At 73.5% G+C, this 57,671-nt stretch carries 44 protein-coding genes and 1 pseudogene (1 of these 45 running past the window's edge); 30 read left to right on the top strand and 15 right to left on the bottom strand.

What is annotated here, in order from left to right:
• The 3 genes from BU197_RS30295 to BU197_RS07170 form a co-directional block, all read right to left on the bottom strand.
• Window positions 1–822: part of an ATP-binding protein coding region (locus tag BU197_RS30295; protein ID WP_317453378.1), annotated on the bottom strand (this coding region is incomplete at its 3' end). The annotated region extends 2,457 nt beyond the left edge of the window; the window shows 822 of its 3,279 annotated nt.
• A 96-nt stretch (window positions 823–918) separates the two neighbouring features.
• On the bottom strand, window positions 919–1,752 hold the full coding sequence (locus BU197_RS07175) for a phosphoenolpyruvate hydrolase family protein (RefSeq protein WP_317452279.1): 834 nt from the start codon (window positions 1,750–1,752) through the stop codon (window positions 919–921).
• 110 nt (window positions 1,753–1,862) lie between these two features.
• The gene (locus BU197_RS07170) at window positions 1,863–3,113 is read right to left on the bottom strand and encodes a Tm-1-like ATP-binding domain-containing protein (RefSeq protein WP_188267369.1); all 1,251 of its coding nucleotides are present in this window, start codon (window positions 3,111–3,113) and stop codon (window positions 1,863–1,865) included.
• Between the two features lie 134 nt (window positions 3,114–3,247).
• Here BU197_RS07170 and BU197_RS07165 point away from each other — a divergent pair, with 134 nt between their 5' ends.
• Window positions 3,248–4,777, top strand: a complete 1,530-nt coding sequence (locus tag BU197_RS07165; RefSeq protein WP_188267368.1) for a PLP-dependent aminotransferase family protein — start codon at window positions 3,248–3,250, stop codon at window positions 4,775–4,777.
• Window positions 4,778–4,961: 184 nt separating this feature from the next.
• On the opposite strand, the gene BU197_RS07160 is transcribed toward BU197_RS07165, so the two are convergent.
• Window positions 4,962–5,447 (bottom strand): DUF2000 domain-containing protein, encoded by a 486-nt coding sequence (locus BU197_RS07160; protein WP_188267367.1) that lies wholly within the window; start codon window positions 5,445–5,447, stop codon window positions 4,962–4,964.
• On the opposite strand from BU197_RS07160, the gene BU197_RS07155 reads away from it, so the two are divergent.
• Window positions 5,446–6,276: an AraC family transcriptional regulator gene (locus BU197_RS07155; protein ID WP_223183009.1), complete on the top strand. Its 831-nt coding sequence runs from the start codon at window positions 5,446–5,448 to the stop codon at window positions 6,274–6,276. The genes BU197_RS07160 and BU197_RS07155 overlap by 2 nt on opposite strands.
• A gap of 122 nt (window positions 6,277–6,398) precedes the next feature.
• On the opposite strand, the gene BU197_RS07150 is transcribed toward BU197_RS07155, so the two are convergent.
• From BU197_RS07150 to BU197_RS07140, 3 genes are all read right to left on the bottom strand, one after another.
• Window positions 6,399–7,013, bottom strand: coding sequence for an isochorismatase family protein (locus tag BU197_RS07150; RefSeq protein WP_188267365.1), 615 nt, complete (start codon window positions 7,011–7,013; stop codon window positions 6,399–6,401).
• 106 nt (window positions 7,014–7,119) lie between these two features.
• The gene (locus BU197_RS07145; protein WP_188267364.1) at window positions 7,120–7,635 is read right to left on the bottom strand and encodes a helix-turn-helix transcriptional regulator; all 516 of its coding nucleotides are present in this window, start codon (window positions 7,633–7,635) and stop codon (window positions 7,120–7,122) included.
• A gap of 114 nt (window positions 7,636–7,749) precedes the next feature.
• Complete coding sequence (locus BU197_RS07140) at window positions 7,750–8,220, bottom strand: STAS domain-containing protein (RefSeq protein ID WP_188267363.1); 471 nt, start codon at window positions 8,218–8,220, stop codon at window positions 7,750–7,752.
• 433 nt (window positions 8,221–8,653) lie between these two features.
• Between BU197_RS07140 and BU197_RS07135 the strand changes: the two genes are divergently transcribed.
• The 15 genes from BU197_RS07135 to BU197_RS07065 all read left to right on the top strand — a co-directional run bounded on the left by BU197_RS07135 (window position 8,654) and on the right by BU197_RS07065 (window position 26,000).
• Complete coding sequence (locus BU197_RS07135) at window positions 8,654–9,448, top strand: hypothetical protein (RefSeq protein ID WP_188267362.1); 795 nt, start codon at window positions 8,654–8,656, stop codon at window positions 9,446–9,448.
• A gap of 129 nt (window positions 9,449–9,577) precedes the next feature.
• On the top strand, window positions 9,578–10,711 hold the full coding sequence (locus BU197_RS07130; protein WP_223183010.1) for a hypothetical protein: 1,134 nt from the start codon (window positions 9,578–9,580) through the stop codon (window positions 10,709–10,711).
• 11 nt (window positions 10,712–10,722) lie between these two features.
• The gene (locus BU197_RS07125; protein WP_188267361.1) at window positions 10,723–11,115 is read left to right on the top strand and encodes a hypothetical protein; all 393 of its coding nucleotides are present in this window, start codon (window positions 10,723–10,725) and stop codon (window positions 11,113–11,115) included.
• Between the two features lies 1 nt (window position 11,116).
• On the top strand, window positions 11,117–11,395 hold the full coding sequence (locus tag BU197_RS07120) for a hypothetical protein (RefSeq protein WP_188267360.1): 279 nt from the start codon (window positions 11,117–11,119) through the stop codon (window positions 11,393–11,395).
• 2 nt (window positions 11,396–11,397) lie between these two features.
• Complete coding sequence (locus BU197_RS07115; protein ID WP_188267359.1) at window positions 11,398–11,889, top strand: hypothetical protein; 492 nt, start codon at window positions 11,398–11,400, stop codon at window positions 11,887–11,889.
• A gap of 128 nt (window positions 11,890–12,017) precedes the next feature.
• Window positions 12,018–12,368, top strand: a complete 351-nt coding sequence (locus BU197_RS07110; protein WP_188267358.1) for a hypothetical protein — start codon at window positions 12,018–12,020, stop codon at window positions 12,366–12,368.
• The gene (locus BU197_RS07105) at window positions 12,365–14,050 is read left to right on the top strand and encodes a hypothetical protein (protein ID WP_188267357.1); all 1,686 of its coding nucleotides are present in this window, start codon (window positions 12,365–12,367) and stop codon (window positions 14,048–14,050) included. The genes BU197_RS07110 and BU197_RS07105 overlap by 4 nt, the downstream gene beginning before the upstream one ends.
• A complete protein-coding gene (locus tag BU197_RS07100) occupies window positions 14,050–14,388 on the top strand; it encodes a hypothetical protein (RefSeq protein WP_188267356.1) in 339 nt (112 codons plus the stop codon). The genes BU197_RS07105 and BU197_RS07100 overlap by 1 nt, the downstream gene beginning before the upstream one ends.
• Before the next feature lie 9 nt (window positions 14,389–14,397).
• A complete protein-coding gene (locus BU197_RS07095) occupies window positions 14,398–14,778 on the top strand; it encodes a hypothetical protein (protein WP_188267355.1) in 381 nt (126 codons plus the stop codon).
• Between the two features lie 3 nt (window positions 14,779–14,781).
• Complete coding sequence (locus BU197_RS07090) at window positions 14,782–16,110, top strand: baseplate J/gp47 family protein (RefSeq protein ID WP_188267354.1); 1,329 nt, start codon at window positions 14,782–14,784, stop codon at window positions 16,108–16,110.
• Window positions 16,107–18,356 (top strand): hypothetical protein, encoded by a 2,250-nt coding sequence (locus tag BU197_RS07085; RefSeq protein WP_188267353.1) that lies wholly within the window; start codon window positions 16,107–16,109, stop codon window positions 18,354–18,356. Before BU197_RS07090 ends, BU197_RS07085 begins: the two co-directional genes overlap by 4 nt.
• Window positions 18,353–18,964 (top strand): hypothetical protein, encoded by a 612-nt coding sequence (locus BU197_RS07080; RefSeq protein WP_188267352.1) that lies wholly within the window; start codon window positions 18,353–18,355, stop codon window positions 18,962–18,964. Before BU197_RS07085 ends, BU197_RS07080 begins: the two co-directional genes overlap by 4 nt.
• 12 nt (window positions 18,965–18,976) lie before the next feature.
• A complete protein-coding gene (locus BU197_RS07075; RefSeq protein ID WP_188267351.1) occupies window positions 18,977–20,008 on the top strand; it encodes a hypothetical protein in 1,032 nt (343 codons plus the stop codon).
• A gap of 39 nt (window positions 20,009–20,047) precedes the next feature.
• A complete protein-coding gene (locus BU197_RS07070) occupies window positions 20,048–23,635 on the top strand; it encodes a hypothetical protein (protein ID WP_188267350.1) in 3,588 nt (1,195 codons plus the stop codon).
• Window positions 23,636–23,672: 37 nt separating this feature from the next.
• The gene (locus BU197_RS07065) at window positions 23,673–26,000 is read left to right on the top strand and encodes a hypothetical protein (RefSeq protein WP_188267349.1); all 2,328 of its coding nucleotides are present in this window, start codon (window positions 23,673–23,675) and stop codon (window positions 25,998–26,000) included.
• Window positions 26,001–26,025: 25 nt separating this feature from the next.
• Here BU197_RS07065 and BU197_RS07060 read toward each other — a convergent pair whose 3' ends face one another.
• A complete protein-coding gene (locus BU197_RS07060) occupies window positions 26,026–27,435 on the bottom strand; it encodes an aminopeptidase P family protein (RefSeq protein WP_188267348.1) in 1,410 nt (469 codons plus the stop codon).
• Between the two features lie 221 nt (window positions 27,436–27,656).
• On the opposite strand from BU197_RS07060, the gene BU197_RS07055 reads away from it, so the two are divergent.
• Window positions 27,657–28,640: a helix-turn-helix domain-containing protein gene (locus BU197_RS07055; protein WP_188267347.1), complete on the top strand. Its 984-nt coding sequence runs from the start codon at window positions 27,657–27,659 to the stop codon at window positions 28,638–28,640.
• Here BU197_RS07055 and BU197_RS07050 read toward each other — a convergent pair.
• Window positions 28,588–30,660, bottom strand: coding sequence for a prolyl oligopeptidase family serine peptidase (locus tag BU197_RS07050; RefSeq protein ID WP_188267346.1), 2,073 nt, complete (start codon window positions 30,658–30,660; stop codon window positions 28,588–28,590). The two genes, BU197_RS07055 and BU197_RS07050, sit on opposite strands and share 53 nt — an antisense overlap.
• Before the next feature lie 60 nt (window positions 30,661–30,720).
• Window positions 30,721–31,269 (bottom strand): FABP family protein, encoded by a 549-nt coding sequence (locus BU197_RS07045; RefSeq protein ID WP_188267345.1) that lies wholly within the window; start codon window positions 31,267–31,269, stop codon window positions 30,721–30,723.
• Window positions 31,270–31,870: 601 nt separating this feature from the next.
• On the opposite strand from BU197_RS07045, the gene BU197_RS07040 reads away from it, so the two are divergent.
• Both BU197_RS07040 and BU197_RS07035 read left to right on the top strand, forming a co-directional pair.
• Window positions 31,871–33,040 (top strand): LLM class flavin-dependent oxidoreductase, encoded by a 1,170-nt coding sequence (locus tag BU197_RS07040; RefSeq protein ID WP_188267344.1) that lies wholly within the window; start codon window positions 31,871–31,873, stop codon window positions 33,038–33,040.
• Window positions 33,041–33,328: 288 nt separating this feature from the next.
• Window positions 33,329–34,393 (top strand): NAD(P)-binding domain-containing protein, encoded by a 1,065-nt coding sequence (locus tag BU197_RS07035; RefSeq protein ID WP_411158454.1) that lies wholly within the window; start codon window positions 33,329–33,331, stop codon window positions 34,391–34,393.
• 6 nt (window positions 34,394–34,399) lie between these two features.
• Here the strand turns inward: BU197_RS07035 and mltG are convergent, their stop codons facing one another.
• The gene (gene mltG / locus BU197_RS07030) at window positions 34,400–35,317 is read right to left on the bottom strand and encodes an endolytic transglycosylase MltG (protein ID WP_188267343.1); all 918 of its coding nucleotides are present in this window, start codon (window positions 35,315–35,317) and stop codon (window positions 34,400–34,402) included.
• A gap of 287 nt (window positions 35,318–35,604) precedes the next feature.
• Window positions 35,605–37,485: an ABC transporter ATP-binding protein gene (locus BU197_RS07025; RefSeq protein ID WP_188267370.1), complete on the bottom strand. Its 1,881-nt coding sequence runs from the start codon at window positions 37,483–37,485 to the stop codon at window positions 35,605–35,607.
• Between the two features lie 90 nt (window positions 37,486–37,575).
• On the opposite strand from BU197_RS07025, the gene BU197_RS07020 reads away from it, so the two are divergent.
• The 3 genes from BU197_RS07020 to BU197_RS07010 all read left to right on the top strand — a co-directional run bounded on the left by BU197_RS07020 (window position 37,576) and on the right by BU197_RS07010 (window position 42,710).
• Entirely contained in the window at window positions 37,576–38,055 is a 480-nt protein-coding gene (locus BU197_RS07020; protein ID WP_188267342.1) for a MarR family winged helix-turn-helix transcriptional regulator, read from the top strand.
• 73 nt (window positions 38,056–38,128) lie between these two features.
• A complete protein-coding gene (locus BU197_RS07015) occupies window positions 38,129–41,053 on the top strand; it encodes an FAD-binding and (Fe-S)-binding domain-containing protein (protein ID WP_188267341.1) in 2,925 nt (974 codons plus the stop codon).
• A gap of 232 nt (window positions 41,054–41,285) precedes the next feature.
• Window positions 41,286–42,710 (top strand): Gfo/Idh/MocA family protein, encoded by a 1,425-nt coding sequence (locus BU197_RS07010; RefSeq protein ID WP_188267340.1) that lies wholly within the window; start codon window positions 41,286–41,288, stop codon window positions 42,708–42,710.
• Between the two features lie 558 nt (window positions 42,711–43,268).
• Here BU197_RS07010 and BU197_RS07005 read toward each other — a convergent pair.
• Window positions 43,269–44,060: a metal-dependent hydrolase gene (locus BU197_RS07005; protein ID WP_188267339.1), complete on the bottom strand. Its 792-nt coding sequence runs from the start codon at window positions 44,058–44,060 to the stop codon at window positions 43,269–43,271.
• 70 nt (window positions 44,061–44,130) lie between these two features.
• On the opposite strand from BU197_RS07005, the gene BU197_RS07000 reads away from it, so the two are divergent.
• Entirely contained in the window at window positions 44,131–46,704 is a 2,574-nt protein-coding gene (locus BU197_RS07000) for a DEAD/DEAH box helicase (protein WP_188267338.1), read from the top strand.
• Window positions 46,705–46,756: 52 nt separating this feature from the next.
• Complete coding sequence (locus BU197_RS06995) at window positions 46,757–47,620, top strand: acyl-CoA thioesterase (RefSeq protein WP_188267337.1); 864 nt, start codon at window positions 46,757–46,759, stop codon at window positions 47,618–47,620.
• A gap of 237 nt (window positions 47,621–47,857) precedes the next feature.
• Here BU197_RS06995 and BU197_RS06990 read toward each other — a convergent pair whose 3' ends face one another.
• Entirely contained in the window at window positions 47,858–49,600 is a 1,743-nt protein-coding gene (locus tag BU197_RS06990) for a glycoside hydrolase family 3 protein (protein ID WP_188267336.1), read from the bottom strand.
• Between the two features lie 148 nt (window positions 49,601–49,748).
• A complete protein-coding gene (locus BU197_RS06985; RefSeq protein WP_188267335.1) occupies window positions 49,749–51,038 on the bottom strand; it encodes an MFS transporter in 1,290 nt (429 codons plus the stop codon).
• A gap of 96 nt (window positions 51,039–51,134) precedes the next feature.
• On the opposite strand from BU197_RS06985, the gene BU197_RS06980 reads away from it, so the two are divergent.
• The 5 genes and pseudogenes from BU197_RS06980 to BU197_RS06960 form a co-directional block, all read left to right on the top strand.
• Window positions 51,135–51,779, top strand: coding sequence for a TetR/AcrR family transcriptional regulator (locus BU197_RS06980; RefSeq protein WP_188267334.1), 645 nt, complete (start codon window positions 51,135–51,137; stop codon window positions 51,777–51,779).
• A 758-nt stretch (window positions 51,780–52,537) separates the two neighbouring features.
• Window positions 52,538–52,741: a thiazolylpeptide-type bacteriocin gene (locus tag BU197_RS06975; protein WP_188267333.1), complete on the top strand. Its 204-nt coding sequence runs from the start codon at window positions 52,538–52,540 to the stop codon at window positions 52,739–52,741.
• 108 nt (window positions 52,742–52,849) lie between these two features.
• The gene (locus BU197_RS06970) at window positions 52,850–55,438 is read left to right on the top strand and encodes a lantibiotic dehydratase (protein ID WP_188267332.1); all 2,589 of its coding nucleotides are present in this window, start codon (window positions 52,850–52,852) and stop codon (window positions 55,436–55,438) included.
• Window positions 55,431–56,609 carry a lantibiotic dehydratase C-terminal domain-containing protein gene (locus BU197_RS06965; protein WP_188267331.1) on the top strand — a complete coding sequence of 393 codons (1,179 nt, stop codon included), beginning with the start codon at window positions 55,431–55,433 and terminating at the stop codon, window positions 56,607–56,609. The genes BU197_RS06970 and BU197_RS06965 overlap by 8 nt, the downstream gene beginning before the upstream one ends.
• A pseudogene (locus BU197_RS06960) lies at window positions 56,606–57,671 on the top strand (hypothetical protein); the annotation flags it as partial. The gene BU197_RS06965 and the pseudogene BU197_RS06960, both read left to right, overlap by 4 nt.

Below are 57,671 nucleotides of genomic sequence, written 5' to 3'. Positions count from 1 at the left end.
GGGAGCCCGGCGCGGCTGCCGGAGCAGTTGATCGACGAGGGCGACGGTGGCCGGATCCGCGCGGTGCAGATCGTCGAGGACGAGGACGAGCCCGGGGGCCGGAACCGCGCCGAGCGCGTGCGCGATCCGACGCACCCGGGCGGTCTCGGACAGGCCACCCGGGCTCCTGCCACCCGGCCCCGAGTCGCCCCTTCCGGCGCCCGTCGCTCCTTCGTCACCCGGTCCCTCCCCGCCCCCTCCGAGGGTGCCTGCTCCCCGGCCGTCCCATCCGGCGTCGCCCGGCCCCCCGCCGGCCGATCCGGGGCCGGCCGCTCCCCCACCGCCCACTCCGGCACCACCCGCACCCTCACACACCACTCCGGCACCGCCCGCACCCCCACGCCCCGGCCCGGCGTCGCCCGTCACCCGTTCCCCCGCCACCCGGCGGTCCCGCACCGGCCGTTCCCCCGCCGCCGGAAGGTCCGCGCGTCCTGGATCCGCCGCGTCCTCGACCAGGTCCGCGAGCGTGGACAGCTCCGGGTGGGACGCGCGGTCGTGGTGGTCGAGTCCGGCGAAGGCGTCGGCCCAGGTGTGGAAGGGGGCGGCGGTGTCGCCCCGGGCCGCCCGGCCGTGCAGGAAGGCCGCGCCGCGCCGCCGGGCCCGTATCGCGAACTCGGCGGCGAGCCGGGTCTTGCCGATGCCCGGCTCGCCCGTGATGTCGACGGCCATCGGGCCCGCTCCCCCCGCCCGGCCGCGTAACAGCGCGTCGAGCCGGTCGAGTTCGCCGGTCCGCCCGACGAAGGGCGTCCGGTCGGAGCACCCCGGGTCCGCGAATGTGTCCACGTGCCGTCCCCCTCGTCCGGTCGTGCGGCCGGGCGGCCTGATTCCGCCGCTCGTTCACCGTGCCCTCAGTTGTACGGCACGGCGCCGACATCGGCTTCAGCCGGTGGCCAACGCCTTGAAGGCGCGGGTCTGTTCGGTGATGGCCCGCTCGGTGGGGAGGCGTTCGATCGACGAGGCCCCGAAGAAGCCGACGACTCCGGTGGTGTGCTCCAGGACGTAGCGCGCGTCCTCCGGTTCGGCGATGGGCCCGCCGTGGCACAGGACCAGGATGTCGGGGTTCACGCGCTTGGCCGCGTCGTGCATCTCCTGGACGGCGGCTGCCGCCCCGTCGAGGGTGAGGGCGGTGCCCGCGCCGATGGCCCCCTTGGTGGTGAGTCCCACATGGGGCACGAGGACGTCGGCCCCCGCCCGCGCCATGTCGGCCGCCTGCTCGGGGTCGAAGACGTACGGGGCGGTGAGCAGGTCGCGCTCGTGGGCGGCGCGGACCATGTCGACCTCCAGGCCGTATCCCATGCCGGTCTCCTCCAGGTTGACGCGGAACGTGCCGTCGTAGAGGCCGACCGTGGGGAAGTTCTGCACGCCGGCGAAGCCCATGGCCTTCAGCTCGTCGAGGAAGAGGTCCATGCGGCGGAACGGGTCGGTGCCGCAGACGCCCGCGAGGACGGGCGTGTCGCGGACCACGGGCAGCACCTCGCGGGCCATGTCCTGGACGATCGCGTTGGCGTCCCCGTACGGCAGGAGTCCCGCGAGGGAGCCGCGACCGGCCATCCGGTAGCGGCCGGAGTTGTAGATGATCAGCAGGTCGACGCCGCCTTCCTCGGCGCACTTGGCGGAGAGGCCGGTGCCCGCTCCGGCGCCGACGATCGGGCGTCCTGCGGCGACCTGGGCGCGCAGCCGGTCGAGTACGTCCTGACGGCTGATGGTGGTCACGGTGGTCACTCCTCGGTGGATCGGGTGGGGGTGTGGTGCCCCGGCGGGTCGGCTCGGGGGCTCGGCTGGTGGCGGGTCCGGGTGTTCGGACGAGGCCGGGCGGTGGCGGCTCAGGCCGTGGCCGCGCGCGCGTTCTCCGCGATCATCTGGTGGAGGCGGTCGGCCATGGCGACCGCGAAAGAGGTGTCGTTGACGTGCGCGTCGAGTTCGTGGACGCGGACCGTGCCGCCCCGGACGGCGGTGCGCAGGGCGTCCAGTCCCGCCCGGTCGGCCGTCTGGTCCTCGAACGGCCCGGCGGCCGTGTCCACGGCGGAGAGTCCGCGCAGCGGCCAGAAGACCTCGGCGGGGCCCCGGGCGTTGCGGAGTTTGCGGCCCATCGACCGGCCGAGTTCCGCCATCTCGGCCGATGTCGTGCGCATGAGGGTGACGGTGGCGTTGTGGATGAGCAGCCGCCGGTCGGCGAACCGCTCGGGCACGGTCGCGGCCGGTCCGAAGTTGACCATGTCGAGCGCTCCGGGGGCGACGACCTGCGGGATGCCCATCACTCCGGCCGCGGTGAGCCGGGTCGGTCCCGCGCTGAGCACTCCGCCGACGAGTTCGTCGGCGAGTTCGGTGGTGGTGAGGTCGAGGACGCCGTCGAGCATGCCGTCCCTGGCGAGCTTCTCGACGGCCCGGCCGCCCGCGCCGGTGGCGTGGAAGACGAGCACCTCGTAGCCGAGTTCGGAGAGCCGGGCGCGGGCCGCGTCGACCGCCGGGGTCGTGACGCCGAACATGGTGGCGGCGACGACCGGCCGGCCCCGCCCGGCGGGCTCGTCGTGGTTGCGCTCGTGGCGGCGGGCCATCCCGGCGGCCGCGGCGGCGGCGTTGCCGAGGACCTGGCAGGAGACGGAGTTCAGTCCCGAGATGTCGACGACGCTGTACATCAGGGTGAGGTCGCTGCTGTCGACGTAGGGGGAGACGTCTCCCCCGGCCATGGTGCTGACGAGCACCTTCGGTACGCCGATGGGCAGCGCCCGCATGGCCTGCGCGGCGAGGGCGGAGCCGCCGCTGCCCGCGGCGGCGAGCACGGCGTGCAGTCGGCCCTTGCGGTAGAGGTCGGTGAGGACCCTCGTCAGGCCCTGGGCCATCGCGGCGACGGCCGCGCCCCTGTCGCCCGCCGTCCTCAGTGCGGCGAGGTCGTGGCCCCCGGCGCGCGCGACGACGTCGGCGGCGATGTCGGGCGTCGGCCCGTGGGCGGGTGGCGGCATGACGCCGGCGTCGACGAGGAGGACCTCGCTGCCGTACTCCCTGAGCCGCTCGCGCAGCCAGGCGTACTCCTCGCCCTTGGTGTCCAGTGTGCCGACCAGCACGACGGTCGCCATGCCTCCACCTTTCTCCCGGGCCTGTCCCCGGATCTCCCGGTCCTGTCCCCGGTCTCGATCATCCGCCGGGCGATCTGCGGCGACAACGACCAGTCGGGCAGGATTGGCCTGCCTCTTGGGACACCATGGGGGCTATGGCCAGGATTCATTCCACCCGTTTGTCCCGTCTCCTCACCGGTTGGGCGTCGGAAGGGACCGGTCCGCTCCCCCGGCGGCTCGCGGACGCGCTGCGGGAGCTGGCCGAGCGCGGGGACGTGGCGGGTGGCACCCTCCTGCCCTCGCAGCGGGAACTGGCGTCGGTCCTCGGCGTGAGCCGGTCCACCGTGACGGCCGCCTACGGGCTCCTGGAGAGCGAGGGGCGCCTTGAGAGCGTACGGGGCAGCGGTTCGCGGCTCCGGGCGTCGGGGGCGCCCGACGGATACGTGACCGAGGGCAGGCTGGTGAGCTTCGACGCCCGGGTCCGTACCGGGGGCGGCGCGGACCCGGTCGATCTGTCGAGCGGGGCGCTGCCGGGGCTCGGGACGGTGGCCGAGGCGGTGGCCGCCCTGTCCGGAGAAGGGCTCGGCGCGCTCCTCACGGAGGACGGCTACCACCCGTACGGCCTCCCGGCGCTGCGGGAGGGGATCGCCGCGTACTACCGGGCGGCGGGGGTGCCGACGGAGGCGGAGCAGATCCTGGTGACGGCGGGCTCGCAGCAGGCGGTGTGGCTGGTGGCGCAGGCGCTCGTGGAGCCGGGGGACACGGTGGTCGTGGAGGACCCGACCTACCGGGGCGCCCTGGAGGCGTTGCGGGCGCGGGGTGCCCGGCTCGTCCCGGTGGGCGGGGACGGTCCGGGCGGGGAGGGCCCGGCGGCGCTGCGGCGGCTCGCCGGGCACGCGCGGCCCCGGCTCGTGTACCTCCAGCCGACGGTGCACAACCCGACGGGGCACACTCTGGACGAGGCGGCGCGCCGGGAGTGGCGGCGGGTGCTCATGGACCTGGAGCTGTTCACCGTGGAGGACACGTCCTGCGCGGAACTGTTCCTGGGGGCGGCCGGGAGCGCGGGGGCGGCGGCGGTCGGTGGCGCGTTCCCTGGCGGAGAGCGGGCGGGTGCTCCCCGGGTGGCGGACCAGGCGGGCGAGCCTCTGGCCGAGGCCGCTCCGGTGCCGCTCGCGGCCGGATTGCCGATGGGGTCGACGGTGACGGTCGGGACGCTCTCCAAGCTGTTCTGGGGTGGTCTGCGGGTGGGCTGGATCCGTTCGTCGCCTCAGGTGGTGACGCGGCTGGCGCAGATCAAGACCTCGGTGGACCTGTCGTGTTCGATGCTCGACCAGCTCGTCGCCGTACGGCTGCTCGACCGGCTTCCCGAGGCACGCGCGCGGCGCCGGGCCGTGCTGCGGGAGCGGCGGGACGCGGCGGAGGCGCTGCTGCGCGCGCGGGCGCCGCACTGGGAGTGGACCCGGCCGGAGGGCGGTTCGGCCCTCTGGGTGCGGGTCCCGGGCACCGACACGGAGGCCCTCGCCCAGCTGGCGCGCCGCCACGGTGTGTCGGTGGTCCCGGGTCCCGCGTTCTCCCCCGTCGACGGCTTCAGGGACCGGCTCCGGCTGCCGTACGCACGCGGCACGGACGCCCTGGCAGCGGCCCTCCCGGTGCTGCTGGAGTGCGCGGAGCGGGCGGGAGGCTGACGGCCCCGGTCCGGCCGCGCCCGGACGCACGAGGCGGGTGCCCCGGACCGGGCGGCGTCAGGGTCCAGGCGCGCGTCCGGCTCGGGGCGCGTCCGGCTCGGGGAGACGTCCGGCCGGGGCGCGTCCGGGCTCAGGGACGCGGTCGGGGGCAGGGACGCAGTCGGGGTCAAGGGGCCAGACGGGCTCAGGGATGCATACGGGCTCCCTTGAGTACCTTGTCGACGGCGTTGCGGGGTCCGTACACGGCGAGACCCGCGAGGTCGAGCGCGGTCGTGGTCACCGCGCGTACGGCGGCGCGGTTGTCGCGGTCGTTGCCGGTGGCGAAGAGTCCGGTGGTGAAGACGGCGACCGGAAGGGCGCGGGAGAGGGCGCGGGCACGAGCGGCGGCGAGGTGCTCCTTCGTCCCCTCGAAGACCAGGACGGGCTGGCGGAACATCGGGAGGTACGGGGTGCCGTCGGCGTCGGCGTACGGCTCGCCGATCACCTCGGGGAGCCGGGTGCCGAGCCCGCTGACGAGGAAGGCGGTGACGTTCAGCCGCTGCCAGGTCTCCAGGTCCTCCCGCAGCAGGACGGCGATCTTGGTGTCGAAGCGCACGGGCGCGTGATCGGTGGTGGTCATGCCCCGAGCGTGCCGCCGGGGTCCCGGGGACGTCTTGTACATTCCTGGCATGGTGAACGGGCAGCGGGTCTCGGCGTGGCGGCCACGCGTCCCCGGCATCGTGGAGGTGTTCCACGCCCGGTTCACCGCGCACGCGTACCCGATGCACGTGCATGACGTGTGGACGCTGCTCATCGTCGACGACGGCGCGGTCCGGTACGACCTGGACCGGCGCGAGCACGGCACTCCGGGCGACACGGTGTCGCTGTTGCCGCCGCAGGTGCCGCACAACGGCTCGCCCGCGACCTCCCGCGGCTTCCGCAAGCGGGTCCTGTACCTGGCTCCGACACAGCTCGACGCGCGCCTGATCGGCGCCGCCGTGGACGCCCCCGATCTGGTCGATCCGCTGCTGCGCCGACGGGTCGGGCAGTTGCACACGGCGCTGGCGGAACCCGGGGACGCGTTCGAGGCGCAGTGCCGTCTCGCGTTCATCAGCGAACGGCTCGACGCCCATCTGCGGCCCCGCGTGCCCACGCGCGCGCGTGCGCAGGCCCCGGGGGTGGCGGCCGCTCTGCGGGAACTGCTCGACGAGCGGCTGGTCGAGGGGGTGACCCTGGACGAGGCGGCGGGGCTGCTGTACGCCCATCCCACCCATCTCGTACGGGCGTTCAGCCGCGCCTACGGCATCTCCCCGCACCAGTATCTGACGGCCCGCCGCCTGGAGCGGGCCCGGCGGCTGCTGCTCGACGGGATGCCGCCCGGGGAGGTGGCGGCGGCGACCGGTTTCCATGACCAGCCGCATCTGAACCGCTCGTTCAAACGCCTTGTGGGCACGACGCCGGGCCGGTTCGCGAGCGGTGACGACGAGCAGACGGGCCCGCTTCCGGAGCGAACGTCCTGACGGGCGCCTTCGGGCTGCCGACGGGCACCCGGCCGGACGGGGAGAGCGGGGGCGGCCGGGCCCGCCCCTCACAGCCCGTCGCCTCGGCCCGCCCCCTCACCTCATCGCCTCGGCCCGCCCCCTCAGCCCGCGACCGGCGCCGTGAACGTGACGTCGGCCGTGGCGGTCGTGGTCTCCGCGTCGCTTCCCAGGGCGTACGCGGCGACCCGGGAGACGACGGCCGCCGGGATGGCCTCGCTGATGCCCGGGGCCGCCGGGGCGTCCTGGGTGGCGTGGGCGTCGTGCGGGAGCACGACCCGGTAGCCGCGCGCGAGGGCCGTGCGGGCCGTCGCCTGGACGCACATCTCCGACATCACCCCGCAGACGGCGAGCGACCGCACTCCGGCGTCGGAGAGCACCGTGCCGAGGTCGGTCCGCGCGAAGCCGTCGTCCCGCGGTTTGCGGATCACCGTCTCGCCGGGGCCCGGCCGGACCGGGTGGTGGAGTTCCCAGCCCGGCGTGTGGGGCTCGTCCGGCGCGCCGGGCGCCCCGTCGTTCTGTAGATGGACGATGAACGCCCCTGCCTCGCGGGCCCGTTCGATCAGGTCCGCCGTGCGCTTCTCCAGGCGGTCGGCGTCCGGTACGGCGCCGGGCCCCGTGACGAAGGCGGATTGGACGTCCACGACGATCAGGGCGTCCACCGGGCCCGGGAAAGGGACGACGGGGACGGACGGCGACGGGGGCGGGGAGCTGGTCATCTTCTCATCATCGGCCTCAAGGGCCCCTGGTGCCACGGGATTTCACGGGGCGGACCCGGAGCGCCGGGGGAACCCGCACTCGGGGCGGCCGGAGATCCCGTCGCCGTCAAGGCTCCCGCTCCTCGGTCCACCGCCAGAAGTCGACCATCATCCGTTCGTACCGGATGCCGAACTCCAGCGCCTCGCGCTGTCCCCGGCTCAGCCGGGTGCCGGTCTCCCCGGCCAGCGCCTCGTACGCGCCGAGGGTCCGCCGGTGCTCCTCGATCTGGACCGGGGCGTGGATGTGCGGGCTCGCGCCGAACCAGAGCTTGAGGATGCCTCCCTCGCGCGCCTCGACCGGGACGAAGGCGGGGTCGGCGAGCCAGCCCCGCAGGACGTCCCCGCCTTGCTCCGTCAAGCGCATCAGCCGCCGGTTGCGGCCGCCGCACTGGCGTACCTCCGAGAGCAGTCCCGCTTCCAGGAGGCGGTCGCACTGCGCGTAGACCTGTGCGTGCGGCATCACCCGGAACGGCGTCGCGGTCCGCGCCGCCTCGACCTTCACGTCGTACGGGCTGGCCTCGCCCAGCTTGTCGATGATGCCGAGCACCAGGAAGGAGGGCGTGGTCAGCCGGACTTCAGACATGCGGCCGACGGTACCGCGACGGCCCGGGACGGCGGCTCGGAACGGCGGCTCCGACCGGCGGGTCGGCCCTTCGCGGGGTGCGCGAGGGCCGTCCGCCGGAAGAGGTCCGCCCTCCTACCGGAGCGGTCTCACGCCCCCGGACCCGGTCGGCCGGGGCTCGGCGGGCACCCGGCGCACGGGTACCACTCCGGCGGCGAGCCCGCCGGACGGGGGCTCGGGCCACGCCTCCCCCAGCGCGTTCGACCACTCCCTCGGCAGTGCCGGCTGCGGGCACAGCAGCTCGCCCAGGGCGGCGAGGCGGATCAGGCGCAGGATCGACGGCTGGTCGCAGACGAGCCGCCAGCGCGCACCGCGTCGGCGCACGCCCCCGGCGCAGTGCGCCAGGAGGCCGAGTCCGGTGGCATCACAGAAGGCGAGGCCCCGGATGTCCAGTGTCAGCTCCTCCGACTCCCGGACGAGGGCGTCCAGTTCGGGGCGCAGGTGTCGTACCAGGACGAGGTCGAGTTCGCCCCTCAGGGCTGCGATCGTGGTGCCTCCGGTCGAGCGGACGACAAGGTAAGGGTCATGACGGGGAATCAACTGCATCGGATGCTCCACAGGGCGGCTCCATGTGTCGCTCCGAGCCTGGCCGCCCTTCCGACGGGAGGGACGTTTCGCCTCGGTCGCTATCACCTGAATCGGTGAATACGCGGACCATCTCTCCTCGTACGCCCATCTGAATGTCGTACGGACGGACGTGAATCGCCGCGGCTCGTCCGCGGGGATCGGCACGGCTCGCGTACGGGGATCGGCACGGCTCGTGCACACGGATCACCACAGCCCAGGCCCAGGCCCCGGCACCAGCACCAGCACCAGCACCAGCACCAGCACGCGGGTTCCTCGCCCGCCGAAACGCGTCGCGGGTGCCATCACTCGATAGGCGTGTGTGCTCGGCCCGCACGGCGCAAGAAGTCTTGTCATGGTTCATTCCGATATGAGTCCCTGGGAGGGCCACCCCGGAGCGCCGAGAGGAGACACCATGGGCGCGGTCCAGGACCTGGCCCTGATCCAGCTCTCCGACCCCTCGGCGCTCGCCGCCCTGCTCGCTCCCCGTGCCCTCCTCCTCGTCGAGCGGACGCACGACCTGGAGCACGAGACGGTCCACGAGGTGAAGGCGCTGCGGGTCACCGGCATCGAGCTGGCCCGGCCCGTCCACCCGCTGGGCCGCCGCACCGGCTACTGGAGCCAGGTGGTCCCCTCGATCACCCGGGCCGACTTCGGCTGGGAGGGCGAGACGGCCACGCCCCTGTGGATCGACGTACTGGCCGACGTCGAGGTCGATCTGGTCGTCGAGACCGACGCGGCCGGGCTCGACTCGCTGGTCGTGCGGGCGGTGGACGACTACGGGACGCTGGCCGAGTTCCAGTCCCGATTCACCACCCTCGACCTGCCCGCCTTCATGGCGAGCCACGGTCTGGTCACCGTCGAGGACCTCAAGGAAGCCGGGGAGTACCTGCGCGCCGAGGTGCGGATGCGGCACCCTCCCGTCTTCGACCCGGGCGACCCCGCGAACCTGCGGACCGCCCGGCTCGCCGCCGCCGTCCTCCTCGGGGACCGCACCGACGTCGGCGCGGCCCTGCGCGCCGCCCGGAGCGTCGGCGCGGCGGCCCGTGACAGCCCCCTGCCGCCGGGCGGTCTCGGGGTCCGTACCGCCGCGCACGCCCCGGTCTGCGCGTTCCCCGCCTCCGCGCCGCCGCCTCCGCCCGCCCCGACCCAGGCACAGATCGACGCCCTGCTCACGGGCGCGGGCATCGCCCCGCTCTTCCTCACCTGAAGCCCCACACCGGACGCCCGAGACCCGACGCCCGACATCCGGACACCGGACTCCTGAGACCCGACACCCGACGCCTGCCGGCCCGACCACCTGCCGGCCCGACGCCCGCCCCCGAAGGAAGCACGCTTCATGGCCACCCCTCCCCCCAGCCCCGTCCGTTACATCCGCGTCAAGACCGAGGGCCGGCTGTTCGCCCCGGCCGTCCGCGCCTACGGCAACGTCGCGATCGTCGGCGCCGTCACCGAACCGGCCGACCCGCCCGCGGGCAGCTCGTTCCTCCAGCCCAACGAGCCCCGGCTGTTCACCAGCACAGCCGACGCGCGGGCGCAGGCGCCGGGGGTCCTCGGCGACTCCATCGCCCTCGCCCTGACACAGGAGCCGGGCCCCAGCCAGGTCTGGGGCGTACGGGTCGCCGCCCAGGCCGACTACGCCGCCACGCTGAACGTGGTGGGCTCGCTCGACGTGCAGCTCGTCGCCATCGCGGGCACCCCGCTCGCCGCCGCCGGGGGCACCCCCACCGACGCCATCGCGAAGCTCGCCGAGCACGTCACGGGCCCCTTCAGTGACGGGCTCGAACGCATGGGCATCGCCATGCTCGCCAAGGGCGCCTCCGATCCGGCCGTGGTCACCGGCTCCCTGGCCACCTCCCGCATGGTCTACGTGGCACACAACAGCTCCGAGGACGTGGCGGCGGCCGTGGCGGGCACCATCGCCGGATACGAGCCGCACGTCTCGATGCTCCTCAAGCCCGTCAAGGTCTCCTCCGACCCGTTCACCCCGCAGCAGCTGATCCAGCTCAACGGCTCCGAGGCGGAGAACTCGGGCGGCCCCGCGGGCAAGGGCGTCAACTGGCTGGTGCAGCCCTCGCTCATCCCCGGCGAGAGCATCCACCTCGGCGAGGGTTACACCGGCGCGCCCGGCGACAAGAAGTACATCGACATCGTCCGCACCATCGACGACATCACGTTCCGCCTCAAGGCCTCGCTGATCGCCACCATCGGCGAGCTGCGGATCAGCCGCTCCGGGCTGCGCGCGCTGCGGGCCGAGATGGAGGCGGTCCTCGAACCGCTGCGGCAGCGCGGGGTGATCGAGGGGTACGAGATCCTCCTGCCGATCCTGGTGCTGCTCGACAAGCCGCAGCCCACCGACGCGGAGCGCAAGCTCGTCAACCGCGCCCAGGACGAGCGGGCCGTCGAGGCCATGGTGACCGTCGACTACGCCGGGGCCCTGCACCGGCTCAACATCACGCTGAAGTTCGAGTAGGAAGAACCGTCATGACCGACTGGAACACCCGGCTGGAAGTGAAGCTCGGCGCCCGCACGATCACTCCGATCACCAACTTCTCCCCGTCGTTCAACGTCCCGCACACCGTGATCCACAGTCTGGAGGCCGACGGCGTCGGCTATGTGCGCCAGCCCTTCACCTTCACCTTCACCCTGACCATCCCGGCGGTGGCGTCCGCCGTCGCCGATCTCACCGAACTAGCCGTCAACGGCACCGAGTTCTCCATCGCGGTGGCCGAGAAGAAGGGCACCGACTGGGCGTTCTCCGCCCTGAAGTTCAGCCGCTGCGTGGTCAGCGCGGCGCAGCCCAGCACGGTGACCGTCGACGGCGTGCCCCAGGCCAACTTCACCTGCATGGCGCTCAACGTGGGCGTGGAGGACTGACGTGACCGGCGACGAGGAGGAGTTCGCCGCCGTCGACGCCTTCACCGGCGGCGGACGGGTCGACCGGAGCGGGATCGCGCTGGTCCACGAGGGCGAGTACATCGTGCCCGCGGCGGGCAGCGAGGCGCTGGTCTCCCGCGGGGACGGGCCCGGGACCGTGGTCCACTACCACTTCCCGGTGGAGGTGGAGGTGGTCGGCGCGCTCCAGGACCATCACGTCCGCAGGGTCGCCGAACACGTCTTCGCCGAACTCGACCGCGAACTCGGCAGCCGGGGATAGCCATGTCGGAGAAGGTGCTCGTCGGCACGGTCCCGCTGCTGTACGTGCAGAGCGTCACCATGACCGAGGGCTACCGGGTCGAGCGGGTCCTGGGCAGCCGCTTCTCGCAGGCCACCCAGCCCACCACCAAGACCATCGCGATCGAGGCCATGCTCCTGGGACCCGAGCGGCACGCCGTCCGCAAGGCCCTTGAGGTCATGGCGCTGGCCTCCCGCGCCCTCATGGCGGCGGCCGCCCCCGCGCTCGCGGTCACCGGGATCCCCGTGGTGTGCGGACTGACGCTCAGCCCGGACATGCAGATCACCGACCTGCGGTTCACCCAGAGCGTCCAGAAGCGGGACGCCTTCGACCTGTCGCTGACGCTCCAGTACGTGCCGCGCTCCAGCCTGACGGCGCTGATCGGGGAGGTCGCCGACCTGGTGATGAGCGCGGGCAGCGCGGGGGTGCCCAGCGTGCCCGCCCCGGGCCCGGTACCGCGCACCCCGGGCCCATGACCCCCGCGCCTCCGCCCCGCCCACACCGGGGCTCCCGCCCGTACACCGTCCCCGCGCCCACCCCGCACCCCTCGGATCGCCACTCCCGTATCCCCGTCCCGTATCCCCGTCCCCGTGAGGAGGCAGTGATGCCGTCGAGCCTGCCCGTCGATCCCGACGAGGGCTTTCCGCAGAGCTTCCGGCTCCGCTTCGGCGACCACGTCTACCGGATCGAGCTGTACGTCAACGCCGCCGAGGAGATCCTGCTCGACGGCGCGCTGCTCGATCTGCTCGCCGACGGGCCGTTCCTCGTGGTGGCCGTGGGGCGCGAGGAGCCCGGCGGGCTCGTCCCGCTGTTGCGGCGCAAGGCCGTCCGGGGGCTGCCCTGCCCGGCGGGCGGCCTCAGCCTGGTGTTCCGCGAGGCCGTCGTCGCGGTACGGAACCTCAACGGCGCGGGCTCCCACGGCTCCCGGGTCCGCGCGGAGGTGCTCGCCGCATGAGCTTCGCGATCCGCTACAGCCTCACCGTGGACGTCGACGAGAAGAAGAAGGAAGGCTCCCTCCCGGGCGCGGTCGCCGAGGCCGCCGGTTCCCTCCTCGGGCTCGGCGGGCTGCCCCTGAAGGTCTCCAACGACCTGTTCGGCGGGGCCCTGATCCTCGACGCCGACCTCACCGTCACCATGAACGAGGGCGCCGTCGCCGGAACCTTCGACCTCGTCCTGGTGAACGTCCCCGGCGACACCGTCGACATGCTCCGGGGGAAGATCGCGTCGACCCCGCTCAAGGCGACCGTGCGGCTCGGCTACTTCGACGAGCCGGGCAGCGGGGAACGGCCCGTGATGGAGGGCCGGGTCACCCGGATCACCTCGTGGATCGCGGAGGACGGACTGACCCGGCTGCGTCTGGTCGGACAGGACGCGGCCGGATTCGCCCTGCGGACCATGAAGGCGGCCGAGCACCGGGCGGACTCCTGCGACGCCCTGGAGTTCGCCGGGAAGGTCGTCCGCGCCGCCGGACTGCACCTGGCGAAGGGCTCCGAGCTGAAGGCCGACCTCACCGACTACACGGTCAACAATCCGACGGCCCTCGCCGCGCTCCGCGACCTCGCGGGCACCGTGCCCGCCCCGGTCGTCATCCGCGACCGGACGGTCTACCTCGGTCCCGCCGTGGGCACCGACGACCCCGCCCCGGTCCCCTTCCACCCCGATCTCAACCTGGTCGCGTACGGCGACGCCCAGGGCGACGACACCGCCGCCGTCGCACCGAGCGAGGAACGGCCCCCTCCGCTCACCTCCGTGAACCTGACCGTGCTCGGCCATCCCGACCTGCGGGTGGGACAGACCGCGACCATCGGGGGCGTCGACCACGCGCCCAAGGGCCCGCTCCGGATCCACCAGGTGGTGCACCGCTTCAGCGGGCGCGGCTACGTCTGCGAGGTGCGGGTGGTGGCCGCCGCGCCCGGCGAGACCGTCGAGGTCGTCGACGGCGGGGTCCAGACGGTCGTCGACCGGATGGAGGAGCGGTCGGAGCGGGAGCGCCGGGCGCGGCCCTCCGTCGACGTCGGCGAGGTCACCTCGTACCGCCCGCGCGGCCATCAGGTGTCGCTGAAGTACGGCCAGTCCCCGCCGCCTTCGCAGGCGGCGCCCAGCGTGACCGGGACGATCGGCGACGACGTCCTGCTGGACAAGCCGGTCGCGGCGCCGTTCGCGTTCGGGCCGTGCGGTCTGATGACTCCGGTCTATCCGAAGATGCGGGCCCTGCTCGCGCACAACCGGAACCTGGTCAACGACGCCGCCGTGGTCGGCTGGCTGTGGCCCCGCACGCCCGGCGCGACCGCCCCGGCGCCCCAGCCCGGCGACCACTGGCTCGCGCTGCCGACCCGGCTCGGCACGGACGGCATGCCCGAGGGCCCCGGCGTCAACGACCTGACCGACGCCAAGGGCGGCCGGATCATGCAGGCGCGCGGACTGCGCGTCGTCGTCGGCACGCCGAAGCTGCCCCCGGTGGGGACGCGGCCCACCCCGCCGGACGACGACTCCCTCACCATCGAGCACCACACCGGCACCACCATCACGGTGGACGCCTCCGGTGCGGTCACCGTCAGCACCTCCGGAAGGAAGATCATGCTCAGCAACGGGACCGTGAACCTGGCCCTCGACGGCCCGTCGGTGCGGGTGACCTGATGCCCGAGGTCCTGACCGCCGCGTCCACCCTCCAGTGCGCCCACCGGTCGCCGCTCGTGGTGGTGCCCTCGCAGTCGGCGCTGACCGTCGACGGACAGCCGGTGCTGCTCGTCGCCGATCTGCTGGCCGCCACCGTCCCCGCCTGCCCCAACGTGGGCACGGGACTCACCCCCTGCGGCAAGGTCACGGCGCTCACCGCGGGCACGAGCACCCTGCTCCTGGTGCACGGCGCTCCGGTGGCCCTCGCCACCGCCCGGGGCACCACCGCCGCCTTTCCCGTACCCCCCGTGGGCTGGCAGGTCGTCTCGGCCGGCCAGAACCGGCTGATCGCCGACTAGGAGCCGTCGATGGATGTTCTCGGCCATGGGCTGCTGCTCGACGACGGCGATCTGGTCCTCGAAGACGGCGACCTCGCCCCGGTGTCTGGGCTCGCCAATCTGGCGCAGGCGCTGACCCTGCGGCTGCTCACGCCGTACGGCTCCGACCGCTTCCACCACCTGTACGGGCTGAGCGTCGAGGAGGCGTTCACCCGCCCCGGGGTGGTGGGCGAGGTGCGGGATCTGCTGCGCCTGGAGATCGTCAGGACCCTCGCCGCCGATCCGAGGGTCCACGAGGTGACCGGGGTGGAGTTCGCCGAGGACCCCACCCGGCGGGTCTGGTCGGTCTCGGTGCTCGTGGAGGCCGTCGACGGCCGGACCGCCGCCGTGTCGGCGGAACTGGAGGTGTGAGCCATGACGTTCGGCGTCACGGACGACGGATTCGTCCTCAAGGGCATCGACCAGATCCTCGCCGAGAGCAAGGCACGCGCGCGCGTGGCGTTCGGCGAGGACGTCGACCTGTCGCCCACCGGCACCCTCGGCAAGCTCCTGGAGGTCGTCGCGGCGGAGGACTCCGAGCTGTGGAAGCGGATGGAGGCCCTGTACTACGGGCAGTTCGCCGCCACCGCGACCGGCGCCGCCCTCGACCTCCTCGGCCAGGACGCAGGGCTCGAACGGCACCCGGGCCGCCGCTCCGGGACGGTCACGCTGACCCTGGGCGGCGGCGACCCCGGCCGGGTCTACGTGGTGCCCGAGGGGACGCTGCTGCTCACCGAGGTGGTGCCCGACCCGGGGACGTCCCTGGCCTTCTCGACCCAGTCGCCCGCGCTGCTCACCGCCGCCGCCCCGGTCGTCCCGGTCGAGGTGCGGGCCCTGGAGCCGGGCGACGCGCCGGTGCCCGCCGACACCGTCGACCGGGTGCATCCCCGGCACGCGGAGGAGTACCTCGCCGACTGGGGGGCGGCGACGCTCACCGTCACCAATCCGGCGCCGTTCGACGGCCCGGTCCCGGCGGAGGACGACGAGGCCTACCGGGCGCGGCTGATCGCCCTGCCCCGGAACCTGTGGACCCCCGACAGCGTGAAGCAGGCCGCGCTCGGCGTGGAGGACGTCCTGGACGCCCGGGTCTCGGACGAGCTGGGCGGGGTGGACGTGTCCCAGGTCTTCTTCGACGGCTTCGACTTCGACGAGCGCACCTTCAGCGCCGAACGGCGGGTGGGCGAGCCGTACTTCGCCGATGTGGCGGTCGCCCACCGCGGCCACCGGCCGTGGCTGACGACCGAGACCGACGGGGTCGTCGTCCGGGGCGTGCGGGAGCTGGTGCGGGAGGCGGTGGAGCGGGTCCGGCCGATCGGCGTCCACCTCGACGTGGTGGAGGCCGACCACATCGAGGTCGCGGTCCGCGCCGAGATCGTCCTCGCCGCCGGGTTCGCCGCCGACGCGGTCCAGACCTCCGTGCGGGCGCGGCTCGCCCACGACCTCGCCCGGCTGCGGCTCGGCGACGACGTGCTGTACGCGCGGGTGATGTGCGCGCTCGCCGAGCAGCCGGGCGTGGACGACGTACGCAACCTGCGGCTGCGGCGCTGCCCGCCCGCCTTCGGCAGGTTCGGCTTCGGCGAGGTGCCGTACCAGCTGGGCCTGGTGGAGGCGGCGGTCGGCGAGAGCCTGGTGATGGGCCCCACCGAACTGGCCGTGTTCGTGACCTCGTCGGACCTCACGGAGCTGGAGGTGGTGCCCCGATGAGCCCCCCGCCCCCGGGCCCCGGACCCGCCGGAGCCGCCCCCGCTGCCCCGGCTCCCGCCGATGTCGCCCCCGCCGCCCCCCGTCTGGCCGTCGCCGACATGGCGCTGCGGCTCACCACCCCGTTCGCCCGGGGCGCCGACCGGCTGGAGCTGACCGTCCGGGGGCAGGCCGTCGACCCGTACGACTTCCATGTGCACCGCGCCCTGTTCGGGGACACCCCCCGGCCGCTGTACGTACTCCAGGCCCGTGCGGACGTTCCCGCCGACACCGTGGTGGTCTGCACGGTCGCGGACGGCCCGTCGGTGCGGCTGCCCCTGCCGGAGGGGCTGCCCGCCGGGACGACGGCGGCGCTCCCGGCGCCCGCCGGATTCCTCACGGGCATCGCCACCTCCACGCTCACCGGCCCCCAGGAGCAGTGGTGGCGGCTCACCGCCCTGCTCGGGACCCTGTCCAGGCTGCTGTGGGTGGCCGGCTGGGAACGCGACCATCTGCGCCGCCAGCTCGCCCGTACCGCCGCCCAGCGGTCCGTGGGGCAGGCGACGCGGGCCGCCCTCGGGCTGCACGGCGCCGGGCTCGGCCTCACCCGCTCCCCCGGCGAGGACGACACCGCCTACCGGCGGCGGGTGGCGCTCGCGCGCCGCTGGACGCTGCCGACGCCCGCCGGGTTCACCGCCGCACTCAACGCCGCCGTCGGCCCCGTCGGCGGCTTCGACGACCCGCTCGTCGCCGACGACGCCAACGCCGAACTGCGCCGCGGCCTGCTCGCGCTCCGCGTCGTCCCCGTCACCCTGCTCCCCGGCCGCTCCATCGACGCCGAGGGCCGCACCGGCGGCACCCCGCTGCCGCTCGCGGAGGGCTACTTCGACCCCTACTTCCTCGTACCGGTCGACACCGCCCTCACCGAGGTCGGCCCGCCCCCGCCGGGTCCCGTACCGGCGGGGACCGATCCCCCCGACCCCGGGCGCGTCCAGCCCCCGGTGGCCGGGGCGCTGCGCCGCCTCGCCGGGCTGCTCACCGGGCGGGCCCTGGTGACCTCCGGTTTCGACCCGACGGCCCCGGACGCCCGCGCCACCGGCCGCGCGGTGCTCCTGGCCCATCCGACGGCCTCCCCCGGCCGGCTCGCGGCGCTGGCCCACCGGGCGGGCTTCGACCTGGTGACGCACCGGCCGGACGGACTGGTGTACGCGGAGTGCTCGCCGGGCGAGCTGCTGAGTGTCGACACGGGCGCGGGCGCGGTCGCCGAGGGTGGGCAGCTGACGGTGAGCATGTCCCCGGCTCCGCCGTCGGGGGCCTCGGTGCGCTGGTGGGTGGTGCGCTGCGGGGCGGGCGGCGGCGCTTTCGCCGGTGCGGCGGAGGGGACGTCGGTCACGTTCACGGGGACGGCCGCCGGGCGGGTGATCGTCACGGCGGAGCTGCGGTTCGGCCCGCACACGCTGACCGCCTCCCGGGAGATCGTCGTCCTTCCCGCGCCGCTGTCCGACGGGCAGGCGATCGGCGCGGACGGCACCCGCAACCCTCCCCCGCCCGCCCCGGGCACCCCGCTGGACCCGGTGTTCCTGGTGCGGCACGACGACCCCCGGGTGGAGTACGGCACCGATCCGAACCACCATCTGATGCGCCGGGAGGTCGCCGGGCGGCTCGACGCGCTGCTCGTGCTGCTCGCCGGGACGGCGGGGAAGCCGGTCGTGCAGGCGGCCTACACGCCCGGTGGCACTGGTCTGCCCCTGGCGGGCCGAGAGCTGCGGCTCACCCATCCGAGCGTGGCGGCGGGGCCGCTGGCCGTCCTGGCGCACCGGGCCGGGTTCGACTACGTCCGGGTGGACGGCGGGGCGGTGACGGCGTCCCAGGCGGAGGGCGAGCCGGTCGGCGTCCTGGCCGAGGGGCTCGCCGACGGAATCCTGGAGGTGGGCGCCACGGCGAAGCTGACCGTCTCGCCCGCCGAGTCGGCCGTGGGCACCCTCGGGGTCCTGTCCTGGTCGACCGGCGACGGCGCCGCCTCGCTGCTCACCACCGCGCCGGGCGAGATGTCCGTACGCGGTGAACGGCCGGGTCCCGCCTGGGTGCAGGCCTCCTACCGGCTCGGCGACAGACCGGGCGTCTACCAGGTCGCCCTGCGCCTGCGGCCCGAACTCTCCGGCCACGTCCTCACCCCCGCCCAGCGCGAACTGATCACCGGCCTCCTCGGCTCCCTGCATCCGCTGGGCGTCGAGGCGGTCACCAGGGAACTCACCGGAGGGTCGCCATGACCGACATCACGTTCACCCCCGCCTTCAAGCACATCACCTGGGTCGACAACCGCGACCGGGTGGCGGCGGGCGGGCCGAACGGCTTCAACATCCGCTTCGATACCCTCCAGAAGGACCTGGAGGCGCTCTCGGGCGTCGTCAAGAAGATCGACACCGCGATCAAGGCGACGGGCCAGCAGCCCTCGGTGCAACGGAAACTGACCGTCACCCCGGCGTTCGCCCCGGTCACGCCCAATCCGGGCTGGAACGTGGACTCCTTCGGGGTGGCCGTCCGGCCCGAGTCCCAGGCCAGCGTCAGCGGAATCGTCACGGTCAACCCACCGGACGGGGTGCTTCTCACCAAGTTCCGTGCCGCGGGCGGCAATTCGGGCACGGGGACGCTCCGCGTCGGTCTCTTCCGGGCCCCGGTCACCAGTACCTCGTCCTCGGATCTCCTGGCCCGGGTGACCGGCGCCGGCTCGTACGACGACTCGCCGGACATCGCCCAGGCCACGGGCCGGGTCGACATGAACGCCTTCCGCTACTTCGTGATCGCCAACCTCAGCGGGGCGGCCGGCACCGACACGGTCACCGTGACCACGATCCAGATCTCCTACACCATCGGCTGAACGGAGCACGGCATGGCAGGCAACCTGTACGTGAGCATCGACTTCGACCGGACCAACGGGAACAGCACGGACAACGGTTCCGAGCGTCCCTGGCTCCGGGACGACAGGCCCTTCTGGGGCAACGGGAGCATCTGGCTGGAGCCCGGCGGCTCCCAGGCCAACACCGGCGAGGTCAGCACCATCAAGGTGCGCGTCTCCAACAACGGCGACGCGACCCGGACCGGAGTCAAGGTCCAGGCGTTCGTCTTCGTCCCGCATGTCGGGGTGACCCCGACACCCGCCAACTCCAAGGTGAACGTGGAGAGTACCCCCGTCCGCATCGCGAAGGGGACCGGCTTGGCCGCCGACGGCGACTCCCATGTCGTCACCGTCGGCACCTGGGTGCCCTCCGTGCCGGATTACGACGAGAGCAACCAGGGGCACATGTGCCTGGCCGTCAACGTCTACCAGTCGCCCTTCGACATGGACGACAACGACACCCTGCCCGCGGAGGGCGCGAAGATCGGCAGCGACGGCCAGTTCCACACCAACGAGGACCAGCGGCAGGGCCAGCTCAACGTCACCGTCGTCAAGGTCTCGCATGCCCAGGCAGGCAACTCCAAGACGGTGGTGTACACGACCATCCCGCCGGATCCGACCGCCCTGCTGCCCCGCAAGTACCTCGTCTCCGTCGACCCGGTGCGCCCGCGCCCGAGGCTGGGACCGCTGGAGCTGCTCGCGCTCGCCCCGCACGCGGAGGTCGAACTGCCGCGCGAGGGCATCAGGGAGGGCCATCCCCGGCTGCGGACGTCGAAGGGCCTGGAGACCATCCGGATGAGCGATGCCCCGATGGAATTCGGCCTCAAGGCGGCGGGCATCCCCGGCATCGGGAAGGTCTTCGAGATGAACGGCGAGGACCAGCGGAGCGGCGTCCCCAGCGAGCTGACCGTCCGGCTCGACCCCGACTCCCCCGTGGGCAGCCTGCACTCCTTCGACATCACCCTGCGCGAGGGGAAGGACGTCATCGGCTCGGGCATGCGCGTGATGTTCCTGGTCACCGAGTAGGACGGGCGGGCGGCGGTGGAGATCCACGTACGGATCCCGGTGAGCGTCCGGCTGACCGGGGACCCGGGTCCCGGGGAACTCGCGGAGCTGACCCGGCGGCTCACGGCCGCAGTCGCCGCCCGGCTCGCCCAGGCGGACCGGACCCTGACGCACCGGCACGGGCTGTCCCCGGCGCACGGCCACGCCCGCACCGGGGAACCGTACGACCCGGGACGCGCGGACGGCGGCGGATACGCCCTGCCGTCGTACGCCGACGCGGGACGGCCGACCCGTGTGCCCGTCCGGGGAGCCGCCCCCCGGCCGTGGACCGTGCGCGGGACGGCCCGCGCCCGGCTGCCCGTCGAAGGGTTCCTCGCCTGGATCGGCGAGGTCCTCGGCCATCCGCTGCCCCAGGCCGTCCTGTACGAGTCGGCGACCGGCACCGAGCGGTGGGCGGACGTCTGGCTGGTCGAGGTCGACGGGCCCTGCGCACCGGAGGAGCTGGGGCGGGAGCTGCTGACCAGGGCGGTCGGGAAGGAGCCCGGCAGGAGACCGGACGGGCGTACGGAACACAAGGAGCGCACGGGGAGCGGGGAGCGCGCGGAGCGGACCGAGCCCGCCTGGGCGCTCACCTCCTCCGCCGGGGCCCTGCGCCGACTGCACGCCCTGGACCCCCGGGGGTCGGTCGCCGCCCGCGTCCCCGGACTGCCGCCGAGGCACGTGCTGTTCGCCTTCATGGCGCTTCCCCGGATCGACATCGCGGACCTGGCGGCGCTCGGGCCGGGCGAGAGCTTCACCCTGCCGGTCGGGGACGCCGGGTTCTGCGTGGACCCGGAGCGGTTCCAGGCGGGGACGGGGGTCCCCTGGGAGCGTTACGTCCAGGAGTTCGGCGAGGAACCGGTGTCGGTCTGGATCCGGCCCGCGACCGTACGCCCCGCGTCCGGACCCGCCCGGGGACCCGAAGGGCCGCGCCGGGACGTGCTGTTCCTGCTGCTCGACCGGCACGCGGGCGGCGGGAGCGCGCCACGGGACCCCACCGCGCGCCTGTTCGTCGCCGAGGGCGACCGGTTTCCCGGCCTTCCCGACGCGGTACGGGCCCGCGCGGAGTGGCCCCCGGAACCCGGGGTACGGGTGCTCTACGCGCGCGCGTACCCGGACCTGGCGCCCGAGCGCCTGGGCGCGGCGGTCTTCCGGCCGGTCGCCCGGCGGCTGGCCGGGCTCCTCCTCGACCGGCTGCGGGCGGGCGAGGACCCGGGCCGGGCCCTGGAGTCCCTGCTCGACCGGGCGGGCCCGCCCCGCTCCCACGGGGGGCTCGGGTCCCTCTTCACGTACGTCCTGGAGGAGTTCGAGCGGGCCGGACGGCTCGGCGAGGTCCTGGACGCGGCCGACGCCACCGGCCGTTTCCCGCTGCGGCTCCGGCTGCTCCAGCAGTGCGAGGCCACCCGCTACCGCACCCACCCCCGTGTCCTGCGGCTGCGCGAGGGCCTCACCCGCGAGCGGGAGGCGACCACCGCGCACGCCTATGTGGCCGGGGGGCCGGGGCAGGGGGAGATCCGGCTCGACCGCGACCCGGGCCGTACCGTCAAGGCGGGTCACGTCCTCGCGGAGGCCGACGACGTGTACGCGCGCCGGGTCGCCGGGCTGCGCCCCAAACCGGGCCGTGTCGAGGCGCTGCGCGTCTGTCTTCTCCAGGAGCGCCACGCGATGGTGCGGGCCCTCATGACCGGCGAGGACTCCCGGGTGTACGAGCCTGCCGAGTTCGCGGCGGAGGCGATGGAGCGGGCCGCGCGGGCGGCCGCCCTGAAGCCGGAGGACTTCGACAAGGTCGAGGTCGAACACACCCTCCGCGTCCTCGACGTGCTGGCGTCGGAGCACGACGGGCTGCCGTCCTTCGCGGTGCGTTTCGAGTTCGTCTCCAGGATCGCGGGCGAGAACGGACGGTGGAACGCCTCGGCGGGGCCGGTCGTCGAACCGCTCGGCGACTTCGAGGCGCGGCTCGTACAGTGGCGCCTCGGCCGGGCGGGCGAGGTCTACCGGACCATCGGGCTGGTGGTCGTCGGCCTCGGCGCGCTGGCCTTCGCCTGGGAGGCGGGCCTCGTCGCCGTCCTGCTCCGACTGGGCGGCGGCGCCAGGTCGGTGGCCTGGGGGGTGGGGCTCTCCTGGCTGTTCTACGGGTACAAGGTCGTCTTCGGCGACGAGAAGTTCACCGTCGAGGGGTTCCTCATGGCGGGCGTGGAGGGCTATCTCGGCTCGGTCGGCTTCCGCGCGGGCGGCGGCCTCGGCTCGGCGTTCGCCGGGCGCGTCGGTACGCAGACGGCACGGGCCCGGCTGGTCGGCTGGGCGACGGAGAAACTGGTGACGGGCGCGGTCGGCGGGGCGACGACCGCCGGGCTCGACCTCTTCGCGCGGGACCTCGTCGACGTCACGCTGCACGGGGGGCCGGGCTCCGACACCCGGGAGTACGTACGGCGGATGGAGATCGGCGCGGTCCTCGGGATCGTCATGGCGTTCACGGTGGAACCGGCCCTGCGCGGTGCCTGGCGGCGGCTGGGCCCCGCCGCCGTGAAACTCGCGCTCATCGCCCGGCTGCTCTCCCGGGAAGGGGTGACGGCCGAACGGTGGGCGACCGCCACGGCGACGGGACGGCAGCGGATGGAACAGGCCCTGGGCCGGACCCTGAACGCGGGCGAGACCCGGGACTGGTCGGAGGCGCTCGGTGAACGGATCGACGAGGTCACCGAGCAGCTCGCCCACGAGCACCCGCACCCCGGGACGACGGAACCGGCTCCCCCTCACGCGGAGGCGGCTCCCCCGCGCCCGGGGTCGGCGGAACCGCACCCCGAGCCCGCGCCCCGGTGGCAGAGCCGCCGTCAGCTGGAGGAGGCGGCGGCGAGCGACCCGGAGGCCGGGCTCGACCGCGCTTGGTACGAGAACGCGAGCGAGGCCCGACTGCGCGCCCGCGAGGCCCGCGACCCGGTGGCCCGGGAGTATCTGAACGAGCGCCAGGGCGGGGCGGCCCGCCGCTTCCGGCCCGACCGGCCCGCCGACCCCGAGACGCAGGCGCGGCTCCGCGACGACCTGCGCGAGGCACGAGCCGCCGTGGAGGCCGAGCGGCGCGGCCTTGAGACGGCCGGTCTCCGGACCCCGGCGGAGCGGGAGCGGGCGGGCTGGGTGTGGCGCGACACCCCGGCCGGACGTCAGCTGGTGCCGCCCACCGCGAAGGGCGCGGCCGGGTACGAGGGGACGGTGGCCGTGGCCCGGTCGGACATTCCCGCGCTCGCCGGGGAACGGTTCTCGGGCGGCTCGCCCCGCGCCCTCGGCTCGTACGATCCGGGCCACGAGATCCGGCCGCCGGAGAACGTGGTCGTCCCACAGGCGCACGGGCACGCCGAGCAGGACCTGGGCCAGCGGCTGGACGCGCGGCTCGCCCGGCTCACGGACGCCGAGCGGGCCGCCGCCCGGGGCCGGACGGTGTCGATCCGGGTCGACCAGGAGGTGTGCTCGATCTGCGCGGCGGGCCTGGGCGGCGGGCCTCGGGCCGGAGTGCTCTCCCGGCTCAGCGCCCGCCACCCCGACCTCGTGTTCGAGATCACGGCCGACGACACCAGCACGGTCTACCGCCTGATCGCGGGACGGCGGGTCCGATGAACACGGGCTGCCGCCCGGTCGCGGAACGGAGGGGCCGATGAGCACGGAGCGGCGCTATCACCCGCCGGAGGTGGGCGCGCGGCCCGAAGGGCTGCCCCCGGAGACGGCCCTGCTCGTCGAGACCGCCGTACGGGAGGCCCTGCGGGCGGCCGTGCGGGGCGCGGAGGCCGCGCACGCCTCGGCGGCCGGTGGACAGGACCGGCCGCGCGAGCCGTACGCGGAGGAGCGGGCGCGGGCGGAGGGGTACCGGGTACGGAGTTACGACGCCGGGGGCCGGCCGGTCACCCTGCCGGTGCGGGGGGCGCGTCCGGTGGCCCCGGTGCGTCCGGTGGGCGGGCTGGGGTTCGGCGGGGGTGCCCGGCGGGTGGGCCGTCGCCCGTACCGCTGGGCCACCCGGCCACCGGCGCCCGCGGCGGCTCCGGTCGTCTGGACGGAGGCGTCGCTCGCCCGGCTGCGGTCCCGGCTCGGCCCGGCGTACCAGGGACTGCCGCTGGGCCGGATCTCCGTCGACGACCTGCTGACGGGCGGGGTGTCGGCGCGGCTCGTCCCGCCCTCGGACGACGAGGACAGGGGGCGCACGATCGCGGCCCGGCTCGGCCCCGGGGCGTTCCATCTCGCCCCGATCGGCCGCGAAGGGTTCGGGCTCGCGGCCGCCGGTGCGCTCGGCGCCGGGTACCGGGTGCGGCGGATCACGGAGAGCGGAGGTTTCCAGGACACCGGGGTGCGGGTCATCACCCGGGAGCCGGTGGAGGCGGAGGGCGGGATCCTCGCGTTCACCAGCGACTTCACGACGCTCCGGGAGGTCCGGATCGTCGGCCGGAAGGCCGGTCTGGCGAAGGCGGCGGCCTCGGCGGTCGCGGCGGAGCTGGCGCACGGTCTGGCCGCCGCGCCTCCCTCGGTGGTCTCGGCCACGCTGAAGGGCCTCCTGAAGGACCTGGACGACGAGGAACTCATGGAGGCCCTGGAGGAGTTGCGGCATCAGCGAAGGCTCGGGGAGCTGATGACGCTGGTCCGGGTGCGCGCGTTCCGGGCCTTCCTCGAACAGCGGGGGGTGCCGTGGCCGTACGTCCTGGCGAACTGGGAGCCGAACGCCTCGGACGCGGCGGCGGTGTTCAGCGGGGTGCTGTGGGGGGCGGGCGAGAACGTCTACCAGGTGGTCGAGCTGATCGGGGTCCTCGCCGGTTCGTTCTTCGTGGAGCGGCTGGCGCGGGAGCGTCACCAGATGCTGTCGGCCGCCGTCCTGTTCGTCGACCACCCCTTGGTCCTGGGCGGGGAGGGGCTGCGGCTGCTGCGCGACACGTTCCTGGAGAAGCTGGAGCGCCTTGAGTTCTTCGACGCGGGCCGGATCGTCGGCCAGATCGCGATGGCGCTGCTCACCCTGCCGAAGGCGGTCGCCTCCCTGCCGAAGGCGGCGGCGAGCGCGGCGCGGCTCGCGGCGACCGCCACCCGGATCGGGGTCGCGGCTCTCGACCGGATCGGGGTCGCCTTCGCGGAGGTCGTGGAGTTCCTGCTCTCCGAACGGCAGGTGTTCGCCGGGGCCGACGGGGTGGTCTTCATGTCCGTGGGCGACGATCTGCTCCTCTCGGGGACCAAGGTCAGGAATCCCGTACGCCTTCCCTACCTGGACATCGTCGACGCCCTCGAAACGGGCAAGGTCCCCCTCACCGAGGCCGAACTGGAGAAGTTCCTGCGTCCGTTGACCGAGGCGGAGAAACAGGCCCCGAAGGCCCTGGCGCGGACGGCCGCCACCGGCGCCGCGGTGACCGTGGAGGCGCTGGAGGAACTGGTCGCCCAGGCCATCGCGGAGCTGGAGGGGCTGCCGGGCACCGGGGAGCTGCGGCCGAGTGTCCGGGGCACCCGGCTGCACACGATCGTGGCCCGTCTGGTGAGCGAGCGCTTCCCGGGCGGCGGGGGCGTCGAAGTCGTCCCCGAGGGGGCGCTGCGCGGCTTCTCGGGGATCCCTCAGGAGATCCTGGACATGCCGATCCGGACCTTCGTCGAACGGTCCCCGGCCGTCGCCGACCTGGCGCCCCGGCTGCGCTCCCTCTTCAAGGGCGGCAGCACCCTGATCGGCGACATGAAACCGGATCTGGTGCTGCGGACCCCGGACGAACTGGTGGTCTGGGACCTGACGAGCATCGACCGGCAGACGCACGAGGCGAAGAACCTGCTGTACCGGGCGGTGCTCGACACGGGTGGCGGGCGCGGCGTCGTCGGCCATGCCTTCTGGCGGCACTTCGGGAAGACCACGGCGGGGATCGAGGAACTCTACCCCCGGGAGGCGGCGCGGGCCGCGGACCTGCGGGCCCGTATCCGCGCCATCCTGGAGCGGCACGGGAGGCTTCCCCCGGGCGGGAAGCCCTGATCCCGGCCGCCCCGGGACGGGCGGGTCAGCCCGCGTGCCGTGCCATCCACGCCTCGACCTCGTCCGAGGAGCGGGGCAGGGCGGCCGACAGGTTCTCGTTGCCGTCCTCGGTGACGAGCAGGTCGTCCTCGATGCGGACGCCCGTGCCCCGCCACTCGCGCGGCACGGTGAGGTCGTCGGGCTGGAAGTAGAGGCCGGGTTCGACGGTGAGGACCATGCCCGGTTCGAGGACGCCGTCGACGTACTCCTCCGCGCGGGCGTGGGCGCAGTCGTGGACGTCGAGGCCGAGCATGTGCCCGGTTCCGGCCATGGTGAAGCGGCGCTGAAGGCCGAGTTCGTACGCGCGGTCGGCGGGGCCCTCGATGAACCCCCACTCGACCAGCCTGGCCGCGAGGTGGCGCTGCGAGGCCTCGTGGAAGTCCCGGTAGGCGGCGCCGGGCTTGACCGCCGCGATGCCCGCCTCCTGGGCCTCGTACACCGCGTCGTACACCTGGCGTTGGACGGGGGTGAAGGTGCCGCCGATGGGGAGGGTGCGGGTGACGTCGGCGGTGTAGAGGGAGTGGGTCTCCACGCCCGCGTCGAGGAGGAGGAGCTCGCCGGGCCGGACGGGGCCGTCGTTGGCGGTCCAGTGCATGATCGTGGCGTGGTCCCCGGCGGCGCAGATGGAGCCGTAGCCGAGGGCGTTGCCCTCAAGGCGGGCGCGGCGGAAGAAGGTGCCCTCGATCCACCGCTCGGAGGTGGCGACGGCCCGGGAGAGTTCGCCGACGCAGTCGGTGAAGCCCCGGACGGTGGAGTCGACGGCCTTGCGCATCTCGCCGATCTCCCAGGCGTCCTTGACGAGCCGCAGGTCGGAGAGGGCTTCCTCCAGGGCGTCGTCGCGGTCCTCGTCGGTGGTGACGGCGGCTTCGAACACCGGGTCGTGGCCGCGCACGATCCGGGTGGGGACGGTGGAGGCGGCGAGGTCCTCGGCGGCGGTGCGGACGTCCCGGCAGGGCAGCCCGAGGACGGTCTCCGCCTCGCGGAGGGTGCGGCGGCGGCCCATCCACAGCTCGGAGGTCGCGCCGGTCCAGAATCCGTCGTCGTCACGGCCGTCGCGGGGCAGCTGGTAGCAGTAGGCGTCGTGGCCGCCGTCGGCGCGGGGTTCGAGGACGAGGGCGCCGTCGCGTGCCTGGTCGCCGGTGAGATGGACGTAGCCGGTGTACGGGCGGAAGGGGTAGGTGTCGTCGTTGGAGCGGGTCTTGAGGTTGCCCGAGGGGATCACGAGGCGCTCGCCGGGGAACCGCGCGGAGAGGGCGGCGCGGCGCGCGGCCGCGTACGGGGCCTGCTCGGCGGGTTCGAGGCCGTGCTGCTCGGTGTCCTCCCATCCGGTCCTCATCAGCGCGGAAAGCTCCGGGGAGAGGTTCCTGTAGAGGCCGTTCTTGCGACCCTTCGCCACGTCCTGCTCCTTCTTTCGGGTGGTTTTCCCAGCCGCCGGGTGACGACGGCATCCCGGAAGGTACTCCGCCCGGGAGCCGCCGGGTGCCCGGGACCGCCAGTGGCACGGATCGGACAGGGCGGCTGCGCCGTCGATCGCGTCGCCGGTCGCACGATCGGCCACCCCGTCGGTCGCGTCGCCCGTCGCGCATGCGGTCACGCCGTCGGTCGCATAATCGGTTCATGGTGAACGAGCGACTGGGCGAGGCCCTCCGGCTCCTCGGGGTCGGGCCCGGGGCGGTGCGGGTCTATCTCGCCCTCCTCGCGGAGGGGCCCGCGCCGCTCGGCGCGGTCGGGGACGTCGCCGGTCTGGCGGGCGCCGAGCTGGCGGAGGCGTACCGCGAGCTGGTCGACTCCGGGCTGGCGAGCGCCGCCGACGGGGAGCGGGAGCCGGCCGCCCCGGTGCCGCCCGGCGCCGGTCTCGAAGTCCTCGGGCGGCGGCGGGCGGCCGAGCTGGACGCCTCGCGCATCACGGTCGGCAGCGCGTTCGACTCGTTCCGGCGGCACCGGCTCGCCGGGTACCACGATCCGCTGGTGGAGGTGGTCACCGGTGAGGCCATCGGGCTGCGGATGCGTCAGGCGTGGGCCGGGGCGCGGGAGCGGATCCGGCAGTTCGACTCGCCGCCGTACTTCCCGCTCGTCGGGGCCACGGAAGACGCGCTCGCCACGCTCGCCCGGGGCGTGACCCAGCAGGTGGTGTACTCCCGGGCCTCCCTCGAACACCCGGGGCACCTTGAGAACGCGATCGAGCCGTGCGTGGAGGCGGGCGAGCAGGCCAGGGTGCTGCCGTCGGTGCCGGTCAAACTGCTGATCATCGACGACGCGTACGCGCTGGTCGCCCTGTCGATCCGGGAGACGGACGTGTACAACACCATGCTGGTGGTGCAGCCGTGCGGGCTGCTGTCGGCGCTCGTGGCGCTGTTCGAACAGTCCTGGCGGAGCGCGCTGCCCCTGCACGGCCGTTCGGCGCGTCCGGTGGGCCTGCTCCCGGCGGACCGGCGGCTGCTGCGGCTCCTCGCTGCGGGCGCGGACGACGAGGTGATCGCCCGCGAGCTGGGAGTCAGCCGCCGCACGCTCTTCCGCCGGGTGCAGGTCCTGATGGCCAGGCTCGGCGCTACGAGCCGGTTCCAGATGGCGTTGCAGGCACAGCGCGCGGGCTGGCTGTGACCGGGGCGCCGGTGGCGAGCCGCTGCCACAGATAGGTGTGGACGAGCGCGCTGTTGTGCGCGGCCTGTTCGTTGTCGCCCGCTCCGGCGTGGCCGCCGCCGGTGTTCTCGTGGAAGAGGACGGGGTGCCCCAGCTCCCGCAGCCGGGCCGCCGTCTTGCGCGCGTGGCCTGGGTGGACGCGGTCGTCGCGGGTCGAGGTCATCAGGAGGACCGGCGGGTAGGGCCGGTCCGCCGCGAGGCGGTGGTAGGGCGAGAGGTCCAGGAGGTGGGGGCGGTCGGCCTCGTCGTCCGGGTCCCCGTACTCGGCGATCCAGGACGCGCCCGCGAGGAGCTTGTGGAAGCGGGTCATGTCGAGGAGCGGGACCTGGGCGACGATCGCGCCGAACAGCTCGGGGTGCCGGGTGAGCATGGCGCCCATGAGGAGGCCGCCGTTGCTGCCGCCCTGGGCGCCCAGCGTCGCCGGGGTGGTGACGCCGCGTGCGACCAGGTCCTCGGCGACGGCCGCGAAGTCCTCGAAGGCCCTGGGCCGGTCGGCGCGCAGGGCCGCCTGATGCCAGTCGGGGCCGTACTCGCCGCCGCCCCGGATGTTGGCGATGACGTAGGTGCCGCCGCGCTCCAGCCAGGCGCGGCCGGTCACCGCCCCGTAGAAGGGGGTGAGGGAGACCTCGAAGCCGCCGTAGCCGTAGAGCAGGGCGGGGCCGGGGCCGGTGACGGCGTGGTCGGGGCCGATGACGAAGTACGGGACGCGGGTGCCGTCCCGGGAGGTCGCGAAGTGCTGTGCGACGGCGAGCCCGGAGGCGTCGAAGCGTTCCGGGGCCCGCTTGAGGACCTCGGTGCCGCCGCCGATCCGCCCGAGGTGCAGGGTGGACGGCTGGAGGAATCCGGACACGTCGAGGAAGTAGTCGTCGGAGGCGTCCGGGTCGGTGCCGAAGACGCTGACGGCGGACAGTTCGGGGACCCCCGCGAGCGGTTCGCGCTCCCACCGCCCGTCGGGGGCGGGGGTGAGCACCTCGACACGGGTGCTGACGTCCCGCAGGGTCTCCAGGACGAGGTGGCCCCGGGTCCAGGTGTGCCCGGCGAGGGCCGTGCGCCGGTCGGGGACGAACAGGGCCTCGTGGGTGCGGTCCCCCGCGAGGAAGCCGTCGAAGTCGAAGGCGAGCAGGGAGCCGGTGGGCCGGTCGAGCCAGGGGGACCTGAGCGTGACGATCAGATACTGGCGGTGGGCGTAGGCGTCGGCGTCCTCGGGGACGTCGATCAGGACGCGGGTGCCGTCGGGGCGCAGCAGACGGGTCTCGCTGCGGAAGAAGTCCAGGGACCGGCCGACGAACTCGCGCTCGTAGCCGGGGGTGGTGTCGCGGTAGCCCCAGGCCGACACGTCGCCCGGTTCGGCCTCGAAGACGGTCTCCGCCTCGGTCAGGGCGGTGCCGCGCCGCCAGCGCCGTACGGTGCGCGGGTAGCCGGCGTCGGTGAGGGAGCCGGGGCCGTGATCGGTGCCGACGAGGACGGCGTCGGGTCCGGCCCAGCCGATCCGGGTCTTCGCCTCGGGCAGCCGGAACCCGTCGTCGACGAAGCGGCGCGTTTCGAGGTCGAACTCCCGGACCACGACGGCGTCCCCACCGTCCCGGGAGAGGCACACGAGGGCCCGTCCGCAGTCGGGCCGCCGGACCCGCGCCCCGGCCCACACCCACTTCTCGTCCTCTGCCCCGGCGAGCGCGTCGACGTCGAGGAGGACCTCCCACGCGGGCTCGTCCTCGCGGTACCGCTCCAGGGTGGTGCGCCGCCACACCCCTCGTACGTGCTCGGCGTCCCGCCAGAAGTTGTAGAGGTGCTCGCCCCTGCGTACGGGGTACGGGATCCGGTCCGAGGCGTCGAGGACTTCACGCAGGCGGGTCTTCAGGGCCTCGAAGCCGGTGTCCCCGGCGACGGCGTCGGCCGTCTCGGCGTTCCGCTCGGCCACCCACGCGAGTGCGGCGTCTCCCGAGATGTCTTCGAGCCAGAGGTACGGGTCGTCGTCGGTCATCCCCGTATTGTGCGGGTCGGGCGGGGCCGGGTGGAACGGGTGGGGCTCGGGCAGGGGTGCTCAGGCGGTGTCCACGCGCCGCAGCCGGGCGGTGAGGTGGTGGCCGAGGGGTTCGCCGACCGCCGCGAGGTCGTGGGTGAAGTCGAGGGTGCCGTCGTCCGCGAGGAGGTAGCGGCGGCGGGTGGCGTCGACCCGCTTGGCGGTGGGGGCGAGGGCGACGCTGTCGGTGCCCAGGTCGACGTTCCCGTTGCGCACCGTGCCGGTCATGATCTCCACGATGCCGGTGGGCTGGCTGATCAGCGCCTCGACGACACCGCCGGGCTTCAGTCGCCACCAGCCGGTCTCCCGGGCGGCGGGGCGCAGCGGGGTGCCTTCGGCGTCGATCAGCCAGGCGCGGGCCTCGTAGTGGAGGAAGGGCCGTCCGTCGTGGCTGAAGGCGACTTCCTGGGCGTACGCGAAGTCGGCGTCGAGCGTGGGGTAGCCGCCGTGGCCCCGGCCGGTCCAGGTGCCGAGGAGCCCGGTCACGGGGGCGAGCAGTTCGTGCGGCGCGGGTTCCCGGTCGGGCCGGAAGGCGTCGGGGTAGGGGAACTGCCGGTCGCGGTCGGACATGGGGTGCGCTCCTGGGTCAGGGGGGTCCGGTTGCCGCTGGGCAGCTTAGGGGGCGGCCGGGGGTTCTCGTGGGAGCGGTCTTGTCGGATTGTTCCTGTCGGATCGATGCCGCCCCCCGCCCCGCTTCGTCGGATGATCGTACGAGTCCGGGCGCGGGAGCCGTCCCGACGGCCGCACGGCCACCGGACTCGGGAGCGGCCGGGCTCACACCGCCGTACGGTTCCCGCCCGGGAACAGGCGCTTCACACCGCCGTACGGTTCCCGACACAGACCCTTACGGTTCCCGCAACACCGCCGCACACCCGGGCGGGCCCGAGAGCGCGCGGGGGCCGGGAGGGGCTGTTGACCGGGGCCCCGCCCGGCGCTTACCTTCGCGCCATGCCGCGAACCGCCCTGCTCACCACGCGTGGTCACATCGACCTGCTGCGGGTGGCCTCCGCCGCGTGTCGCCACGGTCGCTGACGCCTCTTCACGCTCCCTCGCTCCCCCGCCGCACGTGTCCGCGCCGTGCGCCGGACCCTCGCGCGGGCCCCTCTCGCGTTCCCCCCAGGACCCCGCCGCCCGTCGGCCACCCCGGCGCGCGGCCATGGAAAGGCTCCCGATGAGCGTTCATCTGCACTGGTTCCTGCCCACCGGCGGCGACGGCCGGACCCTGGTCGACCGGCACGCCTACGCGGACGGCGGGATCACCCGCGACCATGCCGTCCCCGGGGTGCGGGCGCCGGACGTCGACTATCTGGTCCAGATCGCCAAAGCCGCCGAACAGCTCGGCTTCGAGGCCGTGCTCACCCCGACCGGCACCTTCTGCGAGGACGCCTGGCTGACGACGGTCGCGCTCGCCCAGCACACCGAACGGCTCAAGTTCCTGGTGGCCTTCCGGCCCGGGGTGCTCTCCCCGGTACTCGCGGCCCAGATGGCGGCCACGTACCAGCGGATCACCCGGGGCCGGCTCCTGCTCAACGTGGTGACCGGCGGCGACGCGGCCGAGCAACGCCGGTTCGGCGATCATCTGGACCACGACCGGCGGTACGCGCGCACCGCCGAGTTCCTCTCCGTGGTGCGGGGAGTCTGGGGCGGGCGCCCGTTCGACTTCGCGGGTGAGCACTACCGGATCGAGGGCGGCCTGACCGCGCTGCCGCCGGACCCGCTGCCCGAGGTCTTCTTCGGTGGTTCCTCTGCGGCGGCGGGACCGGTGGCGGCGGAGCACGCGGACGTCTATCTGACCTGGGGCGAACCGCCGTGGCAGGTCAAGGAGAAGATCGACTGGATCAGGGGGCTCGCGGAGGCGCGCGGACGGGAGGTCCGCTTCGGCATCCGGCTGCACACGCTCTCGCGCGACTCCGCGCGCGAGGCGTGGGCGACGGCAGGACGGCTCCTCGACGGGCTCGACGAGGAGACCGTCGCCGACGCGCAGCGCGTCCTCGGCCGCAGCGAGTCCGTGGGACAGCAGCGGATGCTGGCACTGCACCGGGGCGGGGCGCTCTCCCGCGACCGCCTGGAGATCGCCCCGAACCTGTGGGCGGGGGTGGGCCTGGTCAGGGGCGGGGCGGGCACCGCGCTCGTCGGCAGTCACGCCGAGGTCGCCGACCGGATCGAGGAGTACCACGACCTGGGCGTGGAGCACTTCGTCCTCTCCGGCTACCCGCATCTGGAGGAGGCGTACTGGTTCGGCGAGGGCGTCCGGCCGGAACTGGCGGCCCGGGGACTGCTCCCCCCGCTCCTCCCACTCCCCACGACGGCACCGGCGCGGGTCCCTTCGCCGGGTCGGTGAGCCCTGGCGGACCGGGCGGGGGGCCGGGGCCGGGGCCGGGGCCGGGGCCGGGAGGAGCATGCGGCGGGACCTGCGGGGACGTACGGGAAGATCCGCACCCCCGCCCCGGTTGGTAGAACCGTGAACGTTTTCGGGGCAGAAGAGGTCGGGACCGTCGGGCCGGGCGCGGCGCTGCCGGAAAGCGGACGGACGGAAAACGGACGGACGGACATCGGGCGGACGCTCGGCGGGCGTACCCATCGCGGGCGCGCGGACAGTGGGCAGCCGGGCACGCTGGTGGACGTGGACGTGGACGTGGTCGTCGTGGGCGCGGGTCAGGCGGGGCTCTCCGCCGCCTTCCACCTCTCCCGGAGCGGTCTGGAACCGGACCGGGACTTCGTCGTCCTCGACCACTCCCCCCGGCCGGGCGGCGCCTGGCAGTTCCGCTGGCCCTCGCTCACCTACGGCAAAGTCCACGGGATGCACGCGCTGCCCGGGATGGAGCTGACCGGCGCCGACCCGGACCGCCCGTCGTCGGAGGTGATCGGGGGGTACTTCGACGGCTACGAGCGGACCTTCGGTCTCCGGGTCCACCGCCCCGTGGACGTCACCGCCGTCCGGGAGGGCGAGGGCGGGCGGCTGCGGGTCGAGACCTCCGAGGGTACGTACGCCACCCGGGCCCTGATCAACGCCACCGGCACCTGGGACCGCCCGTTCTGGCCCCGCTACCCAGGTCAGGAGTCCTTCCGGGGGCGTCAGCTGCACACGGCCGGGTATCCGGGCCCGGCGGCGTTCGCCGGGCAGCGGGTGCTCGTCGTGGGCGGCGGGGCCTCGGGCACCCAGCATCTGATGGAGATCGCGGACGTCGCCGCCGAGACCTTCTGGTCGACCCGGCGCGAACCCGTCTTCCGCGAGGGCCTCTTCGGCGAGGTCGAGGGCCGTGCGGCGGTCGCCCTGGTGGAGGAGCGGGTACGGCGGGGGCTGCCGCCGCAGAGCGTCGTCTCGGTCACCGGGCTCCCGCTCAACGACGCGATCCGCGCGGCCCGCGCCCGGGGTGTCCTGGACCGGCTGCCGATGTTCGACCGGATCACCCCGACCGGGGTGGCCTGGGACGACGGGCGGACGCTCGACGTGGACGTGATCCTCTGGGCCACCGGCTTCCGGGCCGCGATCGACCATCTGACACCGCTGCGGCTGCGCGAACCGGGCGGCGGCATCCGGGTCGAGGGGACCCGTGCGGTCACCGACGAGCGCGTCCATCTCGTCGGTTACGGGCCTTCGGCCTCGACGATCGGCGCCAACCGGGCCGGGCGCGCGGCGGTCTCCGACATTCGCCGCCTCCTCGCCCGGGAGGACGTGGCCCCCGCGATGTGAGCCGGTTCAGCCTTTCTCCGCGCCCCGGTTGGCGTTGAACTCGGCCACATTGGCCTGGTGGCGGGCGTAGTCGGCGGTGAAGCGGGTGTCCCCGGGGGCCACCGTGACGAAGTAGAGCCAGTCGCCGTCCGCCGGACGGATCACCGCGTCGAGCGCCTGATCGCCCGGGTTGCCGATGGGCGTCGGCGGCAGGCCCTTGTGCGCGTAGGTGTTGTACGGGCTGGGGGTCCTGGTGTCCTGGTGGGTGGTGTCGATGGTGCTGCGGCCGAGCGCGTAGTTGAGCGTCGAGTCCATCTGGAGGGGCATGCCTCGGTCGAGCCGGTTGTGGACGACCCGGGCGACCTTCGCCATGTCCTCGGGGTTGTCGGCCTCGGCCTGCACGATGCTGGCGACGATCACGGCCTGGTAGACGCTCAGACCGTGGGCCTTCGCGCCCTCCACGATCCGCTCGGCGCCGAAGCGCTTGGCCGCCGTGTCCACCATGAACCGCAGCAGCCCCTGCGGAGTGGTGGCGTCGACCACCGGATAGGTGGCGGGGAAGAGATAGCCCTCGGGGTTGCCTCCGGCGGCCGGGGGCAACGCGAGGCCGGTTTCGGGGGCGGTCGCGGTCTTCCGGGTGGTCCCCTCCGGTACCCCGAGGGCCCGGTCGACGGCCTGATAGACCTGCCCGGCCCGTCGGCCCTCGGCGACGAGCAGCGTCCGGGGCTCTTCGACGGCCGGTTCGTCCCGGGCCAGCAGCATCGGCACGGCGAGGCCGACGATCACGGTGAGGACGGCCCCGACGAGGAGCACCAGCCTGCCGCGCCGGGTGAGCCGGGGCCGGTGGGGCGGCCGGGGCGACAGGGGCGATTCCTGTGCCCGGGGCAGCGGGGGGCGGCGGGGACGGATGGAGGGTGCATACGGTGACGGCGGCCGGTACGTCATGGCCGCACGTTAACCCGGACGGAAGCGGAATCCCGGGAACCGCGCACGCGGCGGCGCCGCCGGTCCCCGGGGACGGGGGGCCGACGGCGCCGGGCACTGCGATCGTCAGACGAGCCATCCCAGGAAGTGGAGGACGCCGGCGAGCAGGTTGGTGATGACGTTCATGGTCGTACTTCTCCTCGTACAGGTACATCAGTGGGACTGCGCGGTAACGGTATGCATCCCGTTGATCGCACAACGCAATCTTCTGATGTTCTGACGGGGCGGAGCAATGAATCCCGCGACGATCACACGTTCTGGGGAACAACCGCTCCCACGTTCGTTTGTTCGCCTGATCCCATGGCGTCCAGGGCTCCGTCCAAGGCTCCCCGCACATCCCTGCGGACCAGGGACGCGTACCGCCCGTCCCGGGCCAGCAGTTCCTCGTGGGTGCCGCGCTCGGCGATCCGTCCCGCCTCCAGGACGACGATCTGGTCGGCGTCACGGACGGTGGAGAGCCGGTGGGCGATGGTGATCGTGGTGCGCCCGGCGGACAGGGCGTCGATGGCCTGCTGTACGGCGTGCTCGGTGCGGGTGTCGAGGGCACTGGTCGCCTCGTCGAGGATCAGCACCGGCGGGTCGCGCAGGATCGTGCGGGCGATGGCCAGGCGCTGTTTCTCCCCGCCCGAGAAGCGGTAGCCGCGCTCGCCGACCAGGGTCTCGTACCCCTCGGGCAGGGAGGCGATGTGCTCGTGTATCTGGGCGGCGCGGGCGGCTGCCTCGATCTCCTCGTCGGTGGCGTCCGGCTTGGCGAAGCGCAGATTGTCGGCGACGGAGGCATGGAAGAGATAGGTCTCCTGGGAGACCACGCCGACCGCGCGGGCGAGCGTGTCGAAGCCGAGATCGCGCACGTCGACCCCGTCGAGCGTGACGCGCCCCTCGGTGACGTCGTAGAGCCGGGGCACGAGGTAGCTGAGGGTCGACTTGCCGGAGCCGGTGGGGCCGACGACGGCCAGACTGCCCCCGGCGGGGACGGTCAGGTCGATGCCGTCGAGGGTCGGACGGCCGGCGCCCTCGGGGTCGTACCGGAAGGAGACCTTCTCGAAGGCGACCTCGCCCCGGACCTCGGGGAGCCGGACGGGCTCGGCGGGCTCGGTGATCTCCACGGGCAGGTCGAGGTACTCGAAGATGCGCTGGAAGAGGGCGAGGGAGGTCTGCATCTGCACTCCGGTGGAGAGCAGGCTGACGGCCGGCCGGAAGAGGCCCTGCTGGAGCGAGACGAAGGCGACGAGCGTGCCGAGCGAGAGCGCGGAGCCGCCCTGGTCCAGGGCTATGCCCGCGGCCCAGTAGAGCAGGGCGGGCATGGCGGCCATGACGATGCCGATGGTGGACATCCGCCACCGCCCGGCCATGGAGGAGCGCACTTCCAGATCGACGAGCCGCTCGGACTCCTCGGCGAAGGACCTGGTCAGCGAGTCGGCGCGGCCCATGGTGCGGCCGAGCAGGATGCCGCTGACCGAGAGGGACTCGGTGACGGTGGCGGCCATGGCGGCCATCTGCTTCTGGCGCTGCGTGGTGATCCGCTTGCGCTCGCGGCCCACCCGGCGGCTGATCCAGACGAAGACCGGGAGCAGCAGCAGGGAGACCAGGGTGAGCCGCCAGTCGAGGGCGAGCATGGCGACGACGGTCGCGACCACGGCGGTGAGGTTGGAGACCAGGGAGGTCGCCGTGGAGGTCACGGTGGCCTGCATCCCGCCGATGTCGTTGGCTATGCGGGACTGGACCTCGCCGGTGCGGGTGCGGGTGAAGAAGGCCAGCGGCATCCGCTGGAGCTGCTCGTACACCCCGGTGCGCAGATCGTGCATGACGCGCTGGCCGACGGTGGTGGAGATCAGCGTCTGGAGCACGCCGAAGACGCCGGTCAGGGCGGCGGTGGCGATCATGCCGAGGGCGAGCAGGCTGAGCAGCCCGGTGCGGCCCTCGGGGATCGCCACGTCCAGGATCTCCTTCAGCAGGAACGGGGAGGCGACCGAGACGAGCGAGGCGGCGCCGACCAGGAGGCCGACGAGCGCGAGGCGCGCGCGGTAGGGGCGGAAGAGTCGCAGGATGCGCCGCAGCTGCGCGGGCTCCTTCGACTGGCCGGGCTCGCGAGGCGGGGGCGTCCAGTCGGACCGGTCGTGGGGGTGCATGGGCTCCTTCGGAGGGTCGGCGAAGTCGATCAGAGCATAGCTCATTGTTACCTACGCTCACAATGAACGGCGTCCTGATATTGTTCCCGCATGAGCATCTCCGCCGTCCCGACCGGGGTCGGCCGTCCGGGCGGACCCGACGCCGACGGCCTCCTCGCCGAGCAGCTCCTGCGCCTCACCCGGCGTCTGCACCGCATCCAGAAGCGGCATCTCGAACCGGTCGGCATCACCCCCGCCCAGTCGCGGCTGCTCCGGATGGTCGCCGCCTTCGGGGAGCCGCCCCGGATGGCCGACCTCGCGGCCCGCCTCGAAGTGGTCCCGCGCGCGGTGACCAGCCTCGTCGACGGCCTGGAGGCGGGCGGCCGGGTGCGCAGGGCGCCCGATCCGGACAACCGCCGGGTGGTGCGGATCGAGCTGACCGACGAGGGGCGCGCCACGCTGCGGGAGCTGCGCAGCGCGCGCCGGGCCGCCGCAGAGGACATCCTTGCTCCATTGACCGTCGAACAGCGCGAGGTGCTCGGAGGTCTGCTGTCCGCCCTGGTCGATCCGGGCCCGGAGGGCGGCTGCTGACCCCCCGGCGGGGTCCTGCCCCGGGGCAGGGTGCCCTCCGGGGCCCGGGGACGCGCCGAAGGGGAGCCGTGACATGCCGCTGCTTGAGCCCGACCCGGGCGCCCTCCGCCCCGGTACGAAGCGGAGCCCGGCCCCGGACCGCGTGCCGGAGCTGCACGCGCGGGGCACGCCGAGGGGGCTGCGGGAGGAGCTGACCGAGCTGCTCGGCGCGGAGAAGGTCCTGTCGGGGATCTCCGATCTGGTCCGCTACGCCTCGGACGCCAGCCCGTACCGTTTCGTCCCGCAGGTCGTCGTGGTCGCCGAGGACATCGACGACATCTCCACGGTCCTGTCCTACGCGCACGGCAAGGGCCGTGAGGTCGTCTTCCGGGCCGCCGGGACCAGCCTCAACGGGCAGGCGCAGGGTGAGGACATCCTCGTCGACGTGCGGCGCCACTGGGCGGGCGTCGAGGTCCTGGACGCCGGGGCGCGGGCCCGGATCCGCCCCGGCACCACGGTCTTCCGGGCCAACGCGGCGCTCGCCCCGCACGGCCGGGTCCTCGGTCCCGATCCGGCCAGTGCCATCGCCTGCACGATCGGCGGGGTCGTCGCCAACAACGCCTCCGGCATGACCGCCGGGACGACCCGGAACTCGTATCGGACCGTCGCCTCGCTCACCTTCGTGCTGCCCTCGGGGACGGTGGTGGACACCGCCGAACCCGACGCCGACGAGGAGCTGGCGCACGCCGAGCCGAGGCTCTGCGCGGAGCTGCTCGCGCTGAAGGCGGAGATCGAGGCGGACGCCGGGCTGACCGCCCGCATCCGGGCCAAGTACGCCCTCAAGAACACCAACGGCTACCGGCTCGACGCCTTCCTCGACGCCGACACCCCGGTCGGCATCCTGCGCGGTCTCATGGTGGGCTCCCAGGGGACCTTCGGGTTCATCTCCGAGGTCGTCTTCGACACCCTGCCGCTGGACCGCGAGGTGACGGCGGCGCTGCTCTTCTTCCCCTCGCTGCCCGCCGCCGCCGCTGCCGTGCCCCTGTTCAACGAGGCCGGGGCGCGGGCCGTGGAGCTGATGGACGGCAACACCCTGCGGGCTTCGGTGAGCGTGCCGGGCGTCCCCGCCGACTGGGCGGAGCTGCCCCGGGAGACGGCCGCGCTCCTGGTGGAGTTCCGGGCGTCGGACGCGGCGGGCCGGGAGGCGTACGAGCGGACGGCGCAGGGGCTGCTCGGGCGGCTGGACCTGGTGGCCCCGGTGCCCTCGGTGGAGAACGCGTTCATCCGCGACCCGGGGCGGATCTCCGGCTACTGGAAGGCCCGCAAGGCCTTCGTGACGGCGGTCGGCGGTTCCCGCCCCTCCGGTACGACCCTGATCACCGAGGACTTCGCGGTGCCGCCGGAGCGGCTCGCCGAGGCCTGCGAGGCGCTGCTCGACCTCCAGTCCCGGCATGGTTTCGACGCGGCCGTGGCGGGGCACGCGGCCCATGGCAACCTGCATTTCCTGCTCGCCTTCGACGCGGCGGCCCCGGCCGACGTCGAGCGGTACGCGGCCTTCATGGACGCCTTCTGCAAGCTGACCGTGGAGCGCTTCGACGGCTCCCTGAAGGCGGAGCACGCCACCGGGCGGAACATCGCGCCCTTCCTGGAGCTGGAGTGGGGCCCGAAGGCGACCGAGCTGATGTGGCGGACCAAGGCGGCCATCGACCCCGACGGGGTGCTGGCGCCGAGGATCGTCCTGGACCGCGATCCGCAGGCCCATCTGCGCGGTCTCAAGACCATCCCCACGGTGGAGCGGATCGCCGACCCCTGCATCGAGTGCGGCTTCTGCGAGCCGACCTGTCCCAGCCACGATCTGACGACCACTCCGCGCCAGCGGATCGTGCTGCGCCGGGAGGTGATGCGGCAGGCCGACGGCTCCCCCGTCGAGGCCCGGCTCCTTGAGGCGTACGGCTACGACGCGGTCGACACCTGCGCGGGCGACTCCACCTGCAAGCTGGCCTGCCCGGTCGGCATCGACACGGGGGCGCTGATGAAGGAGTTCCGGCACGAGCGGCACTCGCCCCGCGAGGAGCGGATCGCCGCCCTGGCGGCCAAGAGGTTCCGGGCGGTGGAGGCCTCGGCCCGGCTCGCGGTGGGCGCGGCCGGCCGGATCGGCGACCGGGTCCTTGAGCGGGTGACGGGGCTGGCCCGCCGGGCGGTCCGGCCCGATCTCGTACCGGAGTGGCTGCCGGAGATCCCCGCCGCGGCGGCCCGGCGGCTGCCGCGCACCCACCGGCCCGCGGCCGCCGCCGTCTACTACCCGGCCTGTGTGAACCGGATCTTCGGCAATCCGACGGGGATGGAAGGACCGTCGCTGCCGGAGGCCGTGGTCGCGGTGTCGGCGCGGGCGGGGAAGCCGGTGTGGATCCCGGAGGACGTGTCCGGTACGTGCTGCGCGACGATCTGGCACTCCAAGGGGTACGCGCGGGGCAACGAGGTGATGGCCAACCGGATCGTGGAGGCGGCCTGGGGGTGGACGGCCGGCGGGCGGCTGCCGCTGGTGGTGGACGCCTCCTCGTGCACCCTCGGCATCGCGCACGAGGTGGTGCCCTTCCTGACGGACGACAACCGGGAGCTGCACGCCGAACTGACCGTGGTGGACTCGCTGGTGTGGGCGGCGGACGAGCTGCTGCCCCGGCTCGACGTGCGGCGGAAGGTGGGGTCCGCCGTGGTCCACCCCACCTGCTCGATGCGGCATCTCGGCGACGAGGACCGGTTGACGGAGCTGGCCGGTGCCTGTGCGGAGGAGGTCGTCGTGCCGCTGGACGCGGGGTGCTGCGCCTTCGCGGGCGACCGGGGGATGCTGCATCCGGAGTTGACGGCCTCGGCGACGGCACGGGAGGCGGCGGAGGTGACGGCCCGTCCGTTCGACGCGCATCTTTCGGCCAACCGGATGTGCGAGATCGGGATGGACCGGGCGACGGGCCGTACGTACGCGTCGGTGCTGCTGGCCCTGGAGCGCGCGACGCGTCCCTGACGGCTCGTCAAACCCGCTGACACGAAAGGGCTTCTCACCCCGGTGGTGAGGAGTCCTTTCGTACGTTCGGGTGACGGTGGGCGTTCGCTGCGGCTCGGCGCATGATCGGTAACAGTATGGTCCCTTTACCCGCCGTGAGTGTCCCGTCGGCGCCCTTGCGCACCGCCGGTGGCCGGGTCCAGGGTCCTGTCGGGATTCATGAAACAGCCGTGTACACCGTCCGGGAGGTTCCATGAACGAGCAGACACCCCATGTGCCGAGCCGCCGCAAGGTCCTCAGGAGCACCGCCGCCGCGGCCGGGACGGGCCTCGGCCTCGGGGCCCTCGGTACCGTGAACGCCCATGATTCCGCCGCCGCTTCGCTTCCGGGGGCGGCGCCCGAGGCCCCGGCCTCCCCGCAGCGGCGCGGGGCGACCATGGTCGGGGTGCCCTTCGAGCGCCGGTCCACCGTCCGGGTCGGTCTGGTCGGCCTCGGCAACCGGGGCTACGGAGTCATCGGCCTCTATCTCGCCCTTCCCTGGGTGCAGGTGGTCGCCGTCTGCGATCCGGTGCGCGCGAAGGCGGAGCGGGCGGTCGCGAAGGTCGTCGCCTCGGGGCGTCCGGCGCCCGCCGTCTACGCCAACGGCGAGGAGGACTACGAGAACCTGTGCGCCCGGGGCGATGTCGACTTCGTCCATGTGGCCACCCCGTGGGACAGCCACTTCGCCATCGCGAGCACCGCGATGCGCAGCGGCAAGCACGTCGGAGTGGAGTGTCCGGCGGCGATGCGGCTCGACGAGCTGTGGGAGCTGGTGGACCTGTCGGAGCAGACCCGCAGGCACTGTATGCAGCTGGAGAACTGCTGTTACGGCCGGAACGAGATGCGGGTGCTGCGGATGGCGCACGCCGGGAAGTTCGGCGAGCTGCTGCACGGGGCGGGGGCGTACAACCACGATCTGCGCGGTCTCATGTTCTCCCCCACGTACTACGAGGGTCCCTGGCGCCGTCGCTGGCACACCCGGCTGCGCGGGGACCTCTACCCCAACCACGCCTTCGGGCCGATCGCGAACTACATGGACGTGAACCGGGGCGACCGGGCGGTGAGCATCAGCAGTCTCGGCACCCCGGCGCTCGGTCTCGCCGAGTACCGGGCGGCGCACGCGCCGGCGGGCGATCCGAGCTGGCGGGAGACGTACATCGGGAGTGACCGGACGATCAGTCTGGTGCAGACGGCGAAGGGGCGGGTGATCCGGCTCGAACACGATGTCTCGACCCCGCACCCGTACAGCAGGATCAACAGCCTGGGCGGTACCCGGGGCGTCTTCGAGGACTATCCGCCCCGGATCTATCTGGAGCCGGACCACAAGGACGACGAGTGGGGGGACTTCGGCGCGTACGCGGGCGAGTTCGACCACTGGCTGTGGAAGGACCACGCCAATCCGCCGGGCGGTCACGGCGGCATGGACTACATCATGATCTACCGTCTGACGCAGTGTCTGCGGCTCGGTCTCGTGCCCGACTTCGACGTGTACGACGCCGCCACCTGGACGGCCCCGGTGCCGCTCAGCAACGCGTCGATCAAGGCGAAGGGAGCCCCGCAGGAGATCCCGGACTTCACCCGGGGCGAGTGGCGCAAGGCCCGCCCGGGAGTGGACTCGGCGAAGCCTGCGGGCGGGTAGGGGCGACGACGGCCCGACAAGGTACCGCCGCGAGGCGGCCTCCTGTCCGGGCTGAACGGCCTCGCAAGGTGCCGTCGTAAAGGAGGCGCCCCGGCGGCGCAGGTAGGCCATGCCCGGGGCGCCGGCGAGGACGACGCCTCCGGTGGCGGCAGGGGGGAAAGCCCCCAACTATCGGTCCGTACATGACGGTTCCTCATGGTCCGGAGAGGTTCTCTCGATCGGATAAGGCTGCATGGCGCACCAGAAGCGGGCGATTCCGAACAAATTCGTGCATATTTGTTCGATAATCACCTGTTTGCCGCAATCGATGCGATGTAAACCTCTTCGGCCCTGAAGAGTCCATACGGGAACAAAACCGATCTCTATTGGGCTTTTCGGATGATTCCACCCCTTCTTCCCCCCGGCCGTCGTTGTTCAGGGCGACACCCACACGGCCGCCGCCGCGCACCTGCTGCGCGAGGGCATCGCATCCGAGATGCGGGAAGGGGGCGGTCGGCAGGGCCGTACGACCCTGCCGACCGCCCCCGGGAATCCTGCCGGAAACGACTGCCGAAACGCCTAGAAGACACCCAGGGCCGAAGCCCCGCCGATCCCGCCCAGGATCATGAAGACGGGCATCAGGACCTTCAGCTCGACCCAGCTCCCGGCCCGGAACCGCATGCCCTTCGGAGGGCCTATCGGGTACCAGCGCCTCCGGCCTATCGGGATCGGCCAGAGGACCGGGCAGCCGGAGACCGTCAGGGCGTCGCCGAGGTCGTGGACGAGGGCGCCGAGCACGATGGGCAGACCCAGCCACAGATAGTCCTGGGCGGGCCCGGTGAGGAACCAGTCGGAGCCGTTGCCCGGCTGGTCCAGGACGCCCGCGAGGATCCAGGCACCGGCCGCGCCGAGCAGCCAGACCAGGACGTCGCTGGACATCCGGGCGGCCCGCCACAGCAGGCCCTCCACCGCGAGGACCAGATGGACGAAGAGGATGGCCAGGACCGCCCAGCGCCCGCCCGTGACGGCCGCCACGGAGGTCCCGGCCCCGATCAGGACCGCCCAGAGCCAGGTGTGGGTGAGCGTACGGTGCCCGCCCGACCTGCGGGGGTCGGCCGAGGAACGGGTGGCCTTGTAGACCGCGTACGACAGCTTGTCGACGACCTCGCAGAGGGTCCGGGAGACGGGTCCGAAGGCGCGCGAGATGGTCGCCGACTTGTGGTCCAGGTCCGGGGCCAGGGCCGCGCCCGCGCAGATGAGCGCCCCGACGACGAGCACCGGCCACGGCATGGGGTGGTCGAAGGCGGCCGCGGCCGCTCCCACGCCCAGCCAGGCCGCCGCTCCGGACAGCGAATGCGCCGGTCCCATCATGATTGGCCCGCCCCGTTTCTCCCATGCCGGTGCTCAGTTGACGACCGGTCGACGGAAGATCCTATCGTTCGTGATCTTCCATCCGACGGCCGGTTCCCTCATCCGAGCGGAATCCAGGCAAGATGGGGGTGTGACCCTTATCGATCAGCTCCCGCCGACCGCCGACCCCGACGCCCTCTTCGAGGCCTTCTCCTCCTGGGCCGAGGACCGTGGCATCACGCTCTACCCGGCCCAGGAAGAGGCGCTGATCGAGGTCGTCTCCGGCGCCAACGTGATTCTTTCCACTCCCACCGGCTCCGGAAAGTCGCTGGTCGCGGCGGGGGCGCACTTCACCGCGCTCGCCAACGACCAGGTGACCTTCTACACCGCGCCGATCAAGGCGCTGGTGTCGGAGAAGTTCTTCGACCTGTGCAAGCTCTTCGGCACCGAGAACGTCGGCATGCTGACCGGCGACGCCTCCGTGAACGCGGACGCGCCGGTGATCTGCTGCACGGCGGAGGTGCTCGCCTCCATCGCGCTGCGGGACGGCAAGTACGCCGACATCGGCCAGGTCGTCATGGACGAGTTCCACTTCTACGCCGAGCAGGACCGGGGCTGGGCGTGGCAGATCCCGCTCCTGGAACTCCCCCAGGCCCAGTTCGTCCTGATGTCGGCGACCCTCGGCGACGTGTCGATGTTCGAGAAGGACCTGACCCGGCGCACGGGCCGGCCGACCTCGGTGGTCCGCTCGGCGACCCGCCCGGTGCCGCTCTCGTACGAGTACCGGCTCACCCCGATCACGGACACCCTGACGGAGCTGCTCGACACCCGGCAGGCGCCGGTCTACATCGTGCACTTCACCCAGGCTCAGGCCGTCGAGCGGGCGCAGTCGCTGATGAGCATCAACATGTGCACGCGCGAGGAGAAGGACAAGATCGCCGAGCTGATCGGCAGCTTCCGCTTCACCACGAAGTTCGGCCAGAACCTCTCGCGTTACGTACGCCACGGCATCGGCGTGCACCACGCGGGCATGCTGCCGAAGTACCGGCGGCTCGTCGAGAAGCTGGCGCAGGCGGGTCTCCTGAAGGTGATCTGCGGGACGGACACCCTGGGCGTCGGGGTGAACGTGCCGATCCGCACGGTCCTCTTCACCGCCCTGACGAAGTACGACGGCAGCCGGGTGCGGACCCTGCGCGCCCGTGAGTTCCACCAGATCGCGGGGCGGGCGGGCCGGGCGGGCTTCGACACGGCCGGTCTGGTCGTGGCGCAGGCTCCCGAGCACGTCATCGAGAACGAGAAGGCGCTCGCGAAGGCCGGAGACGATCCGAAGAAGCGTCGCAAGGTGGTCCGCAAGAAGGCTCCGGAGGGGTTCGTCGCCTGGAGCGACGCCACGTTCGAGAAGCTGATCGCGGCCGAGCCGGAGCCGCTGACCTCCCGCTTCAAGGTCACCAACATCATGCTGCTCTCGGTGATCGCCCGGCCGGGCAACGCGTTCGAGGCGATGCGCAAGCTCCTTGAGGACAACCACGAGCCGCGCAAGGCGCAGCTGCGGCACATCCGCCGGGCCATCGCGATCTACCGTTCGCTGCTCGACGGCGGTGTGGTGGAGCAGCTCGCCGAGCCGGACGCGGAGGGCCGGACGATCCGGCTCACGGTCGACCTCCAGCAGGACTTCGCGCTCAACCAGCCGCTGTCGACGTTCGCGCTCGCCGCCTTCGAGCTGCTCGACCCGGAGTCCCCCTCGTACGCCCTGGACATGGTGTCGGTCGTCGAGTCGACGCTCGACGACCCGCGTCAGATCCTCGCCGCCATGCAGAACAAGGCGCGCGGCGAGGCGGTCGGGAAGATGAAGGCGGACGGCGTCGAGTACGAGGAGCGGATGGAGCGGCTCCAGGAGATCTCGTACCCGAAGCCGCTGGAGGAGCTGCTCTGGCACGCGTACGACGTCTACCGGACCTCGCACCCGTGGGTCGGCGACCACCCGGTGTCGCCGAAGTCGGTCATCCGTGACATGTACGAGCGGGCGCTGACGTTCACCGAGTTCACCTCCTGGTACGAGCTGGCGCGGACCGAGGGCATCGTGCTGCGGTATCTGGCCGGTGCGTACAAGGCGCTCGACCACACCATCCCGGACGATCTGAAGACGGAGGACCTGGAGGACCTGATCGCCTGGCTGGGCGAGATGGTGCGGCAGGTGGACTCCTCGCTGCTCGACGAGTGGGAGCAGCTGGCCAACCCGGAGGTGCAGTCGGCCGAGGAGGCGCAGGAGAAGGCCGACCAGGTCAAGCCGGTCACGGCCAACGCCCGTGCCTTCCGGGTCCTGGTGCGCAACGCGATGTTCCGCCGGGTGGAGCTGGCGGCCCTCGACAACGTGGACGCGCTCGGGGAGCTGGACGCCGAGGCGGGCTGGGACGCGGACGCGTGGGGCGAGGCGATGGACGCGTACTGGGACGAGTACGACGACCTCGGCACCGGGCCGGACGCGCGCGGTCCGAAGCTGCTGCTCATCGAGGAGGACGCGGCGCACGGTGTGTGGCGCGTCCGGCAGACGTTCGCCGACCCGAACGGCGACCATGACTGGGGTATCGGCGCGGAGGTGGATCTCGCCGCCTCCGACGAGGAGGGCCGCGCGGTCGTCCGGGTGACCTCCGTCGGACAGCTGTAGTCGGGCCGTCGCAGAGGACAGCCGTAGAGGACCGTCGTAGAGGAGTGCGCTGGTGAACAGTCCCGCCGAGAGGCTCGTGGACCTGCTCGACCTGGAGCGGATCGAGGTCGACATCTTCCGGGGGGCCAGCCCTCAGGAGTCGCTGCAACGGGTCTTCGGCGGGCAGGTCGCCGGGCAGGCGCTGGTGGCGGCGGGCCGCACGGTGGAGGAGGGGCGTCCGGTGCACTCGCTGCACGCCTACTTCCTGCGTCCGGGGCGGCCCGGGGTGCCGATCGTCTACCAGGTGGAGCGGATCAGGGACGGGCGTTCGTTCACGACCCGCCGGGTCACGGGCGTGCAGGAGGGCCGGACGATCTTCAATCTGACGGCTTCGTTCCACGCGCCGGAGGAAGCGGGCTTCGAGCACCAGCTGCCGCCCCGGCACGTGCCCGCCCCGGAGACGCTGCCGACGGTCGCCGACGAGATCCGCGACCATCTCGGGGCGCTGCCCGAGGCCCTTGAGCGGATGGCCCGACGGCAGCCGTTCGACATCCGGTACGTGGACCGGCTGCGCTGGACGCCCGAGGAGGCGCGCGGCGCGGAGCCGCGTTCGGCGGTGTGGATGCGGGCCGTGGGGCCGCTGGGCGACGATCCGCTGGTGCACACCTGCGCCCTGACGTACGCCTCGGACATGACTCTTCTGGACGCGGTCCGCATCCCGGTCGAACCGCTCTGGGGTCCGCGGGGCTACGACCTCGCCTCCCTCGATCACGCGATGTGGTTCCACCGCCCGTTCCGGGCCGACGAGTGGTTCCTGTACGACCAGGAGTCCCCGATCGCCACGGGTGGGCGGGGTCTCGCCCGGGGCCGTATCTACGACCGCGAGGGCCGACTCCTGGTGTCGGTGGTGCAGGAGGGGCTGTTCCGGCGGCTCTAGGTCGTCTCTTTCGGGTCTTGCCGGTCAGGCCCGCGTCGTCCGGTGCCGTGCATCGCAAGGCGGAGAGGCTGCCGGGTACTGGGCGTACCCGGGTGCCTCGACAACGCGGCGAGGTGCGGTGCCGGGCGGCGCGGGCCAGGCAAGACCCGAAAGAGACGACCTAGGTCCTTCGGCGTCTGGAAATGGTGCGGCCCGCCGCCCCTCCCGGGGTGGCGGGCCGTACCGTTCGACCGGGTGTCAGCCCTCGTAGCGCAGACCGTGGCCGAAGCGGAACAGCGGGTCCGCCGTGTCGAAGGGCATGTCCGAGCGGCTCGCCTCCACGGCGGCCATCGACGACGGCAGGTCGAACGGCAGCGAGCCCTGCGGCCGCTCCTCGCCGAACAGGACCTTCACGAAGGCGCTCTCCGCCGCGCCGAAGTTGACCGTGAGGGACACGGCGCCGCTCGCCACGTCGGTGAGGATCGCGGGCCGGTCCAGGTAGACGTCGAGCAGGGTCGGGACGGTGGCGCAGATCCGCCGTACGCGCTCGGTCTCCTCCGCGGGGAAGTCGAGGGAGCCCGCGTGGAAGAAGGACTCCAGGGTCCCTTCCTCGCCGCGCGGCTCGAACGGCGCCGACAGGCGCAGCACCGCCACGTCGGCCTCCTCCGGCGTCGCGACCAGTGTCGCCCGGTCGCCCAGCGCCTCGGCCGACAGGCCCTCGGCGTAGACCTTCAGGCCGCCCGGGGCGAGCGGCAGCCGGGCCGGGCCCTCGGCCGCGTTGGCGAGGAGGACGTACGAGGCCGCCTGGGCGGAGAGGCCCTCGGCGCGGGCCTCGGCGCCGCCCACGATCGCCTCGGCGGCCTCCTCGTCCAGGTACGGGTGGTCGAACAGGCCGAGCCGGAACTTCTCGCGCAGCAGCCGTCGCGCGGCGGCGTCGACGCGCTCCTCGGTGACCTTCCCCGCCTTGACCAGGTCCACGAGGACCTGCGGGCGGAACTCGCCGCCGAACTGGTCGACCCCCGCGTCGAGGGACTTGACCATGCGCTCCTCGTACGTCAGCTCCTCCACGCCCCAGCAGGTGTTGGCGAGGATGCCCCAGTCGGTGCAGACGACGCCGTCGTAGCCCAGCTTCTCGCGGAGCAGGTCGGTGATGACGCCCTTGTTGAAGCCGAAGCCGACCTCCTCGTGCTCGGTGCCGACCGGCATGCCGTAGTAGGGCATCATCTGGGCCACGCCCGCGTCGATGACGGCCTTGAACGGTGCGAGGTGGTAGTCGAAGTTGTCGCCCGGGTAGACCTGCTCGCGGCCGTACGGGAAGTGCGGGTCCTCGCCGTTCAGCTGCGGGCCGCCGCCGGGGAAGTGCTTGGCCATCGCCGAGACCGACTCCGTCCCGACCTCCTCGCCCTGTATTCCGCGCACATAGGCGACGGCGAGCTTCGAGGTGAGGTCGGCGTCCTCGCCGAAGGTGGTGCTGATGCGCGCCCAGCGCGGCTCGGTGGCGAGGTCGATCTGCGGGTGCAGCGCGACCCGGATGCCGACGGCCACGTACTCGCGGCGCACGGTGTCGGCCCAGCGGCGCACCAGCTCGGGCGAGCCGATGGCGGCGAAGCCGAGCGGTTCGGGCCACTGGGAGAACGGACCGGCCATGAGCGCGGTGGCCGGGTTGTCGGTGAAGGAGTGGCGCGGGTCGCTGGAGACGGTGACCGGGATGCCGAGGGGGCGGGACAGGACGGTCCGCTGGATGTGGTTGTGCCAGGCGGCCAGTTCGCGCGCGGTCTTCACCCAGAGGATGTTGAAGTGGTTGATGCGCCGCTCCAGGAAGGTGGCCATGGACGGCATCCCGAAGTGACCGGGCTCGGCGAGGTCGGGGGCGGTGCTGCCCAGCGGGTGGAACATGAGGCCCGCCTTGTCCTCGATGGGCAGCCGTCCGAGGAGGTCCTCGACGCGCTGGTCGACGGAGAGCGTCGGGTCCTGGTACGGGAAGGTGGTCTCGGTGCTCATGGTGGGCCTTTCTCGGTGGTACGTCGGAGGTACGGGGGGGGGCCTGCGGGTACGGGGGGGGCCTGCGGGTACGGGGGGGCCTGCGGGTACGGGGGGGCCTGCGGGTACGGGGGGGCCTGCGGGTGCGGGGAAGCCGTGGCGGCGGAGGTCAGGCCGCCTTCTTGATCCTGGTCACCATCACCGCTCCGGCCAGGCAGAACACGGCGGCGAGACCGAACCAGAGGGAGTAGCCGGCGCCGCCGAGCAGGGCGTTGCCGACGGGTATGACGACGACCCCGGCGAGGAGCGGGGAGAGGGAACTCGGCAGGGTGTTCGCGATGTTGAGGACGCCGAGGTCCTTGGCGGTGTCGGCCTTGTCGGGCAGCAGGGAGATGGCGAGGGCGCTGTCCACCGCGAAGAACAGTCCGGCGCCGAGGCCGAGGACAGCTTCGAGGGCCAGGAGGGTGCCGAGTCCGGCGTCGCCGAGGAACGGGGTGAAGGTGACACCGGCGAGGACCGCCGCCATCAGGATCCCGCTGCCGAAGACGAAGGGCTTGCGGCGCCCGAGCCGGTCGGACAGCGTGCCGCCGACGATGCTGGCGACCACGAGCGTGGCCACGCTGACACCGTTGGCCAGGGCGTTGAAGGCCAGTTGCTCGTCGGTGTCGGTCATGTCGAACTCGGCCGCGAGGAAGAGCGTCAGATACGAGGCGAGTGCCCCGTAGCCGAACATGATGAAGAACTTGCTGAGCCAGACCCAGCCGAAATCGGGGTTCTTGCGCGGGTCGAAGACGAAGGAGAGCAGCAGACCGCGCACGGTCAGCGGCTCGGTCGGCCGCTCGGTGCGCACCAGGTCCGGCAGGCGGAGGGCGAACCAGAGTCCGAGGGCGAGCGCGACGGCGGCGGGCACGCAGAACCGCAGGAAGTCGTCGGGCAGGACGGACAGCAGAATCGATCCCGCCAGGATGCCCAGCGGGGTGACCGCGCCGATGATGCCGGAGACACTGCCCCGCCGCTCCTCGGGGACGTGGTCGGCCACGGTCGCCCCGGCGGCGGCGAAGGCGAAGTTCCCCGCGCCCTGGGCCACGCACCAGGCGACCAGCAGAAGAGGGACGCCGGGAGCCACGGCGCAGGCCGCCAGCGCGCCCGTCATGACGACGAGTCCGCCGACGAGGAACGGGCGGCGCATCCCGAAGCGGGAGGTGCAGCGGTCCGAGAGGCGCCCGGCGAGCGGCTGGGCGACCATCGCGAAGACCGCGCCGGTCCCGGTGACCAGGCCGAACTGGGCGGGTGCGGCGTCCAGCCCGACGAGATGCTGGATCCTGACCGACAGACCGCCCATCACGGGGGCGAGCACGGCCAGGTACATGCCGAACTGGCCGAGGGCGAGGCGTCGGACGAAGCCGCGCGGTGCCTGCGGCCGGGGGGCCACCGCGGGCACGGAGGGGGTTTCGAGCATGGAAAGCTCCTAGGGAACCGGCCACGGCGGCGTGGCGTGGGCCCAATTGCTACACAGGTGTAGCTTTCTGTCAAGCAATCCTGATACCGTCCCCCCATGACCTCCTCAGGAGCCGGGACGGCGGCCTCCGGCGGCTACGCCAAGGGCCGGGCACGCCGGGCCGCGATCATCCAGACCGCCGCCGACCACTTCGCGCGGCGCGGCTTCCAGGCCGTCACGGTCCTCGACCTCGCCGCCGCCTGCGACATCTCCCGGGCCGGTCTGCTGCGCTACTTCCCCGACAAGGACGCGCTGCTCCAAGCCGTCCTCGAAGACCGGGACCGCGCCGACCGCGACCGCTTCCAGCCCTATGTACGGCTCGGCGGCGGCCTCGGCGTGCTGCGCGGGATGGTGGACCTGGCCGGGCACAACGAACTCTCCCCCGGCCTCATCGAACTGTTCGTCAGGCTCTCCGGCGAGGCGTCCGACCCGGCCCACCCCGCCCACGCCTACTTCGCCGACCGCTACGCGCGCATCCGCGGCGGCACCGCCCACGCCCTGCGCACCGCCCGCGAGGCCGGACACCTGCGCGAGGACGTGGACCCGGGCGAAGCCGCCGTACGGCTCACCGCCCTGATGGACGGACTCCAGTCCCAATGGCTCTTCGACCGCTCCGTCGACATGGCCCGCCATGTACGGACGTCCGTCCTCGCCCTGCTCACCGAGCCGGGCGCGGCGGCCTTCGACGCCCTCGCTCCCTGAAGGCGGTCCCGTAGCGGGTTTCGGCTCGGGGCACGGCGGGCCGTCAGCCGGTCTCATGGGACTGTCGGCCATCGAAGCGGTTCCCGTCGAAAGGAGGACGGCCGGCGGTTCCCGTTCGGCGATCGGCTCCTCGGCGCACCACGGCTCGGACGGCCGAGAAGCCCGGGGCCGTGCCGCGAGGAGCTGGCCGGATTCGAGCGGCATCGTGCCGGCGGCCTGGCCCTCGGGGCGCCTGCTCCGTGCGCCGCCCCTGAGACCGGCGGAGGCGCCGTGCGGCCGAGGAGCCGAAGGCCTGCTTCCGGGACGTCGAGCTGGCCCGTTCGACGGGAACGCGACGACGGGTTCCTTCACCGGGCCCTCACACCGACGGCGTGCGGGCCGGACCGGGCCGGATCGGACGACTGTACGCATCCGGGTGAACCGGGCGCCGCGACGTGCCGCCGGGGTACGGCCGAGGGCGAGACCGGGAGCGAATTACCGGCCAATGTAAAGCCGTCCAGCTCGACGGCGCTCGCCGCGATCTAGACTCGGCCTGCGAGCCGGCGCAACGGCGGGAGGCGGGGCGCGGTGATCTGAGCCGCGCGCCCTCACAGGGACGCGCAGGTCCGCGGCATCCGCCCCGGACCTCCCCGGTCCCGGCCTCGGCCCGGCACGCCTCCCTGCCGGGGTTCGACCCTCGTACGCCCAGTCCGGCTCGCTCCACATGCACCGAATCGGCAACACGTCACGATCATCACTTCGAGAACCGGGAGATCTCCATGTCCGAACAGCCTCAGGACGCCCTCGCGCTCGACGACCTCGACCTGGGCGAGCTGACCGTCACCGCGCTGCGTGACAGCATCGCGCTGCCGGAGGGCGGCGCCTCCAGCAGCCCCGTCTCCAGTTCCTGCAACTCCTCCTCCAACAGCAGCATCGTCCATCCGACGACCAGCGTCTTCAACCCGTCGGCCTCGGCCGTCTGAACATCGCGCGGCTGAACCACGGAACCACCGAACCACCCACGGGACCCGGCACGTTCCGGTGCGGACGCGCCGGGTCCCTCCCCGCCCGCCCATCGGAGGTCCTCAGCCGTGCCCCACCGTGTCCCGGCCCCGGTCGCACCGGCACCCACGCTGGTGCGCGCCACGGTGCTGATCCGGGCCGCGCAGTCCGCCCCGTCCGGCCTCGTCCGGGACCTGCTGGCCCGGCTCACCGACGTCGAGGCCGCCGACACCGCTCTCCGGCCCGCCCTCGGCGACGATCTGTACGCCAGCCGGGCCGAGCACGGCGAGGAGTTCCACCGACGGGTCGTGCTCCCGCTGCGCCGGGCCCTGTACGGCGGCCGCACGCCGCGTCCCGCGCAGCTCGACCGGCTCGCGGACCTGCCCGCCCGGGTCCCCCGGCTCGCGGAGTGGCTGGAGCTGAGGCGGCGGCACGCCCTGCTGCTCGCCGAGCTCGCCGTGGCGGTGCCGCCGGCCCTGGAGGCCGAACGGGGCGCGCTGGCCGAGGTGTGCCGCGAGCCCGCGTTCCGGCGCGCCGTCGCCCTGGGCAGCACCGACCTGCTGCGCGCGGTGGTCAACGCCTCGGAGGCGCACCCGGAACGGAGCGGCAGGGCGCACAAGGAGGAGGCCGCCGTACTGCGCCACGCGCTGCGGGCGACCGGCAAGACGAGCCCGCTGTCCTGGTTCACGGCGGTCGGCTGGGCCTCGGACGGACCGCGCGGGAACGAGAAGGGGACCGCCCCGCGCGCGGTCGTCCGGGAGAACCGGGCCCTCGTCGGAGCGCTGGTCGACGCCCTGCTCGACGAACCCCGGCGCGGCCGGAGCCTGCCGCACCGGATGGCCAGCGCCGCCCGCGTCGACGCCAGGCGGGCCCACTACCGGCGGACGCGGGTGGAATTCAGCGGCGGCCGCTATCTCGTCGCCCGCGAGGAGGACGTCGAACTCGGCGCCCGGCCCGAACTGGCGGTGATGGCCGCCCTCACCGAAACCCCCGACCCACCGGGACGGCTCGCCTCACGGCTCGCCGAGGCCCTCGGGCGCCCCGGCGAGGACCCGGCGGTGGGGCGCTTCGTCGACCAACTCCTCGACGCCGGGCTCCTGGTGCCCACCGAGCCGGTGGACCCGCAGGACCCGGAGCCACTGCGACGGCTCGCCGACTGGCTCGATCAGTGGCCACAGGATGCCGGGCTGGCCCGCAAGGTGCGCAAACTCGCCGACGACACGGCCGCGTACCCGGCCGAGCCCGCCGAGCGCCGCCCGGCCGCGCTCTCCGCCCTGGCGGCCGACTGGCGCCGGGTCTTCGTCGACGCGGGCCGGCCCGTCCCCGAGGAGCCCGCGTCCCTCAACGTCCTCAGCGAGGACGTCCACGCACCCGCCCCACCGCAGCCGCGTCTGGGAGCGGCGGACCGCGCCGCGCTCGCCGAACTCACGGCACTGGCCGAGCTGTTCGACCACGGTCACCTGCTCCGCCGGGACGCCCGGGACCGCTTCGTGGCCCGGTACGGCGCCGGCGGCGTCTGCTCCACGCCGTGGGAGTTCGGCGACGACGTCGACAGCGTCTGGGCGGATGTGACAGCCCCCGAGGAACTCGCCTCCCTGCGCAAGGAGTTCATCGACCTCCCCGAGGCGGACGGCGAGATCGTACTGCCCGCCGGCCAGGTGCGTGCGCTCGCCGATCGGCTGCCCGACTGGACGGCCGCCCGGCCGCTCAGCTACTCGTGGTTCGTCCAACGGGACCCGGTCGAAGGCCTGCTCTGTGTCAACCACGTCTACTACGGCTGGGGGCGCTTCACCAGCCGCTTCCTCGACGCCACCGACCCGCAGGCAGCGGCCGAAGTCGCCCGGCGGATCCGCGCCGGGCTCGACGAGGGCGCGCGCGCCGTCCAGATCCGCCCACTGGGCGGCTTCAACGCCAACCTGCACCCGCTGCTGGTCGCCGACGAGATCGGACCCGACCATCGCTGGTCCAGCCTCGCCGAAAGCGACCTCGACCTGGTCCACGACGTCACCACCGACCAGCTCAGGGTCCGCCTGCGCTCCACCGGCGAGTACCTCGACGTCCTCTACCTGGGCTTCCTCTCCCCGGTCATGCTTCCGCGGCGTCTCGCCCCCCTCCTCACCGACCACTCCAACGGCATCGTGGGCTTCCACCCGCTGCTCCCCCGCACCCCCCTGCCCACCCCCGGCGGCATCGTCGTACATACTCCGCGGCTGCGCCACCGGCACATCGTCCTCGCCCGTCGCCGCTGGCACCTGCCGTCCGAAGTCCTCACCGCCCTGCGGGCCGAACTCGGCGCCGACCCCGGCCCGCACGGCGTCCCCGCCGCGACCGTCGCACGCTGGCGCGCCCACCTCGGCCTGCCCGAGCAGCTCTTCCTCCACCCCGCTCCGGAGCCGGGCACGGACATCACGGCCTCCGAGGCCATGCTCATCCAGCTCCGCGCGCCCAAGCCCCAGCCCGTCGACCTCGGCAACCCGCTCCATCTCCGGCACCTGGGCCGGTGGCTCGGCCGCCACCCGGACGGCGTCCTGCTGGAGGAGGCCCTGCCCGCCATCGGCGGACGAGCGGAACCGGCCCGCGCGGTCGAACTCGTCACGGAGACCTACCGCCCTGCCCGCCCCCAGTCCGTCCCGCGCTCGCCCCGCCGGTGCGGAGCCGAGGAGCCACCCCATGAGTGAGCCGACGACGAACGACCCGACCGACCACCCCGCGGCCGAGACCGTCGTGGACGTCACCCTGTACCACTACCAGCCCGACAAGGCGCGCGCCCTGCGTGAGGCCGTCCTGCCGCTGGCGCGGCGTGCGACGGAGGGCGGGCTGAACGCCCACGTCGAACGGCACTGGCGGTTCGGGCCGCATCTGCGGTTACGACTGGAGGGACCGGCCGAGCGGGTAGCCCTCGCGGCACAGGAGTCCGCCGAGCGACTGCGGGCGTGGTCGGCCGCGCATCCGTCCGTCGCCGACCGGACGGAGGAACAACTGCTCGCCGAGGCCGCCGTCGCCGGGCGGGCCGAGCTGATCGCGCCACCATACGGCCCGCTGGTACCGGACAACACCGTCCGGGTCACGCCCGCCGACCCGGCCGCGACCGCCACCGTACACGCGTTACTGGGAGTCGAACACGCCCGTCTGCGCGACGAGTTGATGCGGCTCGGGCTTCCCGCGATCACCTCGGCCTGCGCATTCCTCGGCGAGCACGGCGACACGGCTCAGGCCCGGGTACAGCTGGCGGTCACGGCACTGGCGGCGCACGCGAGCACGCACACCGACGGCCTGGTCGGCGGGCACTACTCCTTCCTCTCCCATCTGGAGGACTTCCTCACCCACGAGGACCCGGACGGCCGGCTGCGCTCGGCCTTCGACGAGCGCTGGGAGCGTGGCGGTCCCTCGGTCACGGAACTGGTGGGCCGCGTCTCGACCGGGGGCACGCACGGCTGGGAACAGGACTGGGCGCACTGGTCGGCCACGGCCTGGGACCGGGCAGAGCGGCTGCTGGCGACCGGCGCGGACCTGTCCGGCCGCAGCGAGGAGTACCGGACCCGCGCGGCCGCCCTCGGAGACCAGGCCACCGCCGAACGCTGGGACTTCGAACTGCGCACCCGTTACAGCGAGTTCCACCGGATGGTGAGTCGCAGCGATCCCACCGGGACGCTGTTCGACCGAACCGACTACCTGGTCTACCGGACCAGCACCAACGCCCTGTACCGGCTCCTCGCGGTCTGCGACGTCCGCCCCGTGGAACGCTATCTGGCCGCCCATCTCGTCGTGCGCAGCGTGCCCCGGCTCACCGGGCACCGGTGGCGGGACTACATCGGCCAGGTGATCACCCAGGGCGAGGGGGCGGCGTGACGGCCGAACCGGTCACCGGGCGCACCCGGCTGCGCCCGGGCGTGGCGGTGACCCCGCTCGTGGACGGGCTGCATCTGCGCGGGCGCGGCACCAGCCTCACTCTGGAGGGCAGCCGCTCGCTGCCGGCACTGTGGGAAGTCCTGTCGGCGCGCCTCGGCGCCGACCCGCGGAGCGCTGCGGAAGCCGGGCACCCGAAGGCGGAGGCGGCGCTGGCGGTCGTCGTCGCCCATCTGCGTGAGCACGGCCTGCTGGTCGACCACCCCCACGGCACGCAGCCGCCACCCTGGCCGGGATCGGTGGCCGAACGCCCGGGGGACGCGGCGACGGCGCTCGCCGCCGCGCTCCCGGTCGTGGCCTCGGCGGATCCGGAAGGCGAGCCGGCCCGCGCGGTGGCACGCGCCCTGGCCCGGGGCGGGACGGTACCGGTCGTCACCAAGGCCGCGCTGCCCGCCGGACAGGTGCTGGTCGTCGCGGGTGATCCCCCCGTGGCGGTCGGCATGCAGTGCGAGACGGACGGCGGATTCGTCACCGCGCCCGCCGATCCGGACCGCACCCGCGCGGACCTCGCCGCGATCACGGCCCGCCTGCGCTCCGACTCCGGTCCGAACGGCTCCGGCCCAAGCGGCTCCAGTTCGAACGGTTCCAGCCCGAACGGCTCCGGTCCGAACGGTTCCAGTCCAAGCAGCCCTGGCCCAAGCGGATCCAGCCCGAACGGCCCCGATCCGAGCGGTTCCAGTCCAAGCGGCTCCGGTCCGAACGGCCCTGGTCCGAGCAGCGCTGGCCCAAGCGGCTCCAGTCCCAGCAGCCCCGGCCCAAGCAGCCCCACCCCGAACGGCCCCGGCCCAAGCAGCGGCGGTTCCGCGTCAAGAACACTCCCGCTGCTGCTCGCCGCCGCGACGGCCCAGCGCCTGCTCTGCGCCGTCGCCGGTCTGCCGAACCCGGGCGACCCGGACGACGACCCCCGGCTGCTCGCCGGTCGGCCCTCCGTCCTCGTCGCCCGGGCCCGCCCGCCCCACGCCGAGCACCACCCCTGGGCGGCGGCCCCCGGCTCCGCGGCCGAAC

It is taken from the genome of Streptomyces sp. CBMA291 (assembly GCF_014596525.1).
Classification (GTDB): Bacteria; Actinomycetota; Actinomycetes; order Streptomycetales; family Streptomycetaceae; genus Streptomyces.
The sequence above is the reverse complement of the archived record's forward strand: the minus strand, read 5'-3'. Positions and strand labels throughout refer to the sequence as shown.

Excerpts from the sequence above, each read along its gene's own strand:
- BU197_RS07090 (WP_188267354.1), top strand. The coding sequence starts at position 14,782 with ATGACGTTCGGCGTCACGGACGACGGATTCGTCCTCAAGGGCATCGAC.
- BU197_RS06975 (WP_188267333.1), top strand. The coding sequence starts at position 52,538 with ATGTCCGAACAGCCTCAGGACGCCCTCGCGCTCGACGACCTCGACCTG.
- BU197_RS07160 (WP_188267367.1), bottom strand. The coding sequence starts at position 5,447 with ATGCCAGGAATGTACAAGACGTCCCCGGGACCCCGGCGGCACGCTCGG.
- mltG (WP_188267343.1), bottom strand. The coding sequence starts at position 35,317 with ATGACGTACCGGCCGCCGTCACCGTATGCACCCTCCATCCGTCCCCGC.
- BU197_RS07105 (WP_188267357.1), top strand. The coding sequence starts at position 12,365 with ATGAGCTTCGCGATCCGCTACAGCCTCACCGTGGACGTCGACGAGAAG.
- BU197_RS07050 (WP_188267346.1), bottom strand. The coding sequence starts at position 30,660 with ATGACCGACGACGACCCGTACCTCTGGCTCGAAGACATCTCGGGAGAC.
- BU197_RS07155 (WP_223183009.1), top strand. The coding sequence starts at position 5,446 with ATGGTGAACGGGCAGCGGGTCTCGGCGTGGCGGCCACGCGTCCCCGGC.
- BU197_RS07055 (WP_188267347.1), top strand. The coding sequence starts at position 27,657 with ATGGTGAACGAGCGACTGGGCGAGGCCCTCCGGCTCCTCGGGGTCGGG.
- BU197_RS07145 (WP_188267364.1), bottom strand. The coding sequence starts at position 7,635 with ATGTCTGAAGTCCGGCTGACCACGCCCTCCTTCCTGGTGCTCGGCATC.
- BU197_RS07085 (WP_188267353.1), top strand. The coding sequence starts at position 16,107 with ATGAGCCCCCCGCCCCCGGGCCCCGGACCCGCCGGAGCCGCCCCCGCT.
- BU197_RS07045 (WP_188267345.1), bottom strand. The coding sequence starts at position 31,269 with ATGTCCGACCGCGACCGGCAGTTCCCCTACCCCGACGCCTTCCGGCCC.
- BU197_RS07115 (WP_188267359.1), top strand. The coding sequence starts at position 11,398 with ATGTCGGAGAAGGTGCTCGTCGGCACGGTCCCGCTGCTGTACGTGCAG.
- BU197_RS07020 (WP_188267342.1), top strand. The coding sequence starts at position 37,576 with ATGAGCATCTCCGCCGTCCCGACCGGGGTCGGCCGTCCGGGCGGACCC.
- BU197_RS07150 (WP_188267365.1), bottom strand. The coding sequence starts at position 7,013 with ATGACCAGCTCCCCGCCCCCGTCGCCGTCCGTCCCCGTCGTCCCTTTC.
- BU197_RS06965 (WP_188267331.1), top strand. The coding sequence starts at position 55,431 with ATGAGTGAGCCGACGACGAACGACCCGACCGACCACCCCGCGGCCGAG.
- BU197_RS07095 (WP_188267355.1), top strand. The coding sequence starts at position 14,398 with ATGGATGTTCTCGGCCATGGGCTGCTGCTCGACGACGGCGATCTGGTC.
- BU197_RS07025 (WP_188267370.1), bottom strand. The coding sequence starts at position 37,485 with ATGCACCCCCACGACCGGTCCGACTGGACGCCCCCGCCTCGCGAGCCC.
- BU197_RS07080 (WP_188267352.1), top strand. The coding sequence starts at position 18,353 with ATGACCGACATCACGTTCACCCCCGCCTTCAAGCACATCACCTGGGTC.
- BU197_RS07170 (WP_188267369.1), bottom strand. The coding sequence starts at position 3,113 with ATGGCGACCGTCGTGCTGGTCGGCACACTGGACACCAAGGGCGAGGAG.
- BU197_RS07015 (WP_188267341.1), top strand. The coding sequence starts at position 38,129 with ATGCCGCTGCTTGAGCCCGACCCGGGCGCCCTCCGCCCCGGTACGAAG.
- BU197_RS07125 (WP_188267361.1), top strand. The coding sequence starts at position 10,723 with ATGACCGACTGGAACACCCGGCTGGAAGTGAAGCTCGGCGCCCGCACG.
- BU197_RS06990 (WP_188267336.1), bottom strand. The coding sequence starts at position 49,600 with ATGAGCACCGAGACCACCTTCCCGTACCAGGACCCGACGCTCTCCGTC.
- BU197_RS07110 (WP_188267358.1), top strand. The coding sequence starts at position 12,018 with ATGCCGTCGAGCCTGCCCGTCGATCCCGACGAGGGCTTTCCGCAGAGC.
- BU197_RS07040 (WP_188267344.1), top strand. The coding sequence starts at position 31,871 with ATGAGCGTTCATCTGCACTGGTTCCTGCCCACCGGCGGCGACGGCCGG.
- BU197_RS07130 (WP_223183010.1), top strand. The coding sequence starts at position 9,578 with ATGGCCACCCCTCCCCCCAGCCCCGTCCGTTACATCCGCGTCAAGACC.
- BU197_RS06985 (WP_188267335.1), bottom strand. The coding sequence starts at position 51,038 with ATGCTCGAAACCCCCTCCGTGCCCGCGGTGGCCCCCCGGCCGCAGGCA.
- BU197_RS07065 (WP_188267349.1), top strand. The coding sequence starts at position 23,673 with ATGAGCACGGAGCGGCGCTATCACCCGCCGGAGGTGGGCGCGCGGCCC.
- BU197_RS07005 (WP_188267339.1), bottom strand. The coding sequence starts at position 44,060 with ATGATGGGACCGGCGCATTCGCTGTCCGGAGCGGCGGCCTGGCTGGGC.
- BU197_RS07140 (WP_188267363.1), bottom strand. The coding sequence starts at position 8,220 with ATGCAGTTGATTCCCCGTCATGACCCTTACCTTGTCGTCCGCTCGACC.
- BU197_RS07135 (WP_188267362.1), top strand. The coding sequence starts at position 8,654 with ATGGGCGCGGTCCAGGACCTGGCCCTGATCCAGCTCTCCGACCCCTCG.
- BU197_RS07010 (WP_188267340.1), top strand. The coding sequence starts at position 41,286 with ATGAACGAGCAGACACCCCATGTGCCGAGCCGCCGCAAGGTCCTCAGG.
- BU197_RS07165 (WP_188267368.1), top strand. The coding sequence starts at position 3,248 with ATGGCCAGGATTCATTCCACCCGTTTGTCCCGTCTCCTCACCGGTTGG.
- BU197_RS07075 (WP_188267351.1), top strand. The coding sequence starts at position 18,977 with ATGGCAGGCAACCTGTACGTGAGCATCGACTTCGACCGGACCAACGGG.
- BU197_RS07100 (WP_188267356.1), top strand. The coding sequence starts at position 14,050 with ATGCCCGAGGTCCTGACCGCCGCGTCCACCCTCCAGTGCGCCCACCGG.
- BU197_RS06980 (WP_188267334.1), top strand. The coding sequence starts at position 51,135 with ATGACCTCCTCAGGAGCCGGGACGGCGGCCTCCGGCGGCTACGCCAAG.